Genomic DNA, 50,310 nt, shown 5'->3' with positions numbered 1-50,310 from the left:
CCTATTGCGTCGTCGGCAGCTTCGACAATCTCAATCCGTTCATCCTGAGAAGCCTGCGCACCACCGCGCGCGGCATGATGGATCAAGCCTTTGGCAATCTTGTCTTCGAGCCGTTGATGCAGCGCAACTACGACGAGGCCTTCAGTCTCTACGGCCTGCTCGCCGATTCCGCCGACATGGACCCCGAGCGCAAGAGCATCGAATTCCACCTCGATCCCAGGGCCAAATGGTCGGACGGCGAGCCGGTGACGCCGGAAGACGTGTTGTTCACCTATGACGTCTTCACCGAGAAGGGCCGGCCACCTTACAGCCAGCGAATGAAAGCGATTGCCAAGCTCGAAAAGACCGGCGAGCGCAGTGTGCGCTTCACCTTCAACGACAAGGCGGACCGCGAATTTCCCCTGATCATTGCGCTGACGCCGATCATCCCGAAACACGCCTTCAACAAGGACACCTTCGACAGGACGACGCTAAAGCCGGTGATCGGCAGCGGGCCTTACACGGTGGCGCAAGTCGTGCCCGGTCAGCGCATCGTGTTCAAGCGCAATCCGGACTATTGGGGCAAGGACGTGCCGTCCAAGCGCGGCTTCGACAATTACGACCAGATCACCATCGAATATTTCCTCAACGCCAACGCCAAGCAGGAAGCGTTCAAGAAAGGCATCTGCGCCATCGACGACGACAGCGACCCGGTCAAACGCGAGCGCGATCTCGATTTTCCGGCCTTCCACAGGGGCGAGGTCATCGCCGAAACTTTCGATACCGGCATTCCGCCGGTGGTCAACGGTTTCCTGTTCAACACGCGGCTGCCGAAATTTTCCAATCCGGTCGTGCGGCGCGCGCTCGGCATGCTCTATGATTTCGAATGGGCCAACAAGAATCTGTTCGGCGGCAAATACACGCGCACGATGAGCTTTTGGCAGAATTCCGAGCTGTCCGCGCTCGGCCACCCGGCCAGCGAAAAGGAAAAGGCCCTGCTGGCCCCCTACCCCGGCCGCGTGCCCGCAGATGTCATGGACGGCACCTACAGGCCGCCCGTTACCGACGGCTCCGGCCAGGACCGCAAGGTGCTGAAGGCGGCATTCGAGCTGCTGAAGAGCGCGGGCTATACGGTGCAGGACGGCGCGATGCTCGATCCCGAGGGAAAGCCGTTCGGTTTCGAGATCCTGACCGCCTCGCAGGACGAAGAGCGACTTGCCGCTATCTATCAGCGCACCCTTGAGAAGCTCGGCATCGATGTCGGCATCCGCAGCCTCGACGGAGATCAGATCCAGTCGCGCAAGCAGCGTTTCGATTTCGAGGTGCTGGTCGGCTCGACCGGTTTCAACAACTCGCTGTCGCCCGGTATCGAGCAAACCGGGCGCTGGGGATCCGCTGCCGCCAAGGCCGAAGGATCGTTCAACCTCGCCGGCGTCGCCGATCCGGCGGTGGATGCGGCGATCGAGGCGATGCTGAGAGCTCGTTCGAAGGAGGACTCCGTCGCCGCCGTCCGCGTTCTCGACCGGCTGCTGATCTCCGGCAACTACATGGTGCCGACGCAGCACAACAACCAGCAATGGCTCGCTTATTGGAACTATCTGGAACATCCGCAAAAGACGCCCATATACGGTTATCAGTTGCCGACCTGGTGGCGCAAACCGAAGTGACCTCTTCACAACAGGAGATCAAGATGAACGACGAGAACTCGATTACCGTCGATGTGGTCTCCGACCTCGTGTGCCCCTGGTGCTTTATCGGCCAGAAACGGCTCGACAAGGCGATTGCCGCCGTCGATATCGACGTTCACATACGCTGGCGGCCCTTCCAACTCGACCCAACAATCCCGCCCGAAGGCAAGAACCGCCGCGACTATATGGTGGCGAAATTCGGCAGCGAGCAACGCATCCGCGAAATCCATGCCCGGATCGAGCCGCTGGGCGAGGCTGAAGGCATCTCCTTCGCCTTCGACACCATCAAGGTCGCGCCCAATACGCTGGATGCGCACCGTCTCATTCGCTGGGCCGGGACGGCCGGCGAGGCCATTCAGAACCGGCTGGTGCGCCGGCTGTTCCAGCTGAATTTCGAGGAAGGCGCCAATCTCGGCGATCATGCCGTGCTGATCGAAGCCGCCCGCGAGGCCGGCATGGATGCCTCCGTGGTCGAAACGCTTCTGCCGACCGACGCCGATGTAGAGGCGGTGCGCACCGAAATCGCCACCGCTTCGCGCATGGGCATATCGGGTGTGCCGTGCTTTCTGCTTGAAGGCAAATATGCGGTGATGGGCGCCCAGGACGCCGATACGCTCGCCGATGCACTCCGCCAGGTCGCCGCGGCCAAGGCACGCGGCGAACTGGAAACGGCGAACTGAGTCGGACTATTTCACCGTCACCTTGGCCTTGCTGACGAAAAAGCCATGGCCATGCTTGCCGGTGCAGGTCAATCCCTTGGTGGATGACTGGCAGGAAAACGGCCCCTTGCTCCAGCTGTTGCCGTACGCCAGCCTGGTGACGTCGCCGCAGCAGCCTTGCTCGCCCGGATTCTTGATCAGCGTCGCCGGACCTTTCGGGCCGAGGATGACGGTGACGTAGCTGGGCTCGACGCGCGAACAGCTCAACTCCGGTCCGCCATCCTGCGGCTCGTAGGTGCTGGTGCCGCCGTTCGGCGTGTAGATGCAGCCAATATTGCCGGACGGCGTGTTGAACTCGATCTGTCCCTCGGCGTTTGCGGGAACGGTCTGGCTGCCGGCATATGTTTGCGGCAGCCAGGCAAACATCACGAGCATCGCCACATACAATGTCCGTGCAAGCATGGCAAACTTCCCCCCGGGTCAAACCTGGATGCGTCCGGCAGGTTCGATCCGAAGCGCGTGTTTGTCAAACGCGGTTTGTGCGCGCTCTTAAAAAAGGCACGGGCCAATTGATATTGATCTTCATCCTGGACTGTGTCGGCAAAGTCATTGCTTGGCCGACTACGGCGTCCTGACAAGGCGGCTTCAACCACGAATCATACGGTCACTTCCTGGCCGCCGACGAGGCCGGACTGGCCGTGAAGGCGATTCAGGCTGTGAAGATCGACCGCTGGACGGCGCTTCTATGTTCACAAAGCTGTGTGAAGACCTTCCCTTGGGGAAGGTCTCTACTTGCTCCGGCACAGGCAAGTAACTAATTGAAATTGCGTGGATATTCCGCCCCTCGAAGCATGACGGCATAGCGCCATGATCATTCATTCTGTTGCTCCACTGCAACGGCCGGCGAGCTAAGCCACCTGCGACTGGTGAAAAGCTAATGGAAAATGATCAATTGGTGTTACTGTCCGTAACAAAAGAAAAATCGTTTGGGCGGGATAGTGATTCGGGTCGATAGACCAACGCGACATTCAATATCGGAAAAATGGCTCCGCGGTGCCGCAAGGCAGTCGCCCCTGACGCCCGTATCGTCGATGCGCAGCTTCTGGGGACTGATGCGGGCCTACTGGTTCTCGGACAAGTGGGTCGAAGCCTGGACGCTCACCTTGGTAATAGGCTTGCTGACAGGGCTCTCCAGCAAAGCCGACGTCTGGTTTACCGTGGCGGCGGCTGAACTATATACCTCAATCGCTTTTTTTCACGACGCCGCGAATACCACGCCGCTCAAAACGTTGCTGACCAATGCCGGCCTGCTCGTGCTGCTGGTCGTGCTCAAGGACATGGGCATTACCAGTACATGCAAGTTTGTATCGGCGACATTGCATCGCAAATGGCGCGGCTGGCTAGATAGCCGTTTCAATGCGGCGCTACTCGACCCCAACCATTCACACTACCACGCCCAGCATGGCTCGTCCGGCACGGCAGCGCCCGACAACATCGACCAGCGCGTGCAGGAATCGATCAAGGACATGACAGGCGGCGCTATTGGGCTTGCCATGGGGGTATTCAGTGTCTTTACCTCGCTCTACTTTGTCGGTGGAGCTTTGTTGGCAAATTCTGTGGAGGTAAAAGGACTCGAGTTCCTCGGCAGCTACGGGAGTGTCGTGCTTGCTCTGCTGGCGGTCGCTCTCTACGTGCCGTTCAACACCTGGATCGCAGTCAAAATCGGCGGAATGCTGGAGTGGCTCAACATCAGGATGCAGAAGGCTGAAGGCAGCTATCGGGGCGAACTGATCACGTTATTGCGCCGCAGCTTTCATGTGGCGGCCTCGCAAGGCGAAGTCGTGCAGAAGACGATACATAGCCGGCTCTATCTCGACATCGATAGGACTTGGTCGAAGTTCAACATCGTCAACACCATCTATTCGGGATTCGAATCGGTCTATAACTTTGTCGGTGCCAAAATTGTCGCCTTCGGGCCTGGCCTTGTGCCGTTCATCCATAACGGCCTCGACCTCAAGGGTTACATAACAGGTTCCGAACAGGTCAACGCGCTGATCAGCAAATGTTCGTGGTTCATCCATGTCATGCCAAGTCTTGCCACGTTGCGCGCCAACAGCTTGCGCGTCATTGAATTGGCGCAGGCGATCGAAAACGTCCAGCACCCGCAGGAATTTTATCAGCAGACCGGCCGCTCCGATTTTCGCTACGACCGCCAAAACCCGGTTTTCGGCCTGACCATCCAGAAGCTCGAACTGGCGCATCAGGGCGAGGACGCAACGCCCTTCCTGAGTGCTGCAAATTTGCGCTTCCGGCGTGGCGAGTGGACTTTCCTCAAGGGCGAATCCGGCTGCGGCAAGACCTCGCTGATTAAGGCGATCAACGGGCTGTGGCCTTATGGCCGCGGTACCATCGTCTTCCCGGAAGGGGTCAGGAGTTTCTACGCCGCCCAGGAGGTGAAGCTGCAGCAGGTCTCGTTGAAGCAACTGGTCTGCCTGCCCGGTTCCGAGCGTGATTACGCCGACCTGCAGGTCGCATCCGCCCTGCACAAGGCCGGCCTCGGCGATTTCATCGAGCATTTGGCCGATGAGAGTCGTGAAGGAAAGATCTGGGATCAGGTTCTCTCGGGTGGGCAGAAACAGAAGCTGGTTGTCGCCCGTATCGTGCTGCAGCAGCCGGGATTGCTGTTCCTCGATGAAGCCACCGGCGCGCTCGACCCCGATGGACGGATCGCCTTCCACCAGGCGATCAAGGACAATTGCCCTGATGCAACTGTGATCTCGATCATGCATGAGGCGACGCCGCCGAGATCGCTCGCGGGCACCGAATTCTACCACAGCGTGGTTGCGATCGCCGACGGCGTCGCCACCAAGAAGCCGCTGGTTCCGAGCTTGCCGGTAGAGCTCACCACCATCCTCACGCAGCCGACGCGGCCGGCCGAGGACAAATGGCTGCGCTTTCCCCGCCGGCTGAAGCAGAGATAGCCGCGGGCACCACTGCCGGCATCCAGCCAGCCTGCCACGTCGCCCGATCACAGTCTCGCGATCCAGTCGGTTTGCCGCCGCTTTAACCGCTCTCGCGATTGACTCGGCAAGGCGCGCTCCTATGTTGCGCCGGCTTGCAGAATCTCAACTCGAACCCGCGAGCAGAAAGGTCACCGCGCCATGCCTGGCGACAGTCACAGTCGAACGCAACCGCCGTCCGCTTGACGTGACCTGACAGGCTCACGTCCTGCCGGACGGCAAGGAGTGAGCCATGAACGAGTTTTCCCCTGTCGCGGGCGGCGATGCCATCGCCATCGCTCGCGTACTTGCCAACGACCACGTCGCCGACATCGTCGAGGCCTTGAACCAGGAGCCCCGCGAGACGGCATCGGAGCTGCTTTGCGAAGTGCCGTTCGAGCGGCTGGTCGAGATCTTCGACCAGCCTGAACTCGACGGCGCATCCGAACTGGTCGAGGCGCTGCCCCGCATCAAGGCAGGCAGACTGCTTGCCGCCATGTCGGTCGACCGCGCCGCCGACATACTGCGCGATCTGAACGAGCCGGCTCGTTCCGAACTGCTTGGTGGCCTGGCGCCACCGCTGCGCGCGACGCTGCTTGCTATTCTCGGCTACCCCGAGGGCAGCGCCGCCTCGCTCATGACGACCGAATATGTCAGCGTGCCGCCGGACTGGAGCGTGGCCCGCACGCTGGATTATATCCGCAAGGTGGAGCGGACTCGCGAAACCGTCTACGCGATCTACATCGTCGATCCGCAAACGCATGTCCTGTTGCGCTCGACCAGCCTGCGTCGACTGATCGCTGGCGGGCCCGACGAGCTGATCATGGCAATCGCGCCGGATCGTGCGCCTATCACCGTTTCACCGCTGACCGATAGTGAAAAGGTTGCTCAGTTGATCTCGAAATATGATCTGCTCGCCGTTCCGGTCGTGGACAACGGCAAACTGCTCGGCATCGTTACCATCGACGATATTATCGACACGATGATCGACGAAACGACGGAGGATGTGCATCGTTTCGGCGGCATGGAGGCTCTCGACGAGCCGTATATGAAGATGGGCTTTCTGGCGATGATCCAGAAACGCGGCGGCTGGCTGTGCGCGCTGTTTATCAGCGAGATGCTGACCGCCAACGCGATGCAAAGTTACGAGGGCGAGCTGGAAAAGGCGATCGTGCTGACGCTATTTATTCCATTGATCATGAGCTCCGGCGGCAATTCCGGCTCGCAGGCGACCTCGCTCGTCATCCGGGCGCTGGCACTGCGCGAGATCGGCCTTGGCGACTGGTGGCGGGTGGCATTGCGCGAGCTGCCCACCGGCCTGGTGCTTGGCTCGATTCTTGGCGTGGTCGGCGTCTGCCGCATCGCGCTCTGGCAGTATCTCGGCTTCTACGACTACGGCCCGCACTGGCCGCTGATCGCAATGACGATCGGCGCCACGCTGGTTGGCATCGTCACCTTCGGCTCGCTGTCTGGATCGATGCTGCCGTTCGCCCTGAAGCGCATGGGCTTCGACCCGGCCAGCGCCTCGGCCCCGTTCGTCGCCACGCTGGTCGACGTCACCGGGCTGGTGATCTATTTTTCTGTGGCGCTGGTGATCCTGCGCGGAACGTTGCTGTAAGAAAACTCACGCACTTCCATCGCGGCAATTTCGTTGCCGCGATGGGTTGTCGTCGCGTCAGACGCGCTCACCATCTCTCACCCGGTAAGTCGGCTTGTACATGGTGACGAGTTCTTCCGCGGCGGTCGGATGCACCGCCATGGTGCGATCGAAATCATCCTTGGTCAGGCCGGCCTTCAGCGGTATGCCGAGAAGCTGCGCCATTTCGCCGGCATCCGGCCCGAGAATGTGGGCGCCGAGGACCCTTTTCGAGGCGCCGTCGACGACCAGCTTCATCAGCATCTTTTCGTCGCGGCCGGAAAGTGTGTGCCGCATCGGCCGGAAGGTGGCGCGGTAGATTTCAACATCCGAAAAGCGCTTTGCCGCCTCATCCTCCGACAGGCCGACCGTACCGATCTCGGGCTGCGAAAAGACTGCGGTAGCGATCGTGTCATGGTCGGGCGCCGTCGGCTTGTCCTTGAAGGCGGTCTCGACGAAGCACATCGCCTCGTGGATTGCCACCGGCGTCAATTGCACGCGATGGGTGACGTCACCGATTGCCCAGACGTTGTCGATGTTCGTGCGGGAGTATTCGTCGACGTGGATTGCCCCGGTTTTGGTCATCTCGATGCCGACGCCTTCCAGGCCCATGTTCTCGGTATTGGGAATGCGGCCGATGGCGAGCATAACCTGGTCGACCGTCAGCACCGTGCCGCCGGTGACAAGCGCGTCGAGCCGGCCGTCAGGCCGCTTCCTGACCCACTCGGACACGGCGTGGCAGAGGATTTTTATCCCTTTCTTTTCCATCGTGTCGTGCAGCATGCGTCTGAGGTCCATGTCGAAACGGCTGAGGATCTCCTTGCCGCGGTAGACCAGCGTCGTGTCGACGCCGAGGCCGTGAAAGATGTTGGCGAATTCGACGGCGATATAGCCGCCGCCCTCGATCATGATTGCCTTCGGCAGTTCCTTGAGGTCGAAGGCCTCGTTGGAAAAGATGCAGTGCTCATGGCCGGGCAATGCCGGATGCGGCGCCGGTCGCCCGCCGGTAGCGATCAGGATCTGGTCGGCGGTAACGGTGCGATCCTCACCAAGAAGATGCACCACATGCCGATCGACCAGGGTGGCGCGCGAATGAAAGACCTCGCCGCCGGCGCCCTGCACGTTCTTCTTGTAGATGGCCTCCAGCCGGCTGATTTCGCGGTCCTTGTTGGCGACCAGCGTCTGCCAGTCGAAACGCGCCTCAGGCACCGTCCAGCCATAACCGACGGCGTCGGCGAAATGCTCGGGGAATTGCGAGGCGTAGACATAGAGCTTCTTCGGCACGCAGCCACGGATCACGCATGTGCCGCCATAGCGGTATTCCTCGGCAATGCCGACACGCTTGCCGAGTGCTGCCGCGACGCGCGCCGCCCTCACCCCGCCGGAGCCGCCGCCGATGACGAAAAGATCGTAGTCGTAACCGGCCATGGCTGAACTCCTTGCCCCTCAAACCCCGAGACAGGTAGGCTGCCGACTATCAAAAGAAAAGCCCGGACTTGCCGGGCTTTTGGTCCAGTGGCGGTCAGGCGGCTCGGAAGTCCGCAATCAATTCGGTGTAGCGTCCGCGGGAGCTGCGCCATCGGCCGGAGCGGTACCGTCGGCAGGTGCAGCCGGCGCCTTGGCATTCGCGGCTGCACCCAGGGTTTCGCCGACCTGCTGGGCGAGATCGCGAGCCAGGCCGTTCTGCCAGATCTCGGCAGCCTTCACCAGTTCGCGCGTCACGATCGGGCCGTTGTCGAGCAGCTTCTTGCCGGAATCGGAATTGTAGAAGGCGGCGATTTCATTGAGTTCCTTTTCCGAGAACACCTTTGCATAGGCGAGCGCCGCTTCCTTTTCCAGGTCGGCGCGGCGCGATGCCAAGGCCATCGCCTTCTCGTTGATCGTCTTGGCGATCAGTTCCTGCATGTCCGGGTTCTTCTGGATCAGCTGCTGCTCCAGTGCCGCGGCCGCTTGCGGCAGGATGCTGTCGAACGTATCCGTCGCATGGATCGCCGCGACGGCGGCGCGCGCCGCCTTCAAATGCGCATCGGTGACGTCCTGCGAAAACGCAGGCGACGAAAACGCGAAAACGGCCGAGGCCGCCAGAATGGCAAAAAAGCGGCCAACCCGGTTATGCAACATCATGATCGGTAAAACTCCCTGATTTTCGGGCGGCATGGACGGTTTGGATGCCGTCGCCGCCGGCTATGATGGCCGTTGATGCCAGCCCGATGAAAAGACCATGCTCGACCACGCCCGGAATGGCGTGGAGAGCATTCGAAAGCGCTCTTGTATCCGGAATGCGGCCAAAAGATGCATCGAGGATAAAATGGCCGCCGTCTGTAACAAATGGCTGGCTCCCCGTCATCCTCAATGTAACAGGGCCGGAAAGGCCAAGGTTTGCAGCCGCCGCGCCGACCGCAATTTCGGTGGCGCGCAGGCCAAACCGGTTGACTTCGATGGGCAGCGGAAAACGGCCGATCATCTCGACCATCTTGGAGCTGTCGGCGATGACGATCATGCGGGCGGAGGCCGCCGCGACGATCTTTTCGCGCAGCAGCGCGCCGCCGCCGCCCTTGACCAATGTCAGCGCCGGATCGATCTCGTCGGCGCCGTCGATGGTGAGATCGAGCTCGGGGGTTTCCTCGAGGGTGGACAGCGGCACACCAAGCTCGGTGCAAAGGACCGCGGTGCGCTCCGAGGTCGGCACGCCGATGACAGTCAGGCCGGTGGCGACCTTGTCGGCGAGCAGCCGCACGAACTCGTCCGCCGTCGTGCCGGTGCCGATGCCGAGCCGCATGCCATCCGTGACATGGGCAAGCGCTGCCCGCGCGGCCTCAACCTTCAATTGCCTCGCATCCATGCCGGGTCCCGAGATTTGTTTCGGCGCTCGTAGCATTTTTGCCGGGCTGGTCAAAGGACCTTGCCCGCGGTGGACAAGCCGGCTTGCCTGAACGGGCCGCAGCGGTTATCGCCTGCCGGCAATCAAAATCGTCACAGGACAGGCCATGACCCGACCGATCATCGTGTTCGACCTCGACGGGACGCTGATCGACACGGCGCCGGACCTGCTCGACAGTCTCAACCACAGCCTTGCCGCCAGCCAACTCGCGGCCGTCGACGAAGCCGGCTTCAGGCGCTTCGTCGGCCATGGCGGCCGGGTGATGATCGAGCGGGCCCACGCCGCGCAGCACAGGTCGCTGGCAGTGGAGGAGCACGACCGCCTGCTCAAGCTGTTTCTGGACCATTACACCGTTAACATCCCCGGCAAATCGCGCCCCTACCCCGGCGTCCCGGAGGCGATCGCACGGTTCGAGGCAGCCGGTTACCTGCTGGCCATCTGCACCAATAAATACGAGGCCAATTCGGTGGCGCTGATCGAGGCGCTCGGTATGACCAGGCATTTCGCGGCGATCTGCGGTCAGGATAGTTTTCCGTTCCGCAAGCCCGACCCGCGCCATCTCACGCAGACCATCGCGCGCGCCGGTGGCGACCCGCATCGTGCACTGATGGTCGGTGATTCGCAGACCGACATCGACACGGCGAAAGCCGCCGGGATTCCGGTGGTGGCAGTCGATTTCGGCTACACCGATCGCCATGTGCGAGAGTTCGAACCGTCGGCGGTGATCTCGCATTTCGATTCGCTGACGCTCGATCTGGTACAAGGGCTGATGGCCGCGGCAGAAGGCTGAAAGCTGCCCATCGGGCGGACCGCCAGATGCCGACCGACAAGTGGTTGACTTAGCAGGCCGGCCTCCCTTATATCGCGGCGCGCTTGGCCTTCGGGCAACGAGCGGGCGATTAGCTCAGCGGGAGAGCACACCCTTCACACGGGTGGGGTCGCAGGTTCAATCCCTGCATCGCCCACCATTTGCTTTCCTGAATCAATTCCAAATCAGAGCGGCTAGTGGTCAAAATCTGACGCTTGGTGCCGAAGCAGTGGCCCGCTCTGGGTAAACCTGCCTTTCGCTCCGGCTGCTGACGCGGCTTTATCGCGCCTACTGCAAGCATATTGCCCATTCGGCAAACTCGCGCGTCGAGGCCGTTTTCAGCGGCGCGAAGCAATCCCCGCCGCCTCGGAGCGGCTGGAGCGCCCGTCGCGGTCATCAAGCGGTCGCTCGCTACGCTCCCGCTACGGACTCGATGTCACCCATTGTGAGGCCGCAGCCCGATCACGGTCCGCGCTAAACCCAACCCGAACCAAAGTGTCCACAGGGACATCACCAGTGATGCCACGACCCAGACGAAGCTGCCCAGGGTGACTCCGAGCCACATGCCCAGGGGCCAACCGAGGAAGGCTCCAATTCCGGCCACGACTGCGATGTACGATGCCCAGACCGGCGTGGCTCGGTGAGTGGTCTGCGCCTCGTTGCCAGCGATCACGGCAACGGCCAACGCCAAAAACATGAAGCCGTTAGCCTTTCCTTCGGAAAATGCCCACCAGGCCTCGAAAGTTGCCGTGTCCCCGGCGGCAGCAGCGGCGGAGACCACGGTGGCCCCGGCCACCGCGGTCGTCATGGTCCAGAGGGCGCCGACAGTCAGCACACCCCAGGCAGACAACGTCCACCACGCCTCGGTGAGGCGCGATCTGGCCGCCAGCACGATCAGACCTGTCAGGACGAACAGTGATAGCGCTACCGCGGAAACCCAATGGATGATCGCCCATCGGACAGGGTCGTCGGTGATGACTCCCATCTGGCGACCCATATCGGGATCGATCGGACCATGGCCGACCAGCGCGCCTGCCAGCAGGATAGAGGCGATCGCAAGCCAAACTCCTGCTACGCGCGTTCCTTCTTCTGTGTTTGCCATAGAGACCTCGCGCAGTAATGGTCCCATGTCCCATCTAGCGCCAGATTTCAAACGGTTGCAAGATGGCCAATGATCGGAACGGGTCAACTGACGCCGTAGCATTGCCACGTCTGTACGACCGGAAAGGGTCGGAACAGTTAATCCGCATCGGGCACCAAGCGTCAGATTTTTACCACTAGCAGCTGCAGGTAGCCCCCCTCGCCGCCAAAATTCTTTTGGGCGAAATTCAAAGCGCTGGTGTAGCTCGTATAGCTCTCGGAACTGGCAAACGTTGGAGCCGGCTCGCACCTTCATCTGCTCGATATCCCAGAACGAAACCTCGATGCGGTCGTCGGCGCAATAGACCGTATAGCGTTCAGGTTCCGGCGCCTCGGCTTTCTGGACAGGCATCGAAATGGCCGGAATGGAAAATATGAAAAGTACAAATATGATGGCATGACGCATTTGCATGTAAAACCCGAATGACCACCGGCACTATTACGGCCGCGATGTTGAGGCGACGCATCATGATTTTAAGCAGTCGCCGTGTTCTTTCGGCAGCCATAAATCAGGTACGGACGGCGCCTCCTTGTTGCGCAACGGTCCGCTATCCTGGAACAAACCTGCATGGAAACGAGTTTCTGCTCATCGAAATGTGAGGGAAAGCCATGTCCAGACTTGTTTTGGCGGCCGCCGTGCTGCTTGTCGGCGGATCGGCCTTTGCCGCGGACGAAAATCCGGTGCCGCCGCAGAATGCCAAGAAGCTGTCGGAAATCATCGCCAAGGTCGAGCAGCGCGACGACTTCCGCTACATCAAGGAAATCGATTGGGACAGCGATGGCTACACCGTCATTTATTACACGAGCGACAAGGCGAAAGTCGAAATCACCTATGATCCGGTGACAGCCGCGCCGAAATGAAGCTGGCCGCCAACGGTCCAGATTCTAAAAAATGGCGCGCCTCGAAGGCCCCGGCCTTCGGCACACCCTTGCGTAGATATGACTTTGATGGCTGACTGGGTGCTATCATTGCGCGCGGGGGTGGGCATGGCGACGGTAAGGCACGTATTGAAACGCTTTCTGATGATGTTCGCGGGTTATTTCATAGCGGTACTGGTTGGGCTGATCGCGGTGGCGGCGATCTATGGCGGGCTGAGCTCGCTGCCAAATGCGCCAAGTTACTTCGACGTCATGGGTGTCACACCTGTCGCAGTGCTACTATTGCCACCGCTCGGCATGTTCATCTATTTTCTGACGATCGTGCTGACCGGCCTGCAGACGCTGATCTTCGCACTGATTGCCGAGTTCTTCTCGCTGCGCACTTTTTGGCTGCACATGGTCTCGGCGCGGCGGCCGCGGTTGGCGGCTTCGCCTTGATCTGGCCCAGTGTACCGGATGACACGAACCCGGAGCGCTGGGCCGATATCGGCATCATTGCCGCCGCAGGCGTTGTCGCGGGCCTGGTCTATTGGCTCATCGCCGGACGCGATGCCGGTTTCCGGCGTCCGCTGTTTCAGCGCTAGAACCGCATTCGTCAGCTTGCCGGCGAACGCACCGCTTCCGTGCTGTCGAGCGCCTGCTGCAGCCTTGTATCCCGGCCGTAGACGTCGTTGAAGTATTCGACCTTGCCGGACAGGTCCGGCCATGCGGTGAAATAGGCGACATAGACCGGGATCTTGCGTGTCACGTCCTCGGTCGAATGTCCGTGTTTCAGTTTGTCCTCGATGTAGTCGACCGAGGTGCCGAGCACGGCAGCGGCCATGCCGCGCGGATCCTGCAAGCGAACGCAGCCATGGCTGAGCGCACGCATGTCGCGCTGGAAAAACGACTTCTGCGGCGTATCGTGCATGTAGATTGCATGCTTGTTGGGGAACAGTATCTTCAGCTCGCCAAGCGCGTTGGCCTCGCTCGGCAGCTGGCGCACGCCGTAGGGTATCTTTGCGCCGTAGGCGCCCCAATTGACCGAGGACGAGGGAATGCGCTTGCCGCGGGCATTGACCACCTCGTAGCCGGCGCGGTCGAGATAGCCAGGATCCCGGCGCAGCCGCGGCAGCATCTCGTTGACCAGGATCGACTGCGGCACGCCCCAATAGGGATGAAAGTCGACCTGCTCGATCTGATCATAGAAGAAAGCAGTCTGGTTGGTGGGCCTGCCGACGACGGCACGGGTCTTCAGCTTCTCCTCGCCATCATCGATATAGCTCGCGGTGAAAGCCGGCTGGTTGATGAAGACGCGCGGGCTGCCAAGGTCGGAAGGCAACCAGCGCAACTCTTCGAGCGCAACCCGAACCTTCTGAACTTTGTCGGCCTTGGACGTTCCGGCCAACGATGCAACGGTACGCGGGCCGATGACGCCGTCGCCTTTCATGCCGGCCCGTTTCTGCACCGCCTTGATCACCGGCACCAGCTCCGGATCGTAGACCTCGCTGGTAGCGAGCCTCGCCAGGACCTCGCCATAGGCGCCGCCCATCTCGTCATCGAGATTGCGCGCGATCTTTGTCAAAAGCTTCGGCAGCTCGGGGCTGGTCTGCCCCGGCTTCAACAGCAGATTGGGATCGATGGTGATTTCGTCTTCGGCGCTGGCCTGGAGCGCTTCCAGTTCGACGCGCAGCGCCTGATACTCGGAATTCTGTGGATGCCGTGACTCGAGATAAGTGCGCACTTGCTGGGTATGGGCCAGCGTCTTCAGCACCCCATCCATGTCGAGCGGCTTCGGCGGAAGATCGTAGTAGCCGGTCATTCGGTTGGGATCGACGCGGCCGCTTTGTGCGTCACGGGCGTAGCGCAGGACACGCGCCGACAGCGCCATCTCGAAGCGGACCAGCTCTTTCAGGCGTTCATCGACATTGCCCGCCGATGTGCCTGCTGCCGGAACTTCGACGGTGTAGTCGGCGGGCGTCAGGCCGTAGCTCGCGGCCTCGCCCAGCACCCGCACGGCATCCTGGGCACGGCTGCTGGGACTGGTTCCCGTCACCCAGATGAAATCCGGATTGGCCGAGTAATAGGCGATCAGCGCCTTGGCGATGTCCTTCTCGGCGTAGAGATCATAGCCGTCGAGGCCGGCAATGGCTTCGCGGAATGCAGCCCCGGTGGCCGCCGGCTCGAAAGCAGCGTCCTGAGGCGTTGCTGGTTCAGGCGCTGCCGACAGTGCCGAAAAATCGACGCGCACCAGCGGATCGCTCTTGTAGGTATAATAGGACGGGCCGCTGATTTGCGCACCACCACCGCCCCCACCACCGGAAGCGGCCGGCGCCTTGGGCTTCGGCTTGTATTTTGACGGTGGCGGCGGAAAGTTACCTTTCGGCGGCGCGTGTTTGACGCCGCCGCCGAAAAGCATGTCGAAGAACCCTTGCGCTTCAGCCTTCGGCGCCCCGAAGGCCAGCATTGCCGCGGCGACCGCAAACGGCAGCACGGTTGCTTTGTTTCCAAGGAGTTTCATGGATCACCCGCTCCGGTTGAACCGGATCCCGTTCCGCACCGCTTTCACGGTCTCGCCCACCGCATGGCGGATGTAAGGCGTGACTACACTGATTCATACTGATTTCGTTAAGCTTTCATAAATTTCGGAACGTCTGTTGCAGAACGGTTTCACAACGTCGTGACGGGGGAGCGAATCCGCCGTCGCTCCCGACCAATGGTAGTGCCCGTGAGCCAAACCTCAAGCGTTGGCGCCGCCGTCGATGGTCAATGCCGCGCCTGTCACGAAGCGCCCTTCGGGGCCGGCAAGCCACGCAACCATGCCGGCGATCTCGTCGGCCGTGCCGAAGCGAGGCATCGCCATCTTCTGGCGCTGATGCTCGGCGTGCGGGCCGCCTGCCGGATTCATGTCGGTATCGGTCGACCCCGGATGGACGACATTGGCGGTGATGCCGCGCGGACCGAGATCGCGTGCAAAGGCCTTGGTCAGGCCAACCAAAGCAGCCTTGCTGGCCGAATAGGCGCACAGGCCGGCGTCGGTGGCACGCTCGGCCAGATTGCTGCCGATCGAGATGATCCGGCCACCCTCACCCATATGCGCTGCTGCCGCCTTGGCGGCGACGAACGGGGCTCTGAGGTTGACCTCCATCGTCTCGTCGAAGTCGGCAAGCGACAGGGCATCGATCGGCGCAGCGCGCCAGATGCCGGCGCTGTTGACGAGGATGTCGAGCCGTCCGAAGGCTTTTGCTGCCTCATCGACTGCCGCCTCGATCGCCCCAGCATCGCGATTGTCGGCCTTGATGGCAAAGGCCCGGCCGCCGGCCGCCTCGATTTCCCTGACCACCGCACGCGCCCCTTCCTCGCCATTCACATAGGTGATCGCCACGCCTGCGCCGTCGGCCGCGAGCCTTCTTGCGATCGCCGCACCAATGCCGCGGCTGCCGCCGGTGACGAGGGCGGCCTTGCCGTTCAATCTTCTGGATGACACCTGCTTCTCCATTTTGTAGTGATTGATACATAAATATCTGCCAGCCTTGCTGAACCGCGTCAACCAAATTATGTATCGATCAATACAGAAAGGATGCCATGCCGGAACGAGGCCGCCCCCGCACCTTCGATCGAGCCGCCGCCTTGCGGCGGGCAATGGAAGTGTTTTGGGCCAAGGGTTATGAGGGCGCGTCGATAAGCGACCTGACCGCCGCAATGGGCATCAACTCTCCCAGCCTCTATGCCGCCTTCGGCAGCAAGGAAGCGCTGTTTCTCGAGGCAACCGAGCTTTACACGCGGGTCGAGGGAACCGAGATCTGGTCCGCGCTGGACAAGGCGCCGACCGCGCGCCAGGCGGTCGAGCGGTTCCTGCGGCAGACGGCCAGGGCCTATTCACAGACCGGTCGCCCGCAAGGCTGCCTTATCGCGCTCGGCGCTTTGCACCAGGATTCAAGCCGCGGCGCCATCTGCGATGATCTGCGCCGTCGCCGCGCCGAAAACCGCGAAGCCTTGCTGAGACGCCTCGAGAGTGGCGTGGCCGAGGGAGAGTTGCCGGCCGATTTCGACTGCGGTACGGCCGCGACCTTCTACGCGACCGTGCAGCACGGCATGTCGATCCAGGCGCGCGACGGCGCGTCGCGCTCGGCTCTTCTGGCGACGGTGGCCGGGGCGATGGCAGCTTGGATAGCGATGGCCAGCACCGGGGCGGCGTGACGGTCGAAACCGGCTGACAAGAACGATATTCAGGTCACTGCAGAGACGGCTCCAGTCTGCCGGCAACGAAGCCAACGGCACGCTCCGCCACACCCCTGTCGGCGAGAATGCGGCGGTGGCCGAGCCCGTCGGCCCAGTAAAGCCGCACATGGTCGCCGGCGCGCGCGTAGAGCCTTGCATGCTCGGCGGACACTTCGCGGTCGTTCGGCGCGTGGATCACCAGCGTCGGCAGCGGCGTGCTTGCGAGCTGGCGGTCACCGGTGAACTCGTGCAACGGCCGGCCGGCGATGCGCTCGACCCGGTCGGCCATGGCGGCCTGCGAGCGCGAGCCGACATTCAGCATGCGGCTGAAATCAGCGAAGATCGCCGGCAGCGAGCTCGGCGCGGCGATAAGCACCAGCCGCCCGGCCGCCAATCGCGGGATGTTCCTGATCGAACCGGCGACGGCGTTGGCGGCAACGGCACCACCAAAGGAATGGCCGACAATGGCCGCGAACGGGCCGAACCATTCGCCGGCAACCCGTGCCGCATCGACCGCACTGACCAGGGTAAGCCGGCGGCCCTGCGACTGGCCGTGGCCCGGCAGATCGAGCGAGACCACCTTGTAGCCGGCATCGCGATAGGCTTCGATCAGCGCGCGCATGTATTCGGTGCGCGAACGCCAACCATGGATGACGAGCACGGTGCCGGCAGTCGCCCTGCCCGGCTCGGGCCGGAATTCATGCACCATGACGCAGCCGGTTCTGGTCTTTAGCCGGTGATGGCGTGCCTGGGTCATGAAATCGGCGGCGCGATCAATTGCGCGGCGCTCGCCTTCGCTCAAGCTCTTCTCGTGCGGCGTGCGGCAGAACAGCTCGAATGCAGCACGCCCGGTGAGTCGCGGTGCCACATGCTCAGCCACGCCGAACGTGCCGCGGATGACCTTCAGTCCAAATGATGCCATAGTGGCGATCCATTCATTGGTTCAAGCATGAACATAATAGTTCAAACATGAACATTAAGCAAGACCTGCCCTGGGACAACCCGCGTTTTCGCAACTGGGTCGCGGTGGCGCGCGCCTGCCATGTGGTGGAACGCACCCTGGCGGTGAAGCTTGCGCCGCTCGACCTGAAGCCGGCGCAGCTCGACGTGCTGATGAACCTCTACCGTCATCCCGGCATGTCGCAGCACGACCTTGCTCGTCGGCTGCTGGTCGGTCGCTCCAACATCACCATGCTTTTGCCTCAGCTGGAGACCCGTGGCCTGCTGCGCCGCGAGGGGGACGAGAAGGACAAGCGCGTGCTGAGGCTGACGTTGACAGAGGCCGGCGAGGCACTGCTGATGCAGGCGCTGAAGGTCCATATGGCGCTGATCGAGAAGGCGATGAGCCAGTCGACGCCGGAACAATGTGACATGATCGGCGAACAGATGCGTAGGGTTGCCGAGGTTTTGAAGACCGCCTGACAGCCCAGTGCTCCACCACCAAATGCTTCACCACATCGATTTTTTCGCGCGCTCGGGCCATTCCTTGTCGTAGACCTCGCCGTCAATGTTCTTGCGGCTGGTGATTTCCAGGATTTGGCCGGGAGTCGGCAGCGATCTCGGGTCGACATGCCTTGCCGGATTCCACAGTTCCGATCGGTGGATGGCGCGGGCGCACTGGAAATAAACCGCATCGATCTCGATGATCGTCACCGAGCGCGCCGGCTTGCCCTCGACGGCGAACGAGGCGCAGAGCCCGGTATCGGTGGTGATGTGGGCGCGGCCATTGACGCGCAGCGTCGTGCCGGAACCCGGCACCAGGAACAGGAGCGCGACGCGCGGATCGCGAAGGATGTTCCTTAGCGAATCGGCACGGTTGTTGCCGCGCCGGTCCGGCATCATCAGCGTTTTCGGATCGTGGATGCGGACGAAGCCGGCGAGATCGCCGCGCGGCGAGCAGTCCAGCCCTTCTGGCCCGCAGGTTGCGAGCGCGGCAAACGGCGAAGCCTCGATGATAGCTGCGTATTCGCGAATCAGTTGGTCGAGTTCCTTGACCACCGACGCCTCGCCGGGCGGGCCATAGAGCGCTTCAAGCTGTTCGATGCTGGTGATCATGGACATGTTTTCGTCTCCAAAGCTTTGCCGGCGCTACTCCAGATGGATGACGTTTTCACGACAAGTGCCCGTTTGCCGGTCATCAGGAAACGGGTGTCGAGGCAACGCAAACAAGGGCAAACCGCTTTACCTGCATGATCGTGCCAACGGATACGGAGGTCAAAAATGGATAAACCGCTCGACCGGCGACGCACCGCCATGGAACTTATTGAAAACATGTTCAATGTTGAAATGCGTTTCCTGCAATCAGGCTCGGAGAGCCTCGATGTGCTTGCCGGCGCATTTCATGCCGACATTGTCGTGCATGAGCCGCGCTCCCTGCCCTATGCCGGTGACTGGAACGGCCTCGACGGCGTTGGCGCCCTTTTCCGCAAAATGCGGGAAATCTGGAGCGACGTGGCGGTGGAGGACCTTCAGGTCGCCCAAAACGATGACACGGTGTTCATGAGCTGCTCGCTTTCGCTGACATCGTGGGCCAATGGTGCAACCATCAAACAGCCGTTTGCCGAAGTCTTGCGCTTCAAGGATGACCGGCTGATCGAAGGCACGCCGTTTTATTACGACACCAGCGAGATACTGGCGATCCTGCGTTGACCTGAGAGTCCTGCGGGATCCATTCAACGGTCGCGGCTCAGCCCCTTCTCTTCCAGTTCGGCGAGATAGGCGGCCCAGCGTGCATCCTTCTCATGACCCAGCGTATGCAGGTAATTCCAGGTGAAGATGCCGGTATCATGGAAATCGTCGAAGGTGATGCGCACGGCATAATTGCCGACCGGCTCGATCTTCAGAATCGCTACATTGCGCTTGCCGGGAACGGTGACGCGCTGTTCGGGCGAATGGCCCTGCACCTCGGCCGATGGCGAGGCGACGCGTAGCAGCTCGGCCGACAATTCGAACGGCTGATGGCCCGGAAAGGTGACGGAAAGCAGCTTGCGGTCCTTCGAGACCCTAAGTTCTTTTGGCGCTGTCATGGTGGTGGATCCTGCGGAGAACTGCCCTTCCCTACGCCGCTTCGCGTCGAGGGAAAAGGCCGCATGGAAAGTTCCGACATGATCTGTCGGCGTCGGAATGTTACCGATGATCGCGAGCTTCTATCTTGAATGCCAAGTTGGCTCGTATCACATAGCCATATATAACGAAGCCGTTCACGCCCACGGGAAGCGCACAAGCATGGATATGATCGATCCTTTCGGTCGCACGATCACCTACCTGCGCGTGTCGGTCACCGACCGCTGCGATTTCCGCTGCACCTATTGCATGGCCGAGGACATGACGTTCCTGCCGAAGAAGGACCTGCTGTCGCTGGAAGAGCTCGACCGGCTCTGCACGGTCTTCATCGAAAAGGGTGTGCGCAAGCTCCGCCTCACCGGCGGTGAGCCGCTTGTGCGCAAGAACATCATGCACCTGGTACGCCAGCTTTCGCGGCATCTCGAGAGTGGTGCACTGGAAGAGCTGACGCTGACCACCAACGGATCGCAGCTTTCCCGCTTTGCCACCGAGCTCGCCGACTGCGGCGTCAAGCGCATTAACGTCTCGCTCGATACCCTCGATGCCGACAAATTCCGCCAGATCACCCGCTGGGGCAATCTAGACAAGGTCATGGACGGCATCGACGCCGCGCAGGCGGCCGGGCTAAAGGTAAAGCTCAACGCCGTGGCGTTGAAGGACTTCAATGACGCCGAATTGCCGGAAATGCTGCGCTGGGCGCATGGCCGCGGCATGGATCTGACGGTCATCGAAACCATGCCGATGGGCGAGATCGACGCCGACCGCACCGACCAGTATTTGCCGCTGTCGCTGCTGCGCGCGGCTCTCGAACGCCAGTTCACGCTAAGCGACATTCCCTACAAGACCGGTGGCCCGGCCCGCTATGTCCAAGTCGCCGAGACCGGCGGACGGCTGGGCTTCATCACGCCGATGACGCATAATTTCTGCGAAAGCTGCAACCGGGTCCGGCTGACCTGCACCGGCACCCTTTACATGTGCCTCGGCCAGGAAGATGCGGCCGACCTGCGCGCGCCGCTGCGTGCGTCGGAAGGCAACGAGCTGGTCGCCGATGCCATCGACGAAGCAATCGGCCGCAAGCCCAAAGGCCACGACTTCATCATCGATCGCCGCACCAACCGTCCGTCGGTGTCGCGGCATATGAGCGTCACCGGCGGCTGATTTTTCGCCGATTTCGTGCAAGAATAATCACCTTGGTATCGGCGCGAGGCAAGGCGTGCAGCGGTTTTTTGCAGTCCTGACGTTTTTCGGAGTGATGGCGGGGACCACGGCAGTTGCCGCGCCATTTACCTACACGAACGAGCGCTTCGGTACCATCTGCACCTATCCGGATGAAATCTTCACTCTTCGCCAGCCTGAGCCGGACAATGGCGATGGACAACAATGGCTCACTGCCGATGGCGCCAGCCTGATCTGTTCGGGTATCCTCAACATCGATGATGACACCCCGACAGCCTTCGTCTCCGCCGAGAGGGCCAGCAAGGAACCTGGCTACAGGATCACCTACAGCAAGACCGGCAAGGACTGGGCGGTGCTGTCGGGCATCAAAGGCGGGAACATCTTCTATGAACGCCGCCTGTTTGGAAAAGACGGTGTCATCCGCACGGTCTGGATCGACTACCCGCCAGCCCTGAAATCGAAATACGACCCGCTCGTCGATGCGATCGCCGGCAGCCTCAGGGGACCGTGAGCATCCGGCGACGTCAGAACTTATTGGCAGCCTATTGTTTTTGCTAGCGAGTCACGGTTGTTGGCGCGTGTAGTCATATCGTACGGCAAGCCATTTTTTGCCGCTGCCATTGGCCTGGAGGAAATGTTGCTCGGCCACTTCGTGATTGTCGCCGTCCCTGGAAATGACGAAATCGGAGGCCGTGAACCGCCCTTCGACCTCGGGGCCGAAGCCGACGAAACCAAGCGGCTGGAACAGCAGTGAAATCTTGCCGTCCTCCTCGCCACCAAAACTCCAGGCGGGCATGATCCCTGCCGGGAAACGGGTGTCCATGGAGACATACTTCCAGCGGCCCTCCACCCGGTCATAGCTCAAATAGGCTATCCGCTGGAAGTCCGGCATTTTCGACCCGGGCGCCGGGCGCATCACCTCCTGCATGAAGGACCGATCATCGTGCGCTCGGCCACCAGCCCGGTCATGATGATCGGCTGCGCACCGGGCGTTGGCCAGATCGTGTTGACGACGGACCATTTCCCGACGCGGCGAGCGAGCTCATCCGCTTCGTGACCCGGCGTGGACATCCGTTCGACTGCCGACGCCGAAGCGCCGTTCTCGGCGAACGCAGGCGATATCGCCATGAGGATAACCGCCAGGGCAGAAGAGAACCGGAAAGCCGACGAAACATGCCGCCTGCTGCCTGTGCCAAGCCAGTCCGCATTGCCTCGTGCATTCATCATGGACCATCTCCCCAATACGATCAGAAGCTTACAATGACCAATTTGGTGAATCTTGCCGAGCAAATTTGATCTCGTCGAAAAATTTTCCTCGAGCCGCAGTGTGATAAATTTGCCCTCCGAACCCATCCTTTAGAACGGCACCTTTTTTTGGGGTAACACCCAGAAAAGGTCTTGTCCGCAAACGGTCATCGGATTTACCGCAAGCCCATTCGGGCCTAGCCTCTGCTCTGGAGCGGTTCTTCGCCCAGTGGGGGAATACGATATGCGCAAACTCATTCTTTCTCTTGCATTGCTCAGCCTCGCGGCCCTGCCCGCGGCGGCTCAGTCGATCGGCGGCACCTATGCCGTGGCCGGCACCAATTTCGATGGGTCGTCCTATGGTGGCGACGCCACGATCACGCTGACCAGCGAGACGACCTGCACGATCCATTGGGAGACAGGCGGCTCGTCCTCGGACGGTATCTGCATGCGCAACGACGATGCCTTCTCCGCCGGCTATGTCATGGGCAAGGCGGTCGGTCTAGTCGTCTACAAGGTGCAGGAAGACGGCTCGCTGCATGGCCTGTGGACGATTGCCGGCAAGGAAGGCAACGGCACCGAGGTACTGACGCCCAAATAAGCCCTGCCGCTCTTGCGCGGCAGATGTCACGGGCCACAGAAAGGCTGTGGCCCAGCCCTTTGACGTTGCTGTCTTGTGGGTGCCTGCTAGACGCTTGCTGCAGGACTCACCCGGTAACCGCCTTGCCTCTTTCGCCAAACCTCCGCGGCGCGTTGTTCATGATGGTGGCCATGGCTGGTTTCACTCTCAACGACGCGATCACCAAATTCTCATCGGAATCGATGAACATGGCGCAGGTCATGCTGATCCGCGGCGCCTTCGCTTCGCTTTTCGTTGGCCTGCTTGCGTGGCAGCGGGGCGCGCTTGCCCGGCCAGGTTCGATGCTGCAGCCGACCGTTGCGCTGCGCGTCGCCGGCGAGGCCGGCGCCACCGTGTCGTTCCTGGTTGCTCTGGCGCATCTTCCGATCGCCAATGTCTCCGCCGTACTGCAGGCGCTGCCGCTGGCGGTGACGATGGGCGCCGCGCTTGTGTTCAACGAGGGCGTCGGCTGGCGGCGCTGGCTGGCCATTGCCGCCGGTTTTGCCGGCGTGCTGATCATCGTGCGGCCCGGCTTCGAAGGGTTCAGCGTCTTTTCTCTGCTGGCGCTGGCCAGCGTCGCATGCTGCGCGGTGCGCGATCTCGCTACCAAGCGGATCCCGCAGGCAATTCCGACCTTGCTGGTGTCGAGCGCCACCGCCCTTGCCATGACAGTTCTGGGCGCGGCACTGCTTTCGCCGATGGGCGGCTGGACACCGATGACAGGACAAAGCACGGCGTTCCTGGCGCTGGCGGCGGTGCTCGTGCTCATCGGCTATCACTTCATCATCACGGCGATGCGGGTGGGCGATATCTCCTTCATCGCGCCGTTTCGCTACACCGCCCTGCTCTGGTCGATCTTGCTTGGCTTCACGATCTTCGGCGATGTCCCCGATCTGCCGATGATCCTCGGTGCCACGATCATCATCGCGTCAGGCCTCTATGCGCTCTACCGCGAACGGATCGTCGGACGGCGAAAAACAGCCGCCGAAAGCACTGGACCGGACATGGCGCCGGACGGCATATAGAGTTACTGTCGACTAGAGTGACTGTCGACGACTGTCTGATTTGAAAACTGGATTTTGGGTCTAGGCAGCAAACGATGGGGCGACATATCGCAGGGATCATTCTGGCCGGCGGCCGATCGAGCCGGATGGGTGGCGGCGACAAGACGCTGCTTGCGCTTGGCGCCGGTACCCTGCTCGACCGTGTCGTTTCGCGCCTTGGCCCGCAGGTCGGACCGCTTGCGCTAAACGCCAATGGCGATCCGACACGGTTTGCCGCGACGGGGCTTCCGGTGCTTGCCGACACTGTCAAAGGTTATGCCGGGCCGCTTGCCGGGATCCTGACCGGCCTCGAATGGGCTTCCGACACGACCTGCCAGGCGCTGGTCACGGCTGCCGGCGATACGCCTTTCCTGCCCAGGGATATGGTCGAGCGGCTGCTCGCGGCAGCCGACGAACGCCCCGGCTCGATTGCGGTCGCCTGTTCCGGCGGCAAACGGCATCCGACCTTTGCACTCTGGCCGCTAGGGTTAGATCAGGTCTTGCGACAATTTCTCGTCGAGGAAGACAACCGGCGCGTTGCGGCGTTCATCGACCGGCACGGTTTTGTCGAGGTGGAATTTCCCATCCTGAAATCCGGCGGGGCCGAGATCGATCCGTTCTTCAACATCAACACTCCCGACGACCTTGCCCAGGCCGTGTATCTGTTGCAGAGCATCGAGCCATGAAAAGACGTATTTTCGGCATCACCGGCTGGAAGAACTCCGGCAAGACGACATTGACCGAAAAGCTGGTAGCCGAACTCGTCCGGCGCGGCTGGAAAGTGTCGACGGTAAAACACGCCCATCATGATTTCGACATCGACAAACCCGGAGCGGACAGCTTTCGCCACCGGCAGGCGGGAGCGATGGAGGTCGCGGTCGTGTCGGGCAGGCGCTGGGCGCTGATGCACGAATTGCGCGGCGAGGACGAGCCGACGCTAGACGCGATCCTGTCACGGCTGGCACCGTGCGACATCGTGTTGGTCGAGGGTTACAAGCGCGAAGCGCACAAGAAAATCGAGACGAGACGGCTCGAGGCCAAGGACCGGACACCGCTCTCGGCAGGCGATCCACACATTGTCGCCATCGCCTCCGACTTCCCCATTGTCGGCGAAGACCTGCCGGCCTTCGATCTCGACGACACGAATTCGATAGCTGACTTCATCGAGCGCGCCACAAGCCTGTCGCGCTGAAAATGCGGCAGAAGACAGTTTCCGCCCACTTGCTTTCCAATTTAGGCGTCTGACCCAGCGTCATCGCTTTCTGAACATGACCTTCCCTCAAGCGACGGTTTTGCAGTTGCTTTTTCTTGGGAAAGAATGGGAATATCGCATCAGCGGGCGGTCAAAAGCACCGCCCACAGAGCCGTTCGGGAACGACGGCCGGGACCAACAGAGAGGACCATTATGCGTATTGCACTGCGTATCGCGCTTGCCGCTTCGGCTGCGCTGCTGACGCTTGGCGTTGCCCAGGCCCAGGAAAAGACCTTGAGGATCGGCACCGAGGGAGCCTATCCCCCATTCAACAATCTGACAGCCGACGGCCAGCTCGTAGGCTTCGATATCGACATTGCCAAGGCGCTCTGCGACGAGATGAAGGTGAAGTGCACCTTTGTCGCGCAGGACTGGGACGGCATCATTCCCGCCCTTCAGGCAGGCAAGTTCGACGCCATCGTCGCGTCGATGTCGATCACGCCGGAACGCGCCGAGAAGGTCGACTTCACCCACAAATATTACAATACGCCGCCGGCGATTGCCGCGCCCAAGGACACCGACATCAAGGGTGTCACCAAGGAAGATTTGGCCGGCAAGACGATCGGCGTGCAGGCGTCCACCACGCATTTCAACTATTCGACCAAGACTTATACCGACAGCACCGTCAAGCCGTACCCGACCGCACAGGAATACCAGCTCGATCTGGCCAATGGCCGGCTCGATGCCGCCAATGACGACATCGTCGTGCTGCAGCAATGGCTGGATTCGCCGGACGGCGCCTGCTGCAAGCTGGTCGGCACAATCAAGCCGGTCATCGAAATCCACGGTCCGGGCGCCGGCATTGCCGTGCGCAAGGGCGAGACCGATCTGGTCAACCAGTTCAATGCGGCGATCGACGCCATCCGAGCAAACGGAAAGTACAAGGAAATCAACGACAAATACTTCAAATATGATGTTTATGGCGGCGAGTCCTGATCGACCGACATACGAGGACTTGAACGGCGGGAGATTCCCGCCGTTCTTATAAGGATGCCGCGCACGAGGGGTGACGCGGCACGGGTCTCAAAGAGCCTCAAGGAGAACAGGCAGGCGGATGCAGAGCGCACTGACGCTTCTCAGTTGGGGACCCGAAGGCTGGCTCGACGACATCGCCGCGGGTGTGTTTGTCACAGTATGTCTTGCGCTGGCCACTCTGCCCTTCGGGCTGACGCTCGGCTTTTTCGTGGCGCTGGCCAAACAGTCGGAAGAGCCGTCGCTGAGACTGGCCGGGAACATCTACACCACGATTTTTCGCGGAATACCCGAGCTGCTCACGCTGTTTCTGATCTTCTTCGGCATCCCATTGATCCTGCAGTACATTGTCCGGCTGGTGAGCCCCGGAACGTCCGCCGACGTCAACAGCTTCGTCGCCGGCATGATCGCGCTCTGCTTCATTTTTTCCTCTTATTCCAGCGAGGTGTTTTTATCCGCCTTCCGCGCCATTCCAAAAGGGCAATATGAGGGAGGCTATTCGGTTGGCCTGTCCAGCGGCCAGACGATGCGGCTGATCGTGCTGCCGCAGTTGATCCGCATCGCGTTGCCCGGACTTGCCAATCTCTGGCTTATCCTGCTCAAGGACACCGCGCTCGTCTCGGCCGTCGGCCTCAACGAGATCCTCCGGCAGAGCGGGGTTGCCGCTCGCGTCACCAAGCATGCCTTCCTGTTTTACGGTTTTGCCGGCCTGATCTATCTCCTGCTGGCGATCGTCTCCTCCTTCGGCATCAATGCGATCGAACGAGCGGTCGGCGGCAGCGAGGTCAAGAGATGAGCCTGGCCACCGACACGCTGAAGGTCGACCGGCCGCCGCCGCCCGCACGCGGCTGGTCGCGTCAACGCATCCTCGGCCATGTCCTGGTCGGCCTGTGGATCGCTCTCGGCATTGGCATGGTCGTCTACCTGATCGCTGCGTGGAACCCGGAGTTCTTCCAGAAATATGCACCCGGCTACATATCCGGCCTCGGCATCACCCTGTTGCTGGTTGCCATCTCGATTGTGCTTGGCGCGATCCTGTCGGTGCCGATCGCCTATGCACGCATGTCGAAGAACCCGATCCTTTCGGGGTTCGCCTATGCCTATGTCTATTTCTTTCGCGGCACGCCGCTGTTGGCGCAGACCTTCCTGGTCTACTATGGGGTCGGCTCCTTCCGGCCGGAGCTCGAGATGGTCGGACTGTGGGGCTTCTTCCGCGAAGCGTTCAACTGCGCGATCTTCGCCTTTTCGCTGAATACGGCCGCGTACCAGGCCGAGATTTTGCGTGGCGCAATCGAGAGCGTGCCGAGGGGACAGTGGGAAGGTGCCGCCTCGCTCGGCCTGCACAAACTGCAGACGATGTGGAAGATCATCCTGCCGCAGGCGCTGATCGTCGCGTTGCGCCCGTATGGCAACGAGATCATCCTGATGATCAAGGGCTCGGCAATCGTCGCCATCATCACGGTCTACGATTTGATGGGCATCACCCGGCTCACCTATGCGCGCACCTTCGACTTTCAGTCGTATATCTGGGCGGCGATCATCTATCTGATCATCGTGGAAACATTGCGCCACGGCGTCGAGTGGATCGAACGGCGCATCACCATCCATCTACACCGCTGACTCCCATCGCCTTGCCTGATCCGGTAAGAAGACCGCAAAGCAGGCTTCCAAGGGATTCGAAAACATGGCTTCGGTGGCATTTCTTGGTCTTGGCGTCATGGGTTATCCGATGGCCGGACATCTCAAGAACAAGGGCGGTCACGACGTCACCGTCTACAACCGCACCAGGGCCAAGGCCGAGCAGTGGGTTGCCCAGCATGGCGGCAGCTTCGCCGCGACACCAGCAGAGGCGGCCGCGGGCAAGGACTTCGTCTTTTCCTGCGTCGGCAATGACCACGATCTGCGCTCGGTGACGACCGGTGCCGAAGGCGCCTTCAATTCCATGAAGAAAGGCGCCATCTTCATCGACAACACCACGGCATCGGCGGAGGTCGCGCGCGAACTGGCGCAGCAGTCGCAAGCGTGCGGGTTTGCGTTCCTCGACGCCCCGGTCTCCGGCGGTCAGGCAGGCGCCGAGAACGGCATGCTGACCGTGATGGTCGGCGGCGAGCCCGACGCCTTCGACAGGGCCAAGCCAGTCATAGATGCTTATGCCCGCATGGTCGGATTGATGGGATCGGCCGGGGCTGGCCAACTCACCAAGATGATCAACCAGATCTGCATCGCCGGCCTCGTTCAGGGCCTGGCGGAGGGCATCCATTTCGGCAAGAAGGCTGGGCTCGACATCGAAAAGGTAATCGAGGTTATCTCCAAGGGCGCCGCCGGTTCCTGGCAGATGGAGAACCGCCACAAGACGATGAATGCCGGCAAATATGATTTCGGCTTCGCCGTCGACTGGATGCGCAAGGATCTTGGCATCTGCCTCGCCGAGGGCGACCGCAACGGCGCCAAACTGCCGGTGACGGCACTTGTCGACCAGTTCTACAAGGACGTGCAGGCGATGGGCGGCAAGCGCTGGGACACGTCCTCGCTGCTGGCGCGGCTGGAGAAATAGGATTTCACCGTGGCCGAGCTTTCGCCTCAATCCAGCGCCGATGAAATCGTCGCTCATCTGCGCTCGATCGCCTCGGAGGAAAATCGACTTGGCATGCTGCGCTACGGCATCAAGATCGAACGTGCGCTCGGTATCTCGCATGGCGTGCAGCGGCAGATTGCCAAGAAAATCAAGCGCAACCATGAACGTGCCTTCGAGCTTTGGCAGACAGGCATCATGGAGGCGCAGTTCATCGCTTCCGTGACAGCCGATCCGGAGCGGTTCTCCGCCGCGGATGCAAGACGATGGGTGGCGACTTTCGATTCCTGGGATATCGTCGACGGGGTCTCCGATCTCTTTGTCGATACGGATTGCTGGAAGGAATTGATCGCCGAATTCGCGGTCGACGAACGGGAATTCGTTCGACGCACGGCTTTTGCGATGATGGCCTGGTCGGTAGTCCACCGGAAGAAGGAACCCGAGACGACCTTCCTCGAATTCCTGTCGATCATCGAGACGCATGCGACCGACGGCCGCAATTTTGTGAAGAAGGCCGTGAACTGGGCGCTTCGTTCGATCGGCAAGCGATCGATGAATTTGCACGGCCCTGCCCTTGCCGTGGCGCTAAAACTGGCGGCCTCGACAGACAGGACCGCACGCTGGATCGGCAAGGGCGCCGTGAAGGAACTTTCCGATGCCAAGACGCTCGAGCGGCTCGCCGCCAGAAAAGCTTGACCTGAGCGAAGTGCGCTTCACGGAGGTGACGCAATCGACGCGCGCCGATTTCGAAAACCTGTTCGAGCAATCCGGCGGGCCGAAATACTGCTGGTGTATGGCTTGGCGCAATCTCGACCGCCGCGAGCATGTCGAGAACGACGAGAAGAAACGCGCGATGATGACGCTGATCGACGCCGGCACGCCGGTCGGCATTGTCGCCCAGATCGATGGCCGGACCGTCGGCTGGTGCTCGATTGCGCCGCGCGAGACCTATCGCAGGCTGTCGCGGCAGCAGGACGATAGCGAGATGGGCATCTGGTCGATCGTCTGCTTCTATGTACCGAAAGCGCTGCGCGGCGGCGGGCTGGCAAGCGCATTGCTCAACGCGGCCATCGATCACGCCTTTGCCAAAGGCGCCAGGACGATCGAAGCCTATCCCGTCGACCAGGCTTCGCCGAGCTACAGCTTCATGGGTTTTCGCGACATGTTCGCCGCCCGCGGCTTTCGCGAGATCGGCATGACCGGCTCGCGCCGGCATGTGATGCGGCTTGAACGTTGACCTGTGAGGCAGCGGCAGCTTTACTTGATGTCCGCAGATCAAGGCTCAACGGCGGAGCAGCGATGAGCAACCGTTTTAAATCAGGCACGATCATGGCAACTGCCTTGTTGGCGTCCGCGATCGCGGCAAGCGCTTCCGCCGGAACCATGCATATTTTCTGGAAGGATCTGCGCCCGGCGACCCAGGCAGCCGCCGAAAGCGTCGGACTGCCAATGATCGCGGCCAAAATGCCGGATCATGGCGAGACGCTCTCACTCAACTTGCAGGACAAGACCGTGCAACTCGCAGGCTATGCGCTGCCAGTCGACCGCGATGGTGATCTCATCTACCAATTCCTGCTGGTGCCGTGGACGGGAGCCTGCAGCCACATGCCGACGCCGCCGCCCAACCAGATCGTCCTCGTCACGCCTGCACACCCTTACAGGATGTCCGAGGCCTACCAGCCGGTTTCGGTGACCGGCGCATTACGGCCGGGCATGGAGAAGAGCCAGCTTTTCATCCTTGACGGCATCAGCGTCATCCAGTCGGGCTACACCGTGCGCAAGGCCGAGGTGGTCAATGTCGACACCGTGCCGGACACGATCACGCTGCCGGTCAACTCGCCCTGGAGTTTCCTCAACAAAAAGAAGAACTAAGCCGAAGAATCTCAGGCGGCGTTGGCGCCGGACTCCTTGTCGAGCATCATGTAATCCAGCGGCATCTCGGTCGTGTATTTGATCTGCTCCATGGCGAAGGAAGACGACACGTCGCGGATCTCGATCTTGGCGATCAGCCGCTTGTAGAAGGCATCATAGGCGGCGATATCGGGCACCACGACGCGCAGGAGATAGTCGACGTCACCGCTCATGCGGTAGAATTCGACCACTTCCGGGAATTCCTGGATGACCTCCGAAAAGCGCCGCAGCCATTCATGGCTGTGCGAATTGGTGCGGATCGAGACGAACACCGTGACCCGCACATTGACCTTTTCATGATCGAGGATGGCGACGCGCCGCTTGATGACGCCCTCTTCCTCGAGCTTCTGGATGCGCCGCCAGCACGGCGTCGTCGACAGGCCGACCTTCTTGGCGACGTCGGCGACTGCAAGCGTCGCATCCTCCTGCAGGAGGCGGAGAATTTTTCTATCAAGGCGGTCCATTGGGTGCTCCCCTGATGCAAGTCGTCCAAGTGCGCAGCGGCCTTGGCACAACGACATGCATAAAAACAAGAATTTAACGCGCGTCCCCTCATGCGCGGCGCGCTTCGAGGAATGGATTACCATAATCCCTCTTGCTCGAGCCTATTACAAGAAAGAAATTCTGCCGCATAGTGCGAAAGCGAGTGATTTCTTGCTGAATGCCTAGCCGAGGCGATAGCGGATTTCCGATCTCAGAAAGGGCAGCAAATCCATTTCAAACCATGGATTGCGCTTCAGCCAGCCGGTGTTGCGCCAGGACGGGTGCGGCAGCGGCAGGACTTTCGGGTCGGTTGCCGCCGCCCAGATGGCACGCCAATCCATGACCGTTTCCGTCAGCGAGGGACGGCGCGCCGCGCCCATATGCCAGCTTTGCGCGTAGATGCCGATCGTCAGCACCATATCGACTTGCGGCATCAGCGCCATCAGCGATGTGCGCCATGCCGGCGCACATTCGCGGCGCGGCGGCAGGTCGGCGCCCCTGGCGTCCTGACCGGGAAAGCAAAAGCCCATCGGCACGATGGCAAACTTCTCCGTGTCATAGAATTCCTCGCTGCCGACGCCCAGCCAGCTTCGCAGCCGGTCGCCGGAGGCGTCGGTGAACGGCATCCCTGTGATGTGAACCTTGGTACCCGGCGCCTGGCTGGCGATCAGGATGCGGGCGCTCGAAGATGGCCTGAGCACCGGACGCGGCTGGTGCGGCAACGGCCTGCCGGCCGGCTTATCGACGCAGATGCGGCAGGCGCGTACCCGCGCCGTCAAGGTTTCCAACTCTTCGCTCATTCGGAATTCATTGTCAGGCGGCGGCACTCGCCCGGCTCGAGATTGCCTGATGCCAGCGCAGCACGTTGGTGCACTCTTCGGGTACCTTGATGCGAGCCGGCTTCATGAAGTCGATGGCGACCAGCCCGGTGATGTCGGCGATCGAATAGGCATCGCCGGCGACGAATTCCCTGCCGGCGAGCTCAGTGTCCAGAAATCTCAGGAATTCGATCGCCTTCGGCTTGTTGGCCTCGCCCCATTCGGGGATTTGCGGGATCTCCCATTCCCTCATTGCGGGGTGGATGTGCCGGAACGCCGCGGCGACGCAGCCGAACAGATTGAACTCCACACGTCTTTGCCACATCTCGACGATTGCCTTGCCGAGTGCGCCACGCCCGAACAAAGCCGGCTCGGGGTGCAGTTCCTCGAAGTAACGACAGATTGCGACGGATTCGGTGATGATGGTGCCGTCATCGAGCTCGAGCACCGGCAGACGCTTCAGCGGATTGCGCGAGCTGACCGGCTGCTCTTTGTGCTCCAGCGCGCCCATGTCTACGGGCACCAACGGAACCTGAAGTCCCTTTTCGGCCAGAAAAATCCGAACCCGACGTGGATTGGGCGCGCGCCCGCCGTCGAACAGCTTCATCTCCATCCTCCTCGTCCGTCCCGACGAACCATAAGCACAACTCACCAGAAGCGAAAAATTTCACGCAAGGCATCGCCGATCGACGCCAAGGTGCCGTGCTTTCTTTCGACCAGCTCGTGGCCGTGGCTCTCGCGCCAGTTCTTCGGCTCGTCGAAAGTTCCGCCCCAGATGCCGGCTTTGCCCGCGCGCGCAGCAGCTTCCTCGGTCTCGAAGTCGCCAAAGGCGACCGCCCAGCCGGCCTCGACCTGTGCGCGGTTGAGATCCTTGCCGCCGGCCTTGCAGTCGCCGAGCAGCCTGCCGTAGCGGTCGCGCTGCCAGCCGCTGCAGGAGACCGCTTTGCCGGCTATCAACCGCACCAGGGACTGCCGCGCGAGCTTGCCGCAGGGATAGTCGGCACCGTTCTTGCGGCAGATCTGCGAATATTCCGGCGCGTCGATGCCACGCATGCGGACACGCTCGCTGCCGAGGGTGATGCTATCACCGTCATTGACAATGGCCACGCCCTCCGTCTGGCGCGTCTCCGCCCGGTCGAGGCGCGCCGCCAGGAGGATCAGCAGGCCGAGCACGATGAGTGTCAGCCCATAGTCCATTAGTCGGCGCCACAGGCTTCGCGGACGTGGCGCATAGTATCGCTGGCGCGGCCATCGCGACCACGAACGGCTCATATGGCAAACCGTTGGTTAATCATTCGAACGTAGCTTAACGATTTGAAATTGCTGCCCGCGTAAATTGAAGACTTCATGCCCCTGCAACGCTCGACCACGGCGGACAAGTTTATTGTGGACCGCAGGAAACGCCATCGCAACAGCGATGTCGCGCGCGCGGTGCGCAAGACGCGCGACCGTCTTTCGCAACAAGCCGGAAATCCCGACTTCGACCGCGAGCTGTTGAAGCTCCACGCGCTTTCGATGACCGGCGGCGTGATCGTCATTCCGCTGCTCGTTCTGACAACGGCCGCGGCAGGCTTGCTCGCGGGCATCGGCAAGGAGATCGGCGTCTGGGCGCTGTTCACATTCATCTGCTATACCATCGTTGCATTCATGGCCAGACGCGTCACTCAAGCGTCCGAACTCAACCCGCTGGAAACGCATAGGGATTTCCTGATCGGCCATTTTCTGTGCGGGCTTGGCTGGGCTTGGTTCGCATGGCTCGGCTGCGAAACTTGCCAAATGGATCAGTTCCAGGTCGCCAAGGCGGTGGTGCTGCTGCTCGCCATGTCGGCAACCGCGATCCTGGCCTCGTCCCTGCGCGGTGCGCTGTTGGCGACCTTCGCCCTCCCGGTCGCCATCTATGCTTATGCCAGTGCGAAATTATGGATGCCGGTCGAAGTGATCATGGCAGGCTTGCTGATCGCCTCGTTGCCTTTCTTCGCCTATGTAGCGCGCCAGCTCAACCGTTCCTCGCTGATGCTGCTGTCGTTCCGCTCCGAAAAGGATGCGCTGATCGCCGAACTGGAGACGGCGAAATCGATGTCGGACGAGGCACGGCGGCGGGCGGAAGACGCCAATCTGGCGAAATCGCGTTTCCTGGCCTCGATGAGCCACGAACTGCGCACGCCGCTCAACGCCATTCTCGGCTTTTCCGAAGTGATGGCCAACGAGGTGCTCGGCCCGATGAGCAACCCGACCTATCGCGACTATGCCCGTGACGTGCACGACTCCGGACAGCATCTGCTCGACCTGATCAACGAAATTCTCGATTTGTCGCGCATCGAAGCGGGCCGCTACCAGCTCAACGAGGAGCCGATGATGCTGCTCTCCGTCGTCGAGGATTGCTGCCACATGATGGAGCTGAAGGCGCGCAACAAGGACATCCGCATCGTCCAGGATTTCGAAAACGCCTTGCCGCGCTTGTTCGCCGACGAACGCGCGGTGCGGCAGATTGCGCTCAACCTGTTGTCCAATGCCATCAAGTTCACCGCCACCGGCGGCGAAATCCGCGTGCGCGTCGGCTGGACGGCGGGCGGCGGGCAATATCTCTCCGTCAGGGACAATGGGCCGGGCATACCGGAAGACGAGATTCCGATCGTGCTTTCGGCCTTCGGCCAGGGCTCGATCGCCATCAAGAGCGCCGAACAGGGCACCGGGCTTGGCCTGCCGATCGTGCAAGGCCTGCTGGCCATGCATGGCGGCGAATTCCAGCTCCATTCCAGGCTGCGCGAAGGCACCGAGGCGATCGCCATCTTCCCGCTGAGCCGGGTGATGGAGGAACTGCCGGCGCTGCCGACCAAGGCGGTTGCCTCGCGCCGGCGCTGAATGCTTAACCGCGGACCGCGGCTGCCATGCCGGAGCTGGTCAGCGCGGCCGCCTTGACCAGGCCGGCGGCAAGCGCCGCCCCTACCCCCTCGCCTTGACTGACGCCCAGATCGAGCAGCGGGCGAAGGCCGAGGCGCTCGGCGGCCTTGGCATGACCAGACTCTGGCGACAGGCTTGCGAGGAGACAATGATCGAGCGCGGCGGGGTTGGCGGTATGTAGGACACCAGCGGCCGCAGTCACCGCAAACCCATCGAGCAGCACCGGGATCTTCTGCATCCGCGCCGCCAGAATGGCGCCGCAGATCGCGGCGAATTCCCGCCCGCCGACCCGGCGCAGCGCTTCCAGCGGGTCCTTGAGGCTCGCGCCGTGAAACGCGACCGCGGCATCGACCACCTCCGCCTTGCGCCTCTGCATCGCCGCGTCCGCCCCTGATCCAGGGCCGACCCAGTCGGCGCTGGTGCCGCCGAACAGTGCCGTGCAAAGGGCCGCGGCGACAGTCGAATTGCCGACGCCGAGGTCGCCAAGGCAAAGCAGGTCGGTACCGCCGGCAATCGCTTCCATGCCGAAGGCCATGGTAGCGGCACAACCGCGCTCGTCCAGTGCCGCATCCTCCGTAATGTCGGCTGTCGGAATGTGCAGGGCCAGATCGAACACCTTCAAGCCGAGATCGTTGGCGATGCAGATCTGGTTGATCGCTGCACCGCCGGCGGCGCAGAGCTCGACTGCATTTGCCGTGGCGGCGGCGGGGCGCGGCGAAATGCCGTGGCGGGTGACGCCATGATTGCCGGCAAAGATCGCCACCAATGGCCGCGTCACCGCCGGCGGCGCGCGGCCGCTCCACCCGGCAAGCCAGGCGGCGATGTCCTCGATGCGGCCAAGCGAGCCTTTGGGCTTGTCTGCCTTGGCAAACAACTGGCGCACGCGGGCCTTGGCCGCCATATCTCCCGGCGGCAGGCTCACCAGGAGGTCGCGAAAATCGTCGAAAGGCAGCGCGCTGGTCATGTCGATGGCAATCGTCCGTGTGGATTGGTGAGCGGCATAGCCGCCTTGGCCAGCCGGCACAACCTCAAGCCGGCACAACCTCCAGGCCTGGTACAACTTGGCGGTATTGACGCGAAAGCATTCGTTGGCGGCGCTTCCCGGAGGGCTTGCATTGACTTTGTCGTTGCACCATGTGGAGGCTAGCCAAGGAAATCCTTATGACGGCCATTGAATCCCCGTGCATCCTGGTCTGCTCGATCGACATGAAAACCGGCTTCTGTTTCGGTTGCGGGCGCACGCGCGAGGAAATCGCCGCCTGGATCGACATGACCCCGCAAACCCGCCGCAGCGTCATGGCCGAGCTGCCGGCAAGGCTGGAAACGGTCGAGCGACGCCCCCGCCGGGAAACCCGTCGCAGCCGCATGGCACGCGAACGCGACGCCCTCTCGTGAACCGGCCGCAGAGATGAACCGACTGTTGTGGATTCTGATCGTCGCGATCGGGGCGGGTGTGCTCCTGCTCATGCTCAACGATTCCGCCGGCAGTACGTTCGGCATCGAGAATTACGATTTCAGCCAGTTGATCTGGCTTGGCGCCTTAGCGGCACTCGTCGGCGCCGGCCTGGTCAGATCGGGCAGGCCGTTGGGCACCATGGCCCGCAGCCTCGGCGCCTGGGGTGCCATCGTGCTGGCGCTGATCGCCGGCTATCAGTACCGCTATGAGTTGCAGGATTTCGCCAGCCGCGTCACCGCCGGCCTTGTTCCCGGCAGTCCGCTGGCGCTGGGCGTGGAAGAAGGCCATGCCACAGTCACCCTGGACAAGGCCGGCAGCGGCCATTTCGAAGCGCGCGTCACGATCAACGGCACGCCGATCCTGACGGTTGTCGATACCGGCGCGACCAGCACCGTTCTGACCGCCGAGGACGCGCTGGCGGTCGGGTTCAATTCGGCGGCTCTCCGCTTCACCATACCGATCTCTACCGCCAACGGCATGACACGCGCGGCGGCGGTGCGAACCGACGAACTGTCGATCGGCGGCATCGTGCGCAAGGACATGCCCATCATGATCGCCGCACCAGGCACGCTCGGCCAGAGCCTTCTCGGTATGAATTTCATCGGCTCACTATCGGGTTTCGACGTACGCGGCGATCGCATGATTTTGCGGGATTAAGTTTTTCCTCAGGCCGCCTCTGCGGTCCGGCCGAAATCGACCTCTGCGAAAGCCGTCTTGATCACCTCCGGTCCGGCACCGGGCTTTGTCGCCTCGGTGGACAGGATCTGCCGATAGCGGCGTGCACCGGGCAGGCCGTGAAACAGCCCGACCATGTGCCGGGTGACATGCCCGAGCCGTCCGCCCTGCTCGATATGGCGTGACGCGTAATTCGCCATGGCATCGATCAGTGCGGCAAAATCGAACGACTCAGCTGTGCTGCCGTAAAACGCGGCATCGATGCCGGTCAGTATCCCTGGCGTGTGATAGGCGGCGCGGCCGAGCATGGCGCCATCGACATGGTCGAGATGCGTCAGCGCCTCTGCGAGATATTGAATGCCACCGTTGATGCCGATGAATTTGTTTTGTTTTCTGGCTTTCAGCCGATAGACGCGGTCATAGTCGAGCGGTGGGATGTCACGATTTTCCTTTGGGCTCAGTCCTTCCAGCCAGGCCTTGCGGGCGTGCACCCACAGCGCGTCGGCGCCGGCCGCGAAAACAGCATCGGCCAACGCATCGAGTGCCGGTTCCGGATCCTGCTCATCGACGCCGATGCGGCACTTGACGGTAACCGGTATTTTCACCGCCGCCTTCATTGCCGCGACGCAATCCGCGACGAGCACGGGCGTCTTCATCAGGCAGGCGCCGAAGGTGCCCGACTGGACGCGGTCGGACGGGCAGCCGACATTGAGGTTGATTTCATCATAGCCGAAGGTTTCGCCGATGCGCGCCGCCTCGGCCAGCTTTCCCGGATCGGCGCCGCCGAGTTGCAGCGCAACCGGATGTTCGCTGTCGTCGAAGCCGAGCAGCCGCTCGCGTGCGCCGTGGATGACCGCATCGGCCACCACCATCTCGGTATAGAGCAGCGCCTCGCGCGTCAGCTGGCGATGGAAGAACCGGCAGTGCCGGTCCGTCCAATCCATCATCGGCGCCACGGCAACTTTGTGGCGTAACATATTCATTTTACTATTTTTTCTGTCTCAGTCCGTCCGATACTCCGTTCGAATGACAGAGCAATTTGGCAAGAGATGCACACCTAACTGACCCGATATACGATTTTGCCGCCGCAACTGAAAGCAAATTGGCATGTCACACATGTCACTGTACGCACCAGTTAGATGCCTGCCGTGGAACGATGGACCGCCGGCGGCATACCAGTCAGCCAAGGCGAAGCGTGTTGCGGGCGATCTGCCACGCGGATTCGACATGCCGCCGCGCCGCCGCCTCCGCCTCGTCCGGCTTGCGCGACCGGATTGCATCCATGATTTCGGTCATTTCGGCGATCGCCGGCTCGCGGCGGTTCTCCGACGCGATCGTCATTGAGCGGAGCTGGTTGATGCGGACATTCAGCCCCGTCACGATTTCCCAGGCAATGCGCTTGTCCGCCGCCTCGAACAGCGTTTCGTAGAACTTGGTCGTTGCCCGCATCACCTCGACAGGCGCACCGGACGCCCACGCCTCAAGCAGGTTCCTCAAGGCGGCATCGAGCAAAGCGATCTGCGCGTCCGTGGCCGTTAGGGCGCAAGCCCGCGCCGCGATGCCCTCGAGCAGCGCCCGCAATTCATAGATTTCGTCGGTGCGGCCGAGATCCGGCTTGGCCACGGCGGGTCCGTGGCCCGGTATCATCTGCACCAGGCCTTCCGCCTCCAGCTGCCGCAGGACCTCGCGCACGACGGAACGGCTCACCCCGAGCTGATCGCATAGCGGCCGCTCGACCAGCCTTTCACCAGGCTGGAAATAGAAGCCCATGATCGCTTCACGCATGCGCTCCAGCGCCAGCGTCCTCAGCGTCTTGGCAGAGCGGTCGATCCGCAGCGTATCGCCTGACATTTTCTCTCCCTACCCCGATCCGGCCACAAAACAGATTCCATAGCCGATTGACAAGGCTTCTGGTGCTCCATAGTATGGTATACCATAAGATGACGTAAAGATTTCGGCGCTGCACAGCGCCGTGGCGACCGAGGACTTCATGAAACCAGCCATTCGAAAGATCGTCACCTATATCGAGAACACGTTAATCGAGGGCGGCAAGGAAGCCCCAAAACCGTTGCGTCTGATCGGCGTCGCCGCCGTGCTGACAAACCCTTGGGCGGGCCGCGGTTTCACCGACGACCTGTCGACGGAGATCCGCGCCATTGCTCCCGTCCTCGGTGAACTGCTGACCCGCGAAATCATCGCCGTCGCCGGTTCCGGCGACGCGATAGAGGGCTACGGCAAGGCCGCGGTCTGCGGCACGGCGGGCGAGATCGAGCATGCATCGGCGCTGATCCATACGCTGCATTTCGGCAACCATTACCGTCGCGCGGTCGGCGCCAAGACCTATCTCGCCTTCACCAATCTGCGCGGAGGGCCGAACACCCCGATCATGATCCCGCTGATGGACAAGAACGACGAAGGCCGCCGCTCCCACTATCTGACCGTACATTTCCAAATCGGCGACGCGCCCGCGCCCGATGAGCTGGTAGTGGCGCTTGGCGCTTCGATTGGCGGCCGCCCGCACCATCGTATCGGCGACCGCTATCAGGACCTCAAGGAGGTCGGCGACCTGCATGGCTGACGTCGCTGCCACCGCATGGGTCCGGGACACGGCTCCGGACGGCACCGGCTTCATCCGCGCCGGCTCCGGCGCGCCGGTTCTGCTCATTCACGGTGTCGGCATGAACGCCGCGATCTGGCACGATCAGATCGCGGCGATGAAAGACCATCATGACCTGATCGCCATCGACATGCTCGGCCACGGCGTTTCACCGCTGCCGCCGGAAGAAGCCAGCCTGTCGGATTTCGCCGATCAGGCGGTTCGCCTTCTCGACCATCTTGGCGTGGCGTCGGTGTCGATCGTTGGCCATTCGATGGGCGCGCTGGTCGCTCTGGAGATCGCCCTTCGCACCCCTTCGCGCGTTCGCTCCATCGTCTGTCTCAATGCGGTATTCCGCCGCCCCGCGGCCTTGGCGCAGGCCGTACGCGAGCGTGCGGCCGCGCTCGGCACCCATGGCAACCCTTCCGCCATTGCGGCTACGCTTGCCCGCTGGTTCGGCGACCCGCTGCCGGCGAACCTTATCGGGGCGGCCTCTACCGCGCGCGCCGCCCTTGAAAGGGTCGACCCCGAAGGCTACGCGCGCACCTATCGCCTCTTTGCCCGTGCCGATGCCGAGCATGCCGATGCCCTCCCCGGTCTTGCCGCACCGGCCCTGTTCATGACCGGGTCGCAGGACAGCAATTCGACCCCGGCCATGTCGGCGGCGATGGCGAGGCTTGCGCCGCACAGCCAATGCCTCGTGCTCAATGGAGAAAGGCACATGATGGCAATGGCTTCACCTGAAAAAGTGACCAAACACATCATGGAATTTCTCGACACGGCAGGAGACGCTGGCGTGAGGCCGGAGACGGATGCAGTCTTTGACAGCGGCGAATTCCGGCGCGCACTCGGCTCCTTCCTGACCGGTGTCACCATCGTCACAACGATCGGAGCGGAAGGCGAACCGCGCGGCTTCACCGCCAACTCCTTCACCTCGGTCTCACTCGAGCCGCCGCTGGTGCTTGTCTGCATCGCCAAGAGGGCGCTGGGGCACAGTGCTTTTTCGACGTCGAGAGGTTTCGCCATCAACATCCTGTCAGAGGACCAGAAGGCTCATTCCGGCATCTTCGCTTCCAAAGCAGCGGACAAGTTCGCGGCCGTGAGCTGGCAACCGGGCCGGACCGGCAATCCGCTGATCGACGGCTCCGTTGCGGTGTTCGATTGCGGCATGGAGCAGCTGGTCGATGCTGGCGATCACTCGATCCTCATCGGCCGCGTCCGCGACTTCAGCCACAACGGAGCCCAGCCCCTCGGTTATTGCAGAGGCACCTACGTCACGCCTGGCCTCAGCCAGGAGGCGCTGGCGGCGGCGCCCCCCGATACGGAGGTCGGCGCCATTCTCGAGAACGAGGGCCGTGTGCTGTTCGTCCAAACAGCCGACGGGATTTATGAATTGCCTGCGGGGCGCGGACTGGGCACGCCCAACGATGCGCGCAGCCTCAAAGGGCGCCTTGCCGCCAGGGCCATAGACGCCCAGCTCGGCTTCCTGTTCGCGGTGTGGGACGATGCCGCCGAACCCTGGCGCACGCATGTTTATTATCGCGGAACGGTCGAGGGATCCTATTCCGACGATCGCCAGATGCGGCTTGTCGACCTCGAGAAGATCGCGGATCTGAAGATCGCCGATCCCGCAGTGCGTTCGATGCTTGCCCGCTATGCGCGCGAACGTACGGAAGATGCATTCGGCGTCTATGTCGGCAACGAGGTCGAAGGCGAAGTCCGGCCGCTCGCCAAGCCCGCGCCTTCTCAAATTCCTATTTCCGGCCGCGGGTGAAACCGATGAAGTTTTCGCTTTTCGTGCACATGGAGCGATCGGATCTGGCAAAGCCGCATTCCGAGCTTGTCGGCGAGCTGGAGGAGCTGGTTTTGCAGGCGGAAGAGGCAGGATTCGAGACTGCCTGGATCGGCGAGCATCACGGGATGGAATTCACCATCTCGCCGAACCCGTTCATCAACATCGCCTGGCTCGCCGCCAAAACCAGGCGCATCCGGCTCGGAACAGGAACCATCGTCGCGCCGTTCTGGCACCCGATCAAGCTTGCCGGCGAAGCAGCGATGGCCGACGTCGTCACCGGCGGCCGTCTCGACATCGGCATTGCGCGCGGCGCCTACGCTTACGAATACCAGCGGCTTTTCCCAGGCCTCGAGGCCTGGGGTGCCGGCCAGCGTATGCGCGAGATGGTGCCGGCGATCCGGGGCCTTTGGGATGGTGATTTCGAACTCGCCGGCGAGTTCTGGTCGTTTCCTTCAACCACCTCGTCGCCCAAGCCGCTGCAAAAGCCTTATCCACCGATCTGGGTGGCCGCACGCGATCCGAACTCGCACGACTTTGCGGTTTCCAGCAAATGCAACGTCCAGGTGACGCCGCTTGCCTCCGGCGATGGCGAAGTGGCCAGCCTGATGGAGCGTTTCAACGCGGCGTGTAATGCCCACCCCGACGTACCAAGGCCGGAGATCATGCTGCTGATGCATACTTTCGTCGCCGAGGATGCCGCGGAGGCTGACCGGCTCGCGCAGGATCTGTCGCAGTTCTACTGCCAGTTCGGCGCCTGGTTCCAGAACAAGAAGCCGGTGCACCAGGGCATAATGGAAGCGCTGACCGAAGACGAGATCGCGGCCATGCCGCAATATGCGCCTGACAAGATCAAGCAGAACCTGGTCATTGGCGAAGCCGACGAGGTGATCGCCAGGCTGAAGGCCTACGAAGCGCTCGGCTACGATCAGTATTCGATCTGGATCGACAGCGGCCTTTCCCATCGGCGCAAGAAGAAATCGCTGCAGCTCTTCATCGACAGGGTGATGCCGGCCTTTTCCGAGCCGAAAGCTGGATTGCGATGAGCACCACTCAATTCAGGAACTATATTGACGGCAGCTTCGTCGAAGTGGCGGCGACCTTCGACAGCATCGATCCCTCGACGGGCGCGCCATGGGCGAAGATGCCCGCTGCATCGTCTGATGACGTCGACCGCGCCGTCGAAGCTGCTCACCGGGCGCTTGGCTCCGGCACGTGGCCGGCAATGACGGCAACGGCACGCGGCAAGCTTCTGGTGCGGCTCGGCGATCTGGTGGTCGCCAATGCCGACCGGCTGGCGGAACTCGAGACGCGCGATACCGGCAAGATCATCCGCGAGACCCGCGCCCAGATCGCCTATGTCGGCGACTATTACCGCTATTATGGCGGGCTGGCCGACAAGCACGAGGGCTCGTTTGTCCCCATCGACAAGGCCGACATGGAAGTGACCATCCGGCCGGAGCCAATTGGCGTCGTAGCCGCCATTGTGCCGTGGAACTCGCAGCTCTTCCTGTCCGCCGTCAAGCTCGGGCCGGCGCTGGCGGCCGGCTGCACCATCGTTCTGAAAGCATCGGAAGACGGCCCTGCCCCGTTGCTGGCCTTCGCCGAACTCGTCCATGAGGCGGGATTTCCCGCCGGGACCGTGAACATCCTGACCGGCTTCGGCCACGATTGCGGTCACCGGCTGACCAGTCATCGGCTCGTCGCCCGCGTCGCCTTCACCGGCGGTCCCTCGACCGCTCGGCAGATCGTCAGGAATACGGCGGAAAACCTCGCTTTCACGACGCTCGAGCTCGGCGGCAAAAGCCCGGTCGTGGTGTTTGCCGATGCCGATCTGGACAGCGCCGCCAACGCGGTCGTTGCCGGCATCTTCGCTGCCACCGGCCAGAGCTGCGTCGCCGGCTCTCGGCTGCTGGTCCAGCGCTCCGTGAAGGACGAATTCCTCGCCCGGCTCAAGCGCAAAGCCGAGGCGATCAGGATTGGCGATCCGCAGGATCCCGCGATCGAAATGGGACCGCTCGCCACCTCGCGCCAGCGCGAATGGATAGAGAAGATCATTGCTGAAAGCCTGGCCGCGGGCGGGCAACTGGTCACCGGCGGCATTCGCCCCGCGGGCATGGCGGACGGCTTCTATTACGCGCCGACGATTATCGACGCGCCTGATCAGACCCTTGCCTGCGTGCGCGAAGAGCTCTTCGGCCCGGTGCTCTGTGTGCTAGCCTTCGACGGCGAAGCTGAAGCGCTTTCGCTCGCCAACGACACGAAATTCGGCCTGGCGTCCGGCGTGTTCACCACCAATCTGGCAAAAGCCCACCGCATGGCGCGCGGCATCCATGCCGGCGTGGTCTGGATCAACACCTATCGGGCGGTCTCGCCGCTGGTTCCGTTTGGCGGCTACGGCCAATCCGGGCTCGGCCGCGAGGGCGGCCTCGATGCGATCCGCGACTACACGCGTTCGAAATCGGTGTGGATACGCACCTCCGACGACCCGATTCCCGATCCTTTTGTCATGCGGTAGCCGCCGCTGGCCGGAGATGCGCGATCAAGGCGAAAACGACCGATCGCGAACAGACAACAACGAAAACAACAGAGGAGAACGACAATGAAACTGATCATCACCGGCTTCCTTGCCGGATTTATTGCAACGACAGTTCCGGCAACGACGGCCGCAAAGGCCGAGGACATGGTGTTCACCAGCTGGGGCGGGACGACCCAGGAAGCGCAGACCAAATCCTGGGCCGAGCCGTTCACCGCTGCATCCGGCATCAAGGTCATGCAGGACGGCCCGACCGACTACGGCAAGCTGAAGGCGATGATCGACAGCGGCAGTGTCAACTGGGACGTCGTCGACGTCGAGATGGATTTCGCCATCAAGGCGGCCAAGGACGGTCTGCTCGAGCCGATCGACTTCAAGACCGTGCCGAAGGCCGACCTCGATCCGCGCTTCACCACCGATCACGCCGTCGGCAGTTTCTACTATTCCTTCGTGCTCGCCTGGAACAAGGGCGCCGTTTCGGGTGAACCGGCCGGCTGGGCCGACATGTTCGACCTGACGAAGTTCCCGGGCAAGCGGACCTTCTACAAATGGTCGGCGCCCGGTGTCATCGAGATCGCGCTGCTGGCCGATGGTGTTCCGGCGGACAAGCTCTATCCGCTGGATCTCGATCGCGCCTTCAAGAAACTCGACACCATCAAGTCGGACATCGTCTGGTGGAGCGGCGGGGCGGAGTCGCAGCAATTGATCGCATCCGGCGAAGCAACGTTCGGCCAGCTGTGGAACGGCCGCGTCTTCGCACTGGACAAGGATGGCGCCGATGTCGGCGTCTCCTGGAACCAGAACCTGACCGCAGCCGACGTTCTGGTGGTACCGAAGGGTGCCAAGAACAAGGATACGGCGATGAAATTCCTCGCCGCGGCGAGCAGCCCCGCCGGCCAGGCCAAATTTGCCGAAGCCAGCGGTTATGCGCCGATCAATACCAAGGCCAAGGCAGAGATGCCGGCCGATGCCGTGAAATCGCTGCCGGACGCTCATGTCGGCGGGCAGATCAATCTCGACATGAACTACTGGGCCGCCAATCGCGACACCATCGCCGCGCGCTGGTATGCCTGGCAGGCGAAATAAGCCCGCCCTTGAACCGCAATGGACGAGACGGTTCGCGCCGTCTCGTCCCGTAGCCGGGTCGCTGTCATGTCGGTCGAAACACGCCGGAACTTTGGAACGGTGCGGGTGCCGGCAGGTCTCAATGGCCTGCTGCCGGCCCTGATTCTGATTATGCTGTTCTTCGTCATCCCCGTGCTGGCGCTGCTTTTGCGCAGTGTCACGGAGCCCGAGCCAGGCTTGCAGAACTATGCTGCCCTGCTTGGTGACGGCACCTATGCGCGGGTGTTCTTCAACACATTCCTGGTCGCGGCGTTGGTCACCGTCGCCACGGTCCTTGTCGCCTTTCCGGTCGCCTGGATGCTGGCAATCATGCCTTCGGGACTGGCCTCGATCATCTTCGGCATCATCATTCTGTCGATGTGGACGAACCTGCTCACCCGCACCTATGCTTGGATGGTGCTCCTGCAGCGTACCGGCGTCATCAACCGGACGCTGATGACCATCGGCGTCATCGACCACCCGCTGCCGCTCATCAACAATCTCACCGGCGTCACTATCGGCATGGTCTATATCATGCTGCCCTTCATGATCCTGCCGCTGGTCGGCACGTTACGGGCGATCGATCCGATGACGCTGCGTGCGGCGTCGCTGTGCGGCGCAAGCCCTTTCCAGGCGTTCCGCCGTATCCTCGTGCCGCTGTCGCTGCCCGGCGTCGCGGCCGGCGGCCTGATGGTCTTCGTCATGTCGCTCGGCTACTTCGTAACGCCGGCACTGCTCGGCGGCACGTCGAACATGATGCTTGCCGAAATGATCGCGCAGATGGTCCAGTCGCTGCTCAACTGGGGGCTCGGCAGCGCCGCTGCCTTCATCCTGCTTGTCGTCACCATGGTTCTCTATGCACTGCAGCTGCGCCTTGTCGGTGCCAGGCGCACGAGCGGAGGCATCTGAGATGCTGCTCGACTATGACCGCATGGGTTGGCTACGGGTTGCCCTGCTCGGCTTCACCGCGCTGGTCGCTGGCTTTCTTCTGTTGCCGGTGGTCTTCATTGTTCTGCTCTCCTTCGGCTCGTCGCGCTGGCTGGCTTTTCCGCCGCCCGGCTGGACGCTCAAATGGTACCAGGAGCTTTTTGCCGATCCGGCCTGGCTCGACGCCGCGCTGACCAGCGCTCGGATCGCCACCATGACGGCGATCCTGGCAGTAGCGATCGGCCTGCTCGCCTCCTTTGCCCTGGTTCGCGGAAGGTTTGCCGGACGTGAGATCCTGCGCGGCCTGCTGCTGACGCCGATGGTTCTGCCCGTCGTTGTCTTCGCCATCGCCATCTACGCCTTCTTCCTTCGCCTTGGCCTCGGCGGCACCACCATCGGCTTCGTCATCGCCCACACCGTGCTGGCGCTGCCCTTCGCCATCATTCCGATCGCCACCGCGCTCGAAGGGTTCGACAAGTCGATCGAGGACGCGGCAATCGTCTGCGGGGCAAGCCCGCTCGAGGCCAGGCTCAGGATCACCTTGCCGTCGATCCGGATCGGCATCTTCTCCGCCGCGATTTTTTCGTTCCTCGCCTCGTGGGACGAAGTCGTGGTGGCGATCTTCATGGCCAGCCCCAGCTTGCAAACCTTGCCCGTCAAGATCTGGGGCAGTCTGCGGTCGGACCTCAGTCCGGTGATCGCCGCTGCCTCCAGCCTGCTGGTCGGGCTGACGCTTGCCCTGATGGTGATGACGGCGCTGCTGCAGCGAAAGTTCCGGACATGACCCACCCTTTCCTCTCCATCCGCAATCTGCGCAAGGCGTTCGGGGCGATCGTCGCCGTGCACGACGTCACGCTGGACATTCCCAGGGGCGAGTTCCTGACCTTCCTCGGGCCCTCCGGTTCGGGAAAATCGACGACGCTCTACGCGATCGCCGGCTTTCAGGACCCGACTTCCGGCGATGTCTTGCTGGAAGGAAAATCACTGCTTGCAGTGCCTTCGCACAAGCGCAACATCGGCATGGTCTTCCAGCGCTACACGCTGTTTCCGCATCTGACGGTGGCCGAAAACGTCGCTTTTCCGCTGCGGGTTCGCCGCCGGCCGGACGCCGAGGTGAAGAAAAAGGTCGCCGACATGCTGGCCCTGGTGCGGCTCGAAAGCTTTGCCGGACGCTTACCCGATGCGCTGTCGGGCGGCCAGCAGCAGCGCGTCGCGCTGGCCCGGGCGCTGGCCTACGATCCTCCGATCCTTTTGATGGACGAGCCATTGTCGGCGCTCGACAAGAAGCTGCGCGAGGAAATCCAGGGCGAAATCCGCCGCATCCATCGCCAGACCGGCGTCACCATTCTCTACGTCACCCACGATCAGGAAGAGGCGCTGCATCTGTCGGACCGAATCGCCCTGTTCAAGGATGGCCGCATCGAGCAGACCGGCACCGGCGAGGATCTCTATCTCAGGCCAGCGACCGATTTCGTCGCCGGCTTCATCGGCAATTCGAATTTCCTCGCCGCCGAACATCTCGGCACCACCAACGGCACGACAACGATCCGCATGACAGACGGTTCGGTCATATCCGGAGTCAGGGCCAACGGCACGTTCGGCAAAGGCCAGAAGACCAGGCTGATGATCCGGCCCGAAGCCTTTAGCATGGAGCGGAGCCCGGCGAGCGCGGAACTGAATGTCGAGATCGTCGACATCGCATTTTACGGCGAGCGCCGGCGGATCGTCGCGCGCATCGCCGCTGGACAGGAGGTTGACATCAGGCCGACCTCCGCCGCCATGCAATCGCAGGATGTGTGGCCCTGCAGCCGGCAGGTCTTTTTCGATCCCGCTGCTGCATTCCTGTTTCCGGCCTGACTAAGCCGCGGTGGATCGCCGCCCTTCAACGCTTCGCAGCGATGGAAGCGTGCTTGGGAACAAGCTGTGGTTAGGTCCATCATCAGCTTCGGTCAGCAAGCGCGCAACGTGATCGACGCTGCAGTCGGCTGATTGGATGGCGGGCGCAACTCCTGTATCCATTGACAGTCGTCATGCTCGGTTGGAAGATGAAGAAGGTCAGCGGCGATAGCCATACGGGAAGGCAATGGTCCAACCGCCAGATACCGGACACGATCCTGGCAGCGTCGTCGCGGTCATCGTCATTTGTTTGATCATCGTTGCTTTGTTCTTCATAGGCTTCAGATACTCAAGGCCAGGCCAGGGTACCCTCGTTATTCCTGGCGGTACGCTGCAGCAACCGTGAATCCGACCCCTTGGCGCTGACGCGGAGCCGTTCTCAGGCTGCCAAAAGTGCCCCGGCGGGACTGGGGGACGCCGCAGAATGGGCCGGCGGTTCGCAGCCGGTCTTTTGCTTCCCGCCGCGGCATTTCTTTCCCACCTAAACAACCAAGCCTGACCGGTGTGAGGTCGACCATACTAGGAGACGACGAGCGCTCAGTCACTAGGCACTAGACGGCCCTGATCAGCCGGAGCAGAGAAAGCGCTTCGAAAAAGGTCCCCTTGCGAAAGGCAAGATAGGTCGGCTCTTCGACACCATGGAACCGGCGCTTGAAGGCCGCCTGCCCCTGCAGATTGAAGCGGGTGCGATTGACCCAGGGGGAGTCATAGGCACGCTGGAAGGCGTGCCGCCAGAAATCGCTTTCGGCAAACCCGCTAGGTCCGATTTCGACAAGCGGCGACAGGCCTAGGGTGACGACGGAAACACCTTCATCGCGAAAGCGGTCGACCGCGAATTTGGTCAGGCCGATCTCGGCATGCGCCGAGCCATCGATATGCTTGCGCTTGAACGAGGTGGTGTAGCCGATGACCTTGCCGTCGCTGAACAGCGGATCGAAATCCAGCAAGGCCACGAGCTCCCCATCCGGACCGTGCAGGACGAAACGGCGCATATCGACGCCAAGGTGATCGGCAAAGGGCCTGTTGAGAAATCTCATCTCCCAGCGCTTGACGATGCGGTCGGCCCGCCAATTCTGGGAGAGCCTGGCAATCTCGTCGAGGAAGACAGTCCCGTTGTCCTCTGCGAAGGAAAAACCCTTCTTCAAGAGCCAGCGTTCGGAATAGCGCACTGTCTCATTGCGCTTTCCGGAAAAGTCGTGTCTGGGCAGGACAAGCCTGGTGTCGACGCCGAGGCGGTTGACCTGATAGCCAAGCCCGGCAAGCACGCGCGCCGTCTGGTCGCCGATCTGCACGAACCACGGGCTGCCGGCAACCTCGATGAAACGTCTGATATAGTCGCGCCGATCGGCCGGGGCAGCCACTGGATCACCGAGCGCGAAATGATGTCGCGTTTTGCTGCCGTAAGCGATGTAGCCCTGGGCATCGCCGAAGTAGTGAAGCCCCTTCTGCACGGCGGTCGAATAGGCAAGGGAAAAATCACCGTGGCGACGGACCAGCGCCAGGCGCTCGACATGGTTCAGCTGCAGCCGCGGTATTTTAGGCCCGCGGTTCTCCAGGAAACGATCGAGGCGTCTTCGCAGTGACGGCATGGTCGACTTTCGCGTGCCGGCTAGGCCGATGAAAGAGCTGACGGACCCCAAACCGATCATGTTGCCGCGAGCTGATCCTTATCTCAGCGCGGCATGTTTACCCGGCCGGAGCCGCCAGATTCGTAGGCGCAATCTGCCCCGGTCCCGCCCCCAGGCGGCAACACGCATTGTTGTCGACGCCCAGCGCCTGACGGCTGGTTGCTGCGCCCTTGGCGACACGAAAATCAATGCCACTTTCGGAAGCGCCCAGGTCACCTGCCAAACACGATGTTCTTAGCGAACGGCGCTCTGCGAAGATTCCGCTTGTTCGGAAGCCAGGAACTCGTCGCGTTCTGCTATCCACAAATCGGCGTAGTCGACATTCTGCCATTCGGCAAACCACGGGCCGCCGCTGGTATAGTGGACCGCCTTAGGTGTGCCGACCGCAGGCTTTTCGTTCCAGCCTTCGAGCCAATTCCACTCTACCGGCAATGAGCCCAAATCTTTGTCGGCAACCCACTGCATTCGGTGAAGATAGGCGCCACTTTCCTGATTCACGACCTCTGGCGTGAGCGATCTGACCGAAGGATGCGCGCAATTGAACAGCATCAGCGACGACCAGTTTTTCCGAGGATAGGACGTCTGGACCACACCATCCATCTTGGTTGTGGCCTTCGGCGTATAGTCATGCTGGACGCAATAGACCGCCTTGTCCGAGTCCGTATATTTCAGCAGGCCTGCGACGTCACCAAGCCACAGGAAATCGCAATCGCAAAACAGGGCCCAACCCGTGTAGTCGGCGAGAAAGGGCGTGAGGAAGCGCGTGTAGGTGAACT

52 protein-coding genes, 1 tRNA gene and 3 pseudogenes (1 of these 56 cut by a window edge) are annotated in these 50,310 nt (G+C 61.9%); 35 read left to right on the top strand and 21 right to left on the bottom strand.

Translation table 11 applies throughout. The features are described from left to right. Window positions 1-1,646, top strand: a 1,646-nt coding sequence (locus NKI58_RS23425; RefSeq protein ID WP_352825216.1) for an extracellular solute-binding protein, incomplete at its 5' end; no start/stop codon positions are given. Window positions 1,647-1,669: 23 nt separating this feature from the next. Next, entirely contained in the window at window positions 1,670-2,347 is a 678-nt protein-coding gene (locus NKI58_RS23420; protein ID WP_352785083.1) for a DsbA family oxidoreductase, read from the top strand. A gap of 6 nt (window positions 2,348-2,353) precedes the next feature. On the opposite strand, the gene NKI58_RS23415 is transcribed toward NKI58_RS23420, so the two are convergent. Beyond that, entirely contained in the window at window positions 2,354-2,788 is a 435-nt protein-coding gene (locus tag NKI58_RS23415; RefSeq protein ID WP_352785086.1) for a hypothetical protein, read from the bottom strand. Between the two features lie 629 nt (window positions 2,789-3,417). On the opposite strand from NKI58_RS23415, the gene NKI58_RS23410 reads away from it, so the two are divergent. Then, the gene (locus tag NKI58_RS23410) at window positions 3,418-5,307 is read left to right on the top strand and encodes an ABC transporter ATP-binding protein/permease (RefSeq protein ID WP_352785088.1); all 1,890 of its coding nucleotides are present in this window, start codon (window positions 3,418-3,420) and stop codon (window positions 5,305-5,307) included. Between the two features lie 271 nt (window positions 5,308-5,578). Next, the gene (gene mgtE, locus NKI58_RS23405; RefSeq protein ID WP_352785091.1) at window positions 5,579-6,943 is read left to right on the top strand and encodes a magnesium transporter; all 1,365 of its coding nucleotides are present in this window, start codon (window positions 5,579-5,581) and stop codon (window positions 6,941-6,943) included. 57 nt (window positions 6,944-7,000) lie between these two features. Here mgtE and gor read toward each other — a convergent pair whose 3' ends face one another. From gor to rpiA, 3 genes are all read right to left on the bottom strand, one after another. Then, on the bottom strand, window positions 7,001-8,389 hold the full coding sequence (gene gor, locus NKI58_RS23400) for a glutathione-disulfide reductase (RefSeq protein ID WP_352785093.1): 1,389 nt from the start codon (window positions 8,387-8,389) through the stop codon (window positions 7,001-7,003). A gap of 117 nt (window positions 8,390-8,506) precedes the next feature. Next, window positions 8,507-9,085, bottom strand: coding sequence for a DUF2059 domain-containing protein (locus NKI58_RS23395; protein WP_352448901.1), 579 nt, complete (start codon window positions 9,083-9,085; stop codon window positions 8,507-8,509). Beyond that, window positions 9,072-9,803 (bottom strand): ribose-5-phosphate isomerase RpiA, encoded by a 732-nt coding sequence (gene rpiA / locus NKI58_RS23390; protein ID WP_352456755.1) that lies wholly within the window; start codon window positions 9,801-9,803, stop codon window positions 9,072-9,074. Before rpiA ends, NKI58_RS23395 begins: the two co-directional genes overlap by 14 nt. Before the next feature lie 145 nt (window positions 9,804-9,948). Between rpiA and NKI58_RS23385 the strand changes: the two genes are divergently transcribed. Together NKI58_RS23385 and NKI58_RS23380 are read left to right on the top strand one after the other, a co-directional pair. After that, window positions 9,949-10,632 (top strand): phosphoglycolate phosphatase, encoded by a 684-nt coding sequence (locus tag NKI58_RS23385; protein ID WP_352682754.1) that lies wholly within the window; start codon window positions 9,949-9,951, stop codon window positions 10,630-10,632. Between the two features lie 103 nt (window positions 10,633-10,735). Continuing rightward, window positions 10,736-10,810 (top strand) — tRNA-Val (locus tag NKI58_RS23380). A 276-nt stretch (window positions 10,811-11,086) separates the two neighbouring features. Here NKI58_RS23380 and NKI58_RS23375 read toward each other — a convergent pair. Further along, window positions 11,087-12,196: a hypothetical protein gene (locus NKI58_RS23375; protein ID WP_352785096.1), complete on the bottom strand. Its 1,110-nt coding sequence runs from the start codon at window positions 12,194-12,196 to the stop codon at window positions 11,087-11,089. A 203-nt stretch (window positions 12,197-12,399) separates the two neighbouring features. Between NKI58_RS23375 and NKI58_RS23370 the strand changes: the two genes are divergently transcribed. Further along, window positions 12,400-12,651: a PepSY domain-containing protein gene (locus tag NKI58_RS23370; RefSeq protein WP_023675031.1), complete on the top strand. Its 252-nt coding sequence runs from the start codon at window positions 12,400-12,402 to the stop codon at window positions 12,649-12,651. Between the two features lie 126 nt (window positions 12,652-12,777). Then, window positions 12,778-13,253: pseudogene (locus tag NKI58_RS23365) on the top strand (hypothetical protein). A gap of 11 nt (window positions 13,254-13,264) precedes the next feature. Here NKI58_RS23365 and NKI58_RS23360 read toward each other — a convergent pair. Further along, complete coding sequence (locus tag NKI58_RS23360) at window positions 13,265-15,169, bottom strand: L,D-transpeptidase family protein (RefSeq protein ID WP_352785102.1); 1,905 nt, start codon at window positions 15,167-15,169, stop codon at window positions 13,265-13,267. A 219-nt stretch (window positions 15,170-15,388) separates the two neighbouring features. Next, on the bottom strand, window positions 15,389-16,135 hold the full coding sequence (locus NKI58_RS23355; protein WP_352785104.1) for a 3-oxoacyl-ACP reductase family protein: 747 nt from the start codon (window positions 16,133-16,135) through the stop codon (window positions 15,389-15,391). 98 nt (window positions 16,136-16,233) lie between these two features. Here NKI58_RS23355 and NKI58_RS23350 point away from each other — a divergent pair, with 98 nt between their 5' ends. Then, window positions 16,234-16,848 carry a TetR/AcrR family transcriptional regulator gene (locus NKI58_RS23350; RefSeq protein WP_023675027.1) on the top strand — a complete coding sequence of 205 codons (615 nt, stop codon included), beginning with the start codon at window positions 16,234-16,236 and terminating at the stop codon, window positions 16,846-16,848. Window positions 16,849-16,882: 34 nt separating this feature from the next. Here NKI58_RS23350 and NKI58_RS23345 read toward each other — a convergent pair whose 3' ends face one another. Beyond that, on the bottom strand, window positions 16,883-17,791 hold the full coding sequence (locus tag NKI58_RS23345) for an alpha/beta hydrolase (RefSeq protein ID WP_352785108.1): 909 nt from the start codon (window positions 17,789-17,791) through the stop codon (window positions 16,883-16,885). 47 nt (window positions 17,792-17,838) lie between these two features. On the opposite strand from NKI58_RS23345, the gene NKI58_RS23340 reads away from it, so the two are divergent. Beyond that, on the top strand, window positions 17,839-18,291 hold the full coding sequence (locus NKI58_RS23340; protein ID WP_352456748.1) for a MarR family winged helix-turn-helix transcriptional regulator: 453 nt from the start codon (window positions 17,839-17,841) through the stop codon (window positions 18,289-18,291). 27 nt (window positions 18,292-18,318) lie between these two features. Here the strand turns inward: NKI58_RS23340 and NKI58_RS23335 are convergent, their stop codons facing one another. Further along, complete coding sequence (locus tag NKI58_RS23335; protein ID WP_352636725.1) at window positions 18,319-18,930, bottom strand: pyridoxamine 5'-phosphate oxidase family protein; 612 nt, start codon at window positions 18,928-18,930, stop codon at window positions 18,319-18,321. A 159-nt stretch (window positions 18,931-19,089) separates the two neighbouring features. On the opposite strand from NKI58_RS23335, the gene NKI58_RS23330 reads away from it, so the two are divergent. Beyond that, window positions 19,090-19,518 carry a nuclear transport factor 2 family protein gene (locus NKI58_RS23330; RefSeq protein WP_352636726.1) on the top strand — a complete coding sequence of 143 codons (429 nt, stop codon included), beginning with the start codon at window positions 19,090-19,092 and terminating at the stop codon, window positions 19,516-19,518. A 23-nt stretch (window positions 19,519-19,541) separates the two neighbouring features. On the opposite strand, the gene NKI58_RS23325 is transcribed toward NKI58_RS23330, so the two are convergent. Next, window positions 19,542-19,895, bottom strand: a complete 354-nt coding sequence (locus NKI58_RS23325) for a gamma-butyrobetaine hydroxylase family protein (protein ID WP_352456745.1) — start codon at window positions 19,893-19,895, stop codon at window positions 19,542-19,544. Window positions 19,896-20,094: 199 nt separating this feature from the next. On the opposite strand from NKI58_RS23325, the gene moaA reads away from it, so the two are divergent. Further along, window positions 20,095-21,090 carry a GTP 3',8-cyclase MoaA gene (moaA, locus tag NKI58_RS23320; protein WP_031211306.1) on the top strand — a complete coding sequence of 332 codons (996 nt, stop codon included), beginning with the start codon at window positions 20,095-20,097 and terminating at the stop codon, window positions 21,088-21,090. Between the two features lie 55 nt (window positions 21,091-21,145). Then, window positions 21,146-21,619, top strand: a complete 474-nt coding sequence (locus tag NKI58_RS23315; RefSeq protein WP_352456743.1) for a hypothetical protein — start codon at window positions 21,146-21,148, stop codon at window positions 21,617-21,619. 51 nt (window positions 21,620-21,670) lie between these two features. On the opposite strand, the gene NKI58_RS23310 is transcribed toward NKI58_RS23315, so the two are convergent. Then, complete coding sequence (locus NKI58_RS23310; RefSeq protein WP_352826631.1) at window positions 21,671-22,000, bottom strand: hypothetical protein; 330 nt, start codon at window positions 21,998-22,000, stop codon at window positions 21,671-21,673. A 23-nt stretch (window positions 22,001-22,023) separates the two neighbouring features. Beyond that, window positions 22,024-22,461, bottom strand: a complete 438-nt coding sequence (locus NKI58_RS23305) for a cobalamin biosynthesis protein (protein WP_352825213.1) — start codon at window positions 22,459-22,461, stop codon at window positions 22,024-22,026. Between the two features lie 136 nt (window positions 22,462-22,597). Between NKI58_RS23305 and NKI58_RS23300 the strand changes: the two genes are divergently transcribed. The 11 genes and pseudogenes from NKI58_RS23300 (at window position 22,598) to NKI58_RS23250 (ending at window position 30,683) form a co-directional block, all read left to right on the top strand. After that, window positions 22,598-22,954, top strand: a complete 357-nt coding sequence (locus tag NKI58_RS23300) for a hypothetical protein (protein WP_023675018.1) — start codon at window positions 22,598-22,600, stop codon at window positions 22,952-22,954. A gap of 122 nt (window positions 22,955-23,076) precedes the next feature. Beyond that, complete coding sequence (locus NKI58_RS23295; protein WP_352785121.1) at window positions 23,077-23,997, top strand: DMT family transporter; 921 nt, start codon at window positions 23,077-23,079, stop codon at window positions 23,995-23,997. A 74-nt stretch (window positions 23,998-24,071) separates the two neighbouring features. After that, complete coding sequence (gene mobA / locus NKI58_RS23290) at window positions 24,072-24,701, top strand: molybdenum cofactor guanylyltransferase MobA (protein WP_352785124.1); 630 nt, start codon at window positions 24,072-24,074, stop codon at window positions 24,699-24,701. Further along, on the top strand, window positions 24,698-25,207 hold the full coding sequence (gene mobB, locus NKI58_RS23285; RefSeq protein WP_023675015.1) for a molybdopterin-guanine dinucleotide biosynthesis protein B: 510 nt from the start codon (window positions 24,698-24,700) through the stop codon (window positions 25,205-25,207). The genes mobA and mobB overlap by 4 nt, the downstream gene beginning before the upstream one ends. A 213-nt stretch (window positions 25,208-25,420) precedes the next feature. Next, entirely contained in the window at window positions 25,421-26,203 is a 783-nt protein-coding gene (locus NKI58_RS23280) for an ABC transporter substrate-binding protein (RefSeq protein WP_023717637.1), read from the top strand. A 118-nt stretch (window positions 26,204-26,321) separates the two neighbouring features. Continuing rightward, entirely contained in the window at window positions 26,322-27,035 is a 714-nt protein-coding gene (locus NKI58_RS23275; RefSeq protein ID WP_023675013.1) for an ABC transporter permease, read from the top strand. Further along, window positions 27,032-27,859 (top strand): ABC transporter permease, encoded by an 828-nt coding sequence (locus NKI58_RS23270; protein WP_352785127.1) that lies wholly within the window; start codon window positions 27,032-27,034, stop codon window positions 27,857-27,859. Before NKI58_RS23275 ends, NKI58_RS23270 begins: the two co-directional genes overlap by 4 nt. A 58-nt stretch (window positions 27,860-27,917) precedes the next feature. Continuing rightward, a pseudogene (locus tag NKI58_RS23265) lies at window positions 27,918-28,793 on the top strand (NAD(P)-dependent oxidoreductase); the annotation flags it as partial. 9 nt (window positions 28,794-28,802) lie between these two features. Further along, window positions 28,803-29,507, top strand: coding sequence for a DNA alkylation repair protein (locus NKI58_RS23260; protein WP_352785129.1), 705 nt, complete (start codon window positions 28,803-28,805; stop codon window positions 29,505-29,507). Next, window positions 29,467-30,048, top strand: a complete 582-nt coding sequence (locus tag NKI58_RS23255) for a GNAT family N-acetyltransferase (protein WP_352593605.1) — start codon at window positions 29,467-29,469, stop codon at window positions 30,046-30,048. Before NKI58_RS23260 ends, NKI58_RS23255 begins: the two co-directional genes overlap by 41 nt. 62 nt (window positions 30,049-30,110) lie before the next feature. Next, window positions 30,111-30,683, top strand: coding sequence for a DUF3299 domain-containing protein (locus tag NKI58_RS23250; protein WP_352593608.1), 573 nt, complete (start codon window positions 30,111-30,113; stop codon window positions 30,681-30,683). Between the two features lie 11 nt (window positions 30,684-30,694). Here NKI58_RS23250 and NKI58_RS23245 read toward each other — a convergent pair whose 3' ends face one another. The 4 genes and pseudogenes from NKI58_RS23245 to NKI58_RS23230 form a co-directional block, all read right to left on the bottom strand. Continuing rightward, a complete protein-coding gene (locus NKI58_RS23245; protein WP_023675006.1) occupies window positions 30,695-31,186 on the bottom strand; it encodes an Lrp/AsnC family transcriptional regulator in 492 nt (163 codons plus the stop codon). A 201-nt stretch (window positions 31,187-31,387) separates the two neighbouring features. Then, a pseudogene (locus NKI58_RS23240) lies at window positions 31,388-32,079 on the bottom strand (uracil-DNA glycosylase family protein). Beyond that, on the bottom strand, window positions 32,019-32,630 hold the full coding sequence (locus tag NKI58_RS23235; protein ID WP_352785132.1) for a glutathione S-transferase: 612 nt from the start codon (window positions 32,628-32,630) through the stop codon (window positions 32,019-32,021). Before NKI58_RS23235 ends, NKI58_RS23240 begins: the two are co-directional and overlap by 61 nt. Before the next feature lie 41 nt (window positions 32,631-32,671). Further along, window positions 32,672-33,295 (bottom strand): thermonuclease family protein, encoded by a 624-nt coding sequence (locus NKI58_RS23230; protein ID WP_352785134.1) that lies wholly within the window; start codon window positions 33,293-33,295, stop codon window positions 32,672-32,674. A gap of 75 nt (window positions 33,296-33,370) precedes the next feature. On the opposite strand from NKI58_RS23230, the gene NKI58_RS23225 reads away from it, so the two are divergent. Further along, window positions 33,371-34,885, top strand: coding sequence for a sensor histidine kinase (locus NKI58_RS23225; protein ID WP_352785137.1), 1,515 nt, complete (start codon window positions 33,371-33,373; stop codon window positions 34,883-34,885). Window positions 34,886-34,889: 4 nt separating this feature from the next. Here the strand turns inward: NKI58_RS23225 and NKI58_RS23220 are convergent, their stop codons facing one another. Next, window positions 34,890-35,888, bottom strand: a complete 999-nt coding sequence (locus NKI58_RS23220; protein ID WP_023675001.1) for a nicotinate-nucleotide--dimethylbenzimidazole phosphoribosyltransferase — start codon at window positions 35,886-35,888, stop codon at window positions 34,890-34,892. Between the two features lie 197 nt (window positions 35,889-36,085). Here NKI58_RS23220 and NKI58_RS23215 point away from each other — a divergent pair, with 197 nt between their 5' ends. Together NKI58_RS23215 and NKI58_RS23210 are read left to right on the top strand one after the other, a co-directional pair. Further along, entirely contained in the window at window positions 36,086-36,319 is a 234-nt protein-coding gene (locus NKI58_RS23215; protein ID WP_031193575.1) for a DUF1289 domain-containing protein, read from the top strand. Window positions 36,320-36,332: 13 nt separating this feature from the next. Further along, window positions 36,333-37,037 (top strand): TIGR02281 family clan AA aspartic protease, encoded by a 705-nt coding sequence (locus NKI58_RS23210; RefSeq protein ID WP_023674999.1) that lies wholly within the window; start codon window positions 36,333-36,335, stop codon window positions 37,035-37,037. A gap of 8 nt (window positions 37,038-37,045) precedes the next feature. Here the strand turns inward: NKI58_RS23210 and dusA are convergent, their stop codons facing one another. Further along, on the bottom strand, window positions 37,046-38,038 hold the full coding sequence (dusA, locus tag NKI58_RS23205; RefSeq protein ID WP_352785140.1) for a tRNA dihydrouridine(20/20a) synthase DusA: 993 nt from the start codon (window positions 38,036-38,038) through the stop codon (window positions 37,046-37,048). A 196-nt stretch (window positions 38,039-38,234) separates the two neighbouring features. Continuing rightward, window positions 38,235-38,906 (bottom strand): GntR family transcriptional regulator, encoded by a 672-nt coding sequence (locus NKI58_RS23200; RefSeq protein WP_352593622.1) that lies wholly within the window; start codon window positions 38,904-38,906, stop codon window positions 38,235-38,237. A 139-nt stretch (window positions 38,907-39,045) separates the two neighbouring features. Here NKI58_RS23200 and NKI58_RS23195 point away from each other — a divergent pair, with 139 nt between their 5' ends. From NKI58_RS23195 to NKI58_RS23160, 8 genes are all read left to right on the top strand, one after another. Then, window positions 39,046-39,633, top strand: a complete 588-nt coding sequence (locus tag NKI58_RS23195) for an amino acid synthesis family protein (RefSeq protein WP_352636735.1) — start codon at window positions 39,046-39,048, stop codon at window positions 39,631-39,633. Next, on the top strand, window positions 39,626-41,425 hold the full coding sequence (locus NKI58_RS23190) for an alpha/beta fold hydrolase (RefSeq protein ID WP_352593627.1): 1,800 nt from the start codon (window positions 39,626-39,628) through the stop codon (window positions 41,423-41,425). The genes NKI58_RS23195 and NKI58_RS23190 overlap by 8 nt, the downstream gene beginning before the upstream one ends. A gap of 5 nt (window positions 41,426-41,430) precedes the next feature. Next, window positions 41,431-42,489: an LLM class flavin-dependent oxidoreductase gene (locus NKI58_RS23185; RefSeq protein WP_023674994.1), complete on the top strand. Its 1,059-nt coding sequence runs from the start codon at window positions 41,431-41,433 to the stop codon at window positions 42,487-42,489. Next, on the top strand, window positions 42,486-43,961 hold the full coding sequence (locus NKI58_RS23180; RefSeq protein WP_023674993.1) for an aldehyde dehydrogenase: 1,476 nt from the start codon (window positions 42,486-42,488) through the stop codon (window positions 43,959-43,961). Before NKI58_RS23185 ends, NKI58_RS23180 begins: the two co-directional genes overlap by 4 nt. 84 nt (window positions 43,962-44,045) lie before the next feature. After that, window positions 44,046-45,065 carry an ABC transporter substrate-binding protein gene (locus NKI58_RS23175; protein ID WP_023674992.1) on the top strand — a complete coding sequence of 340 codons (1,020 nt, stop codon included), beginning with the start codon at window positions 44,046-44,048 and terminating at the stop codon, window positions 45,063-45,065. Window positions 45,066-45,131: 66 nt separating this feature from the next. Further along, complete coding sequence (locus tag NKI58_RS23170) at window positions 45,132-45,992, top strand: ABC transporter permease (protein ID WP_023674991.1); 861 nt, start codon at window positions 45,132-45,134, stop codon at window positions 45,990-45,992. Window position 45,993: 1 nt separating this feature from the next. Beyond that, window positions 45,994-46,794, top strand: a complete 801-nt coding sequence (locus tag NKI58_RS23165) for an ABC transporter permease (protein WP_352448865.1) — start codon at window positions 45,994-45,996, stop codon at window positions 46,792-46,794. Then, window positions 46,791-47,867, top strand: coding sequence for an ABC transporter ATP-binding protein (locus NKI58_RS23160; protein WP_352593633.1), 1,077 nt, complete (start codon window positions 46,791-46,793; stop codon window positions 47,865-47,867). Before NKI58_RS23165 ends, NKI58_RS23160 begins: the two co-directional genes overlap by 4 nt. 590 nt (window positions 47,868-48,457) lie before the next feature. On the opposite strand, the gene NKI58_RS23155 is transcribed toward NKI58_RS23160, so the two are convergent. Further along, on the bottom strand, window positions 48,458-49,495 hold the full coding sequence (locus tag NKI58_RS23155; RefSeq protein ID WP_023674988.1) for a phosphatidylglycerol lysyltransferase domain-containing protein: 1,038 nt from the start codon (window positions 49,493-49,495) through the stop codon (window positions 48,458-48,460). A gap of 273 nt (window positions 49,496-49,768) precedes the next feature. Further along, a protein-coding gene (locus NKI58_RS23150; protein WP_023674987.1) for an LPS glycosyltransferase crosses the window boundary here: on the bottom strand, window positions 49,769-50,310 show its 3' portion. 181 nt of this gene lie beyond the right edge of the window; only the last 542 of its 723 coding nucleotides appear in the window; its start codon lies off the right edge, out of view; the stop codon is at window positions 49,769-49,771.

Origin of the sequence: Mesorhizobium sp. M0522 (genome assembly GCF_040321085.1) — a bacterium.
In the GTDB taxonomy this organism is placed as follows: Bacteria; Pseudomonadota; Alphaproteobacteria; order Rhizobiales; family Rhizobiaceae; genus Mesorhizobium.
This window is presented reverse-complemented; position numbering and strand designations above follow the sequence as displayed.

Excerpts from the sequence above, each read along its gene's own strand:
- NKI58_RS23420 (WP_352785083.1), top strand. The coding sequence starts at position 1,670 with ATGAACGACGAGAACTCGATTACCGTCGATGTGGTCTCCGACCTCGTG.
- NKI58_RS23415 (WP_352785086.1), bottom strand. The coding sequence starts at position 2,788 with ATGCTTGCACGGACATTGTATGTGGCGATGCTCGTGATGTTTGCCTGG.
- NKI58_RS23410 (WP_352785088.1), top strand. The coding sequence starts at position 3,418 with ATGCGCAGCTTCTGGGGACTGATGCGGGCCTACTGGTTCTCGGACAAG.
- mgtE (WP_352785091.1), top strand. The coding sequence starts at position 5,579 with ATGAACGAGTTTTCCCCTGTCGCGGGCGGCGATGCCATCGCCATCGCT.
- gor (WP_352785093.1), bottom strand. The coding sequence starts at position 8,389 with ATGGCCGGTTACGACTACGATCTTTTCGTCATCGGCGGCGGCTCCGGC.
- NKI58_RS23395 (WP_352448901.1), bottom strand. The coding sequence starts at position 9,085 with ATGATGTTGCATAACCGGGTTGGCCGCTTTTTTGCCATTCTGGCGGCC.
- rpiA (WP_352456755.1), bottom strand. The coding sequence starts at position 9,803 with ATGGATGCGAGGCAATTGAAGGTTGAGGCCGCGCGGGCAGCGCTTGCC.
- NKI58_RS23385 (WP_352682754.1), top strand. The coding sequence starts at position 9,949 with ATGACCCGACCGATCATCGTGTTCGACCTCGACGGGACGCTGATCGAC.
- NKI58_RS23375 (WP_352785096.1), bottom strand. The coding sequence starts at position 12,196 with ATGCGTCATGCCATCATATTTGTACTTTTCATATTTTCCATTCCGGCC.
- NKI58_RS23370 (WP_023675031.1), top strand. The coding sequence starts at position 12,400 with ATGTCCAGACTTGTTTTGGCGGCCGCCGTGCTGCTTGTCGGCGGATCG.
- NKI58_RS23360 (WP_352785102.1), bottom strand. The coding sequence starts at position 15,169 with ATGAAACTCCTTGGAAACAAAGCAACCGTGCTGCCGTTTGCGGTCGCC.
- NKI58_RS23350 (WP_023675027.1), top strand. The coding sequence starts at position 16,234 with ATGCCGGAACGAGGCCGCCCCCGCACCTTCGATCGAGCCGCCGCCTTG.
- NKI58_RS23345 (WP_352785108.1), bottom strand. The coding sequence starts at position 17,791 with ATGGCATCATTTGGACTGAAGGTCATCCGCGGCACGTTCGGCGTGGCT.
- NKI58_RS23340 (WP_352456748.1), top strand. The coding sequence starts at position 17,839 with ATGAACATTAAGCAAGACCTGCCCTGGGACAACCCGCGTTTTCGCAAC.
- NKI58_RS23335 (WP_352636725.1), bottom strand. The coding sequence starts at position 18,930 with ATGTCCATGATCACCAGCATCGAACAGCTTGAAGCGCTCTATGGCCCG.
- NKI58_RS23330 (WP_352636726.1), top strand. The coding sequence starts at position 19,090 with ATGGATAAACCGCTCGACCGGCGACGCACCGCCATGGAACTTATTGAA.
- NKI58_RS23325 (WP_352456745.1), bottom strand. The coding sequence starts at position 19,895 with ATGACAGCGCCAAAAGAACTTAGGGTCTCGAAGGACCGCAAGCTGCTT.
- moaA (WP_031211306.1), top strand. The coding sequence starts at position 20,095 with ATGGATATGATCGATCCTTTCGGTCGCACGATCACCTACCTGCGCGTG.
- NKI58_RS23310 (WP_352826631.1), bottom strand. The coding sequence starts at position 22,000 with ATGCCGGACTTCCAGCGGATAGCCTATTTGAGCTATGACCGGGTGGAG.
- NKI58_RS23305 (WP_352825213.1), bottom strand. The coding sequence starts at position 22,461 with ATGGGTTCGGAGGGCAAATTTATCACACTGCGGCTCGAGGAAAATTTT.
- NKI58_RS23300 (WP_023675018.1), top strand. The coding sequence starts at position 22,598 with ATGCGCAAACTCATTCTTTCTCTTGCATTGCTCAGCCTCGCGGCCCTG.
- mobA (WP_352785124.1), top strand. The coding sequence starts at position 24,072 with ATGGGGCGACATATCGCAGGGATCATTCTGGCCGGCGGCCGATCGAGC.
- mobB (WP_023675015.1), top strand. The coding sequence starts at position 24,698 with ATGAAAAGACGTATTTTCGGCATCACCGGCTGGAAGAACTCCGGCAAG.
- NKI58_RS23280 (WP_023717637.1), top strand. The coding sequence starts at position 25,421 with ATGCGTATTGCACTGCGTATCGCGCTTGCCGCTTCGGCTGCGCTGCTG.
- NKI58_RS23275 (WP_023675013.1), top strand. The coding sequence starts at position 26,322 with ATGCAGAGCGCACTGACGCTTCTCAGTTGGGGACCCGAAGGCTGGCTC.
- NKI58_RS23270 (WP_352785127.1), top strand. The coding sequence starts at position 27,032 with ATGAGCCTGGCCACCGACACGCTGAAGGTCGACCGGCCGCCGCCGCCC.
- NKI58_RS23255 (WP_352593605.1), top strand. The coding sequence starts at position 29,467 with ATGCCAAGACGCTCGAGCGGCTCGCCGCCAGAAAAGCTTGACCTGAGC.
- NKI58_RS23250 (WP_352593608.1), top strand. The coding sequence starts at position 30,111 with ATGAGCAACCGTTTTAAATCAGGCACGATCATGGCAACTGCCTTGTTG.
- NKI58_RS23245 (WP_023675006.1), bottom strand. The coding sequence starts at position 31,186 with ATGGACCGCCTTGATAGAAAAATTCTCCGCCTCCTGCAGGAGGATGCG.
- NKI58_RS23235 (WP_352785132.1), bottom strand. The coding sequence starts at position 32,630 with ATGAAGCTGTTCGACGGCGGGCGCGCGCCCAATCCACGTCGGGTTCGG.
- NKI58_RS23230 (WP_352785134.1), bottom strand. The coding sequence starts at position 33,295 with ATGAGCCGTTCGTGGTCGCGATGGCCGCGCCAGCGATACTATGCGCCA.
- NKI58_RS23225 (WP_352785137.1), top strand. The coding sequence starts at position 33,371 with ATGCCCCTGCAACGCTCGACCACGGCGGACAAGTTTATTGTGGACCGC.
- NKI58_RS23220 (WP_023675001.1), bottom strand. The coding sequence starts at position 35,888 with ATGACCAGCGCGCTGCCTTTCGACGATTTTCGCGACCTCCTGGTGAGC.
- NKI58_RS23215 (WP_031193575.1), top strand. The coding sequence starts at position 36,086 with ATGACGGCCATTGAATCCCCGTGCATCCTGGTCTGCTCGATCGACATG.
- NKI58_RS23210 (WP_023674999.1), top strand. The coding sequence starts at position 36,333 with ATGAACCGACTGTTGTGGATTCTGATCGTCGCGATCGGGGCGGGTGTG.
- dusA (WP_352785140.1), bottom strand. The coding sequence starts at position 38,038 with ATGAATATGTTACGCCACAAAGTTGCCGTGGCGCCGATGATGGATTGG.
- NKI58_RS23200 (WP_352593622.1), bottom strand. The coding sequence starts at position 38,906 with ATGTCAGGCGATACGCTGCGGATCGACCGCTCTGCCAAGACGCTGAGG.
- NKI58_RS23195 (WP_352636735.1), top strand. The coding sequence starts at position 39,046 with ATGAAACCAGCCATTCGAAAGATCGTCACCTATATCGAGAACACGTTA.
- NKI58_RS23190 (WP_352593627.1), top strand. The coding sequence starts at position 39,626 with ATGGCTGACGTCGCTGCCACCGCATGGGTCCGGGACACGGCTCCGGAC.
- NKI58_RS23185 (WP_023674994.1), top strand. The coding sequence starts at position 41,431 with ATGAAGTTTTCGCTTTTCGTGCACATGGAGCGATCGGATCTGGCAAAG.
- NKI58_RS23180 (WP_023674993.1), top strand. The coding sequence starts at position 42,486 with ATGAGCACCACTCAATTCAGGAACTATATTGACGGCAGCTTCGTCGAA.
- NKI58_RS23175 (WP_023674992.1), top strand. The coding sequence starts at position 44,046 with ATGAAACTGATCATCACCGGCTTCCTTGCCGGATTTATTGCAACGACA.
- NKI58_RS23170 (WP_023674991.1), top strand. The coding sequence starts at position 45,132 with ATGTCGGTCGAAACACGCCGGAACTTTGGAACGGTGCGGGTGCCGGCA.
- NKI58_RS23165 (WP_352448865.1), top strand. The coding sequence starts at position 45,994 with ATGCTGCTCGACTATGACCGCATGGGTTGGCTACGGGTTGCCCTGCTC.
- NKI58_RS23160 (WP_352593633.1), top strand. The coding sequence starts at position 46,791 with ATGACCCACCCTTTCCTCTCCATCCGCAATCTGCGCAAGGCGTTCGGG.
- NKI58_RS23155 (WP_023674988.1), bottom strand. The coding sequence starts at position 49,495 with ATGCCGTCACTGCGAAGACGCCTCGATCGTTTCCTGGAGAACCGCGGG.